Here is a 54,541-nt window from a genome sequence, read left to right as displayed (position 1 = left end):
AGAAGAAGAAGAAGAAGAAGAAGAAGAAGAAGAGACTAATCAGTCATTTACCGATATAGAAGTTCCGGCTAATGCTGGAGATGGTTTGATATGGGAATTCCAAGAAGACTTATCTGATGATTTTGAATACGAATATGCTGGTGAACCCAACTTAGCAACTTTTGGTAATGGTAAATGGACTAACTTTTACCATAATACATGGAATGGTCCTGGTCCAACAATTTGGCGACATGAAAACGTTACAGCATCTGGTGGAAATCTTAGACTACTAACCACAAGAGTAGATGGAGAAACAAAAACTTATGGCGCTTCAAATGGTAACAGAACAGATAAAGCCACGCGTTTAGGCTGTATTACATCAACTAAACGTGTTAAATACCCTGTTTTTGTAGAGGCAAGAGTATTGGTAGCTAATGCTTTTTTTGCCTCCGATATTTGGATGTTAAGCCCAGATGACACGCAAGAAATTGATATTTTAGAAGCCTATGGCGCTCAAAACCCAAGAAATGAGCAATCTTGGTTTTCCGAACGTTTTCACATAAGTCATCATGTATTTATTAGAAACCCATTTCAAGATTATCAGCCCAAAGACGCAAGCACTTGGCAAAAGGTAGATGGCTACCCCTATACTTCTAGTGATTGGGTAAGAATTGGAGTGTATTGGAAATCACCAACACATCTTGAGTACTATATTAATGGTAACCTCATAAAAGTTATGGACAATCTAGATACTGTTGGCGATAAACATGGTATAGACCCGCTAAATTATACCTCACCAACAGGAAACGCAGCTGATCGAACCGGATTAAGCAAAGAAATGGACATTATCATTAATGCTGAGGTTCAAAATTGGAATGCTGAACAAGGTAGAATGCCTACTGATGAAGAAATTGCAAATAATCAGGAGGATCACACTCTTAAAGTAGATTGGATACGTGTATTTAAACCCGTTTCTCAATAAAAACCTTATAAGAATAAAAAAGCTATCAATAAATGATAGCTTTTTTTTCGCATAAACTTAGAATATTTACACGTGGGTTAGTGCTTAGGCATATTTCCTTGGCGTTCCTTAAAATGATCCTGAAACCAATCTGGTTCTTCTATATCATAATCATATATGTATTCGGCTATTTGAGTAATTACAGTATCCGGATAACTTAATTTTTGCATTACTCCAAAGCGCCTTACAGCTCCATACATTTTTGCTTTATCTTCAGTTGGGTTTTTAATCCATTCCTGTATAGCGGAAATAAACATTTCTTTACTGGTTCCATCTAAAATATAATGTTTCTTAATGGCTATCATAGGAGGTGCTATGCGTTTCTCATGTGAAGTTGATGCATCATGACAGGCATAGCAATACCCTTCCATTAATTTCTTCCCCGGGTGTTCCGTTGCTTTCTTGCCTTCAACAATTCTATTTGATTCGTAAGTTTTAGACATTTCTTTTTTACAGGAGAATATCAATGTGAACATCAATAAAACAAGTATATGTTTCATTTATAAATGAGTTATTTTTATAAGAGAATTAACCCAATAAAAATATCTGGTCACAAGATCATAACTTATGACTTTTATCAGGTACAATACATTCGACGTTATAGTTTTCAGAAATATTTTATATCTTTTTAAAAACTATCTAAAAATGAAGCTATTACGATTATCCTTCCTATTGTTTAGTATATCCCTGTTTTCACAAAACACAGAGTTAAAAGCAATCAATTCCCAATTATGGACTAATTTCACTAAGGCTTATGAGCTTCTAGATTATAACCTATTTGCCAGTATACATGCCAACGATTTGGTTCGCGTTAGCGGTAATAGCAAAACTATAAGCAACAAAACCACCTATATAGACAAGTACATTAAGTGGTGGACAGATAATGACAGAAAACAAACCATCTCCTTTAGATTTTTAGAACGCATTGTTAGTAACAATAAAGCTTCAGAACGTGGTATTTACAAACTAACCATAGGACCAAATACCCAAAACGAAAAAAGTTACTATGGTAAGTTCCATGTAATATTAACTAAAGAAAACTCAATTTGGAAAATATTGGTAGACTACGATTCTTCTGAGAACGATACTATAGATGAAACATCCTATCTAAATGCGTTTGCCATAGACGATTTTGAAAAATTCTAGTACGCTACATTAAAGAGTCATCCATTTAACAAGCTCTTTGCGTGTTACGGCGCTTTCATTTAAGTTCAACATTTAAATTTGCGAATAATCTCACGCAACCTAATTAAAATTAGCTCATCTTATTATTGCTAATCTTTATGTACTTAAATATGAAAAAGATACTTCTTATTACAGCACTCTCCGTGCTTTTTCTTAATTGCGAAGAAGACAAAATGAATGAAAATGACAATCAAAAATTAGATTCCTTCATTATTGAAAACTATTTCTTTGATGCCAAACAGTTGTATTTTCACGAAATATTTCAAGATAGTAATCATCCCAATTATCAAAATGAAATACTTGATCAAAATGAGATTGATAAAATTTTAAAAATTATTCAAGCTGTTTACTATTCAGATTCACCAGAAAGAGATACTGTATTCGATATCCATAAAATTCATGGCTACTATTGTTATAGTTTTAGTTCTATAAGTTTGAAAGTTGATACAGAAGCACCAGAGATTAAAAACCTTGTCAATAAGGTAATTCCAACTGGAGAAACCAAGCTTGATGACTTGTTAAATTTATATGATTTTGATTCAATAAGAACATCGTACAGTTATCCTAAATTTCCATGGTTGACTATTTATACTGATAAAGAGTTTAACATGATTCCTTTAGAGGAGGAGTTTAAGAAAGTAACTTCTATAGAATACGCAGAATTTAACAAAGGGTGTATTGGTGATGGAAACACTATAGAACTAACAAGAAATGATAATTCAGCAACTATTACCTTTAGTATTGGTAAAGGAGATTGTCCTGCAGGGTGCATTTATCGAAAACATTGGGAATTCGAAGTTTCAAACGGAAGCGCTAAATTTATAAAAACGTATTAATACCAAAAAAAGCTAATAAATTACGCTATACCTTTTCCTACCACCTAAGAACGACTTTTAGTTTTCAACACAAAAAAAGTGAAATTCGTAGATTATTTTTGTTATTTTGTTTAATTTTTTGTTTAAATTGTTAAACAAAAAAAACACTAATGGCAACCAGAAAATTAGTTTACACCGCCATAGATCCTTATGGGATATTTATAGCAATAGTTATGATTTTATCATGGCTAACAAGCCTATTATTCCTGTTGCAATGGCACCTAAATTATACCGCTTTAGTGCTTTATCTTGGTATTTTACTTCAGACACACTTATTCACTGGTTTATTTATTACAGCTCATGACGCCATGCACGGCACTGTATCGAGTAACAAAATTCTAAATGACACTATTGGCTGGATAACCTCTTTATTATTTGCTTTTAATTTTTATGACCGTTTGTTAGTTAAACATCATGAACACCATAGACATGTAGCTAGTGATAAAGACCCGGATTATCATGAATCTGGGAAGTTGTTAATATGGTACTATAATTTCATTAAAAAGTACACTACAATAAAACAACTGGTTTTAATGACCATTAGCCTACAGCTTTTAAGGTTAATTTTCCCATTGGAAAACCTATTATTGTTTTGGATACTTCCTAGTATTTTATCAACCTTTCAACTTTTTTATTTTGGGACTTATATTCCTCACAAAGATGGTCATAGCCATAACAACAAACATAATTCTGGTTCTTTAAAAAAAAACCATGTATTGGCATTTTTTACGTGCTATTTCTTTGGATACCATTACGAACATCATGATGCGCCTCATGTGCCCTGGTGGCGCTTATGGAGAACTAAATAAGGCTTAATTTCTGGAGATATAGCAAAAAAAATCCAGCTACCTTTATAACAATAGTAACTGGATTCTAAATATAATTGAATAATTTATCTATTCGTTTATTACAAGTCTAAAACCTTCTCCATGGATATTTAGTATCTCAACTTTTTCATCTAATTTAAGATACTTGCGTAATTTGGCAATGTAAACATCCATACTTCTGGAAGTAAAGTAATTGTCGTCTCTCCAAATCTTTGTAAGGGCTAATTCTCTTGGCATTAAATCATTCTCGTGTAAAGCTAATAAACGTAATAGCTCATTTTCTTTTGGAGATAACTTAACAGGTTCTCCTCCATTAAAACTTAAGAAACGTAGTTTTGAGTTTAAATTAAACTTACCAATCGTAAATTTAAATTGTTTGCTATCTGATATCGTCTCAGTTGCCTTACGTTGAATAATAGCCTTAATCTTCATTAAAAGCACTTCGCTATCAAAAGGTTTATTTAAATAATCATCAGCGCCAACTTTATAACCTTTTAAAACATCTTCTTTCATTGTTTTAGCGGTTAAAAATATAATTGGCACATCTGTATTTTTCTCTCTTATTTCTTTAGCCAAAGTGAAACCATCTTTATAAGGCATCATGACATCAAGAATACATAAATCGAAATCGTCCTTTTTAAACTTTTCAAATCCTTCCATACCGTTTTTAGCATGGGTAACTTCATAATCATTCATCATTAAATAGTCCTTAAGAACGGTTCCAAAGTTAGGATCGTCTTCAACTAATAAAATTCTCTTTTTTTGTTCTTCCATAGTTTATGATATTAGCGGAAGCTTTATACTAAAGGTACTTCCTTTTCCTTTTTCGCTTTCTACGTAAACATAACCCTGATGATCATCTATAATTCGTTTAACATAAGCTAAACCAAGTCCGTGACCTTTTACATTATGTATATTACCAGTATGTTCTCTATAAAATTTTTCAAACACTCTTTTGGCTGCAGCTTTACTCATACCACTGCCATGATCTTTCACTTTTAAAATAATGTTGTTACCAATATTTTCGGTATATACCTCAATCTCTGGGGCATTTGGTGAATACTTAATGGCGTTATCTAAGATATTTACAACAACATTAGTAAAGTGCGTTTCATTAGCCAAAACAGAAGACTTACTTGCATCTAAAAAGGTTTTTATATACCCTTTTCTATCTTCTACGATTAACTCAACATGCGTAATAGCATCCTCAATTAAGTCGTGCAATTTAACTCTGTCCTTACTAATGTTAAGTTCATTTTTTTCTAGTTTAGATATCCTTAAAACATTTTCTACCTGAGCATGCATACGCTTGTTCTCTTCCTTTATCATTGAAAGGTATCTCTTAACTTTATCTTTATCATCAATAATAGCCGGATTCCTAATAGCATCTAGAGCCAAGTTAATCGTTGCAATAGGTGTTTTAAACTCATGCGTCATATTATTGATAAAATCGGTCTTTATTTCAGATATTTTTCGTTGTTTTATTAACTGATACAAAGCACTCCAATACGCAATTATAATTACCAAAGTAAATACTATTGCCATCAATATCATTCCAATTATAGATGATAAAATAAAACTCTTATCATCTGGAAAATTAACCAATAATTTATAAGAGCTTTGTCTATTTTCATCATAAAAAACAGGTACTTTGAAAGTAGACTTTAAATCATTTTCAAAGTTTGAACTCTGCACCTTAGTTGCCAAATCATTACTATAAATGGCATACTCAAAACCAATATCAATATCGTTTTTATTAAAAGCTTCAGACAATAACTCCTTTACAGCCTCTTTTGATATTCTTTTATGAATTGGTGTATTTTTTTGAAGTGCTTTAAAACTTTTTTCAAAGCTTATACGCTGCGCATCATCTACTACCCCTTCGGTTATAATTTTAGTTATTGGGCTTTGATTAATATCCTTATCAGACAATTCAAAATTACTATAAACTTCTGCTGTTGAGCTTCCAATTATATTTTGAATAGTAAGACTATCTAAACCAATGTCAAAGAGCGATGAAGATAATTTATAGTTCTCTTCAAGAACATTACTTCTAAATATTACGGTTTCTTTTGTGCTATTATTTTGTTGGTAAATTAAAAGCTGTGAAACCTTTGATGAATCTGCCTTATCCTCTTTAGGTAAACTTTGAAATCTATCGTAATAATCAGCTATTTCGTTTTCCTCAATCGTATTAGAAACATAGCTTAACGCTCGTTTAACCTTAAACTTAAAACGTTCCTTTTCGTTTTCAACAGAATCATTAATAAAATAAGCTTGTACAAATATTATCCCTATTAAAGATAAACTCATTAAAATTACCAGTAGGGTGAATATTCTTTTGCTCATTACCCAAAATTAACATTTTAACATTTAGCTATATTAGGTTTTAACCTTACATTAACAAAAATGTTAAAATTTGAAGTTACTTGCCTTTTTTTAGAAGTGTATTGTGAATTTTACGCACTTGGTCTTTAGTGTCTTTTAGCTCTATATTTTCTATAACAAAGTCCGATAATTTCACCTTTTCTTCATCGGTCCATTGGTTATTCATAATAGCTTTAATCTTTTCTAAAGTAGTATCATCTCTTTTCAATAACCGGTCTAGCCTAATAGTTTCGGGAGCAACAACAGTTATTACATAATCACAGTATTTGTGTCCTCCATTTTCAAATAAAATGGCTACTTCTTTAATAACATATGGCGCATTTTGTTTATTGACCCATTTTTCAAAATGTCTTGCCACTTTAGGATGAACAATAGCATTCATTTGTTCTAAATATGATGTATCATTAAAGATAATATTTGCCAAAAAAGGCCTATTTAAAGTATCATTTATATAAGCGTCTTCTCCAAATAGTTTAACGAGTTTACGTCTTATTATTTTAGACCTATTCATAAGCTTCTTAGCTTCATCATCGGCTATATAAACAGGAATACCTAAGGCTTTAAACTCATTAGCTACTGTTGTTTTTCCACTACCAATCCCACCTGTTAATCCTACAATCATTTACTTAATAATAATAAACTCTATTTGTTGATGATTTATTTTAGCACTTTTCACCTTATCTGGATACTTAACTAATTCTGGTACCAAAAAAGTCTGATTTCCTGTAACGTTTTTATAGTTACAAATTACTTTAAAATCTTCTGCGTTAACGGTATTAAAATTATCTAAACTCACAAAATAAGCTACGTTAACCTCTTTTGGAAAATACTTTAAATTAATATTTTTTGGAATATTGATAACTTCTACAGGAACTTTTAAAGTACCCTCAGTAAATTTTTTTACTTCCGCCTTTACCATTATCGTTTTAGCAGAAAACTTTAGGTCTATACTATTTTCAGGTAAAATTATTGAGATTGGTTCCTCTATATCAGTTCTTATCTCTTCTAGACTAAGTTTTTCTGTTTCTATCTCTTTTATTTCCTTAACCAACACATGTGGCCCAATCACTGTTACAGAATCTGGTTCTAATTTCATAGCTCCAAACACATTATAACCTGCACTAAACTTTATATCTGCATCTAATGTCACAGGAACTTTTTTTACCATATTACTATCATATCTAAACAGTAATGTATCTGGAGATACATTTAAAATCTGTACCTCCTTATCAAATTGTGTATTCTTGAGATAATCTTTAGACTGGCTCCAAATATACATCTTGTCCTTCTTTGAAACATCCTTGGTGAAATCTACACTAATCTTAGGGGTGTTAAAATAATAGTTAAACCATCTAAACCCATGAGTTTTCAGAGTTATATCTATTGTAGTAGAATCATTTAAAATAACCTGTTCTTCTGGTACATTTAGTTTTTCTATTTGAAAAGCTAGTGTATTTGTATAATCTTTTGAAAGCTTGGAAAAAATTAAGATTACAAATGAAAACAGTAAAAACAAAAAGAAAACATTCACCCTTTTATTTTTTAAAGACGCCCCTATTTTAGATGTAATTTTACCTATCATATTTATTTAAAAAACAACTTCGGGAAATGCTCCTCTGGGTTTTTATTAAAAACCCCCACAAAAAGAGTGGATTTAAAAAACCCGTAACCATATCCAAAAAATTGAATACAGATTGCAGGAACGGCTAATAAAGCAACCACTAAACTCTTGGTAGAGGCTATAGCCAATACAAATGCCAATACAAAGTACAATAAATAGCCATACAATAACCAATTAAATTTAACTAAAAGTAGAGCTAAAGCCAATAAAAACCCAAAACAAAACACTGTGGGAAACCAATAGGTTATTTTTTTAGTTGAAGGGTGCCATTTATTCAAAATTGGCCTTACCAATCCAAATTTATTCACTTGAATGTAAAACTTAGACCATGATATTCTGCGTTTATGAAAAACCTTGGCCTCTGGAATTAATTTGGTTTGAAACCCTAAAGCCCATAGTCTTATGGATAAGTCTGGGTCTTCTCCAGGGTGAATTTTCCCGAAACCACCAGACGCTTCAAAAGCTTTCTTAGAAATCCCCATATTAAAACTTCTCGGCTGGAATTTGCCTACGTTATTTTTATTGCCTCTTATGCCACCAGTAGTGATGAAAGAAGTCATTGAAAAATTAATTGCCTTCTGTAAATTTGAAAAAGAATCGTGAGCTGCATCAGGTCCACCAAAACAATCTACATAATCTCTTGATAAACTTTCCTCAACTTCTTTTAAATAGTTATTAGGTAAAATACAATCGGAATCTAGTATAATAAAATAGTTACCTTTTGCTTTGCGCATACCATAATTCCTGGAGTCTCCAGGACCTGTATTTGGTTTAAAAAAATATGAAATATTCAACTTGTTTTTAAACTGTTCTACAATGTCCTGTGAAGATATAGCAGACCCATCTTCTACAATTACAATTTCAAAAGGTGTATTTGTTTTCATACCTTCAAAACTTTGTAATAACTCTAAAGTTTCATCTGGTCTATTATAAACAGGAATTATAAAGGAGTATTGTAATTGCATAAAACAAATGTAACTATTCCCAACAAAAAAGACCTGCTAGGTTTTAAAAACCTGGCAGGTCCAAATTATATTGGTCCAAATTATATTTATTTATTGGTCTTATTCTTCTCCCATAAAGGTGCTCATTACAGCATCACTAACTCCCATATTACTAAAACCACCATCATTATAAAGGTTTTGTAAAGTAACACGTTTTGTTAAGTCACTAAACAAGGTTACCGTATAATTTGCACAATCCATTGCTGTTGCATTACCTAACGGCGACATTTTTTCTGCATAAGAAATGAATCCATCAAATCCTTTAACTCCACTACCAGCAGTAGTTGGTGTTGGCGATTGAGAAATAGTGTTTACACGTACTTTTTTATCTCTACCAAAGAAATAACCAAAACTACGAGCTATACTTTCTAAATATGCTTTATTATCTGCCATATCATTATAATCTGGAAAAACACGTTGCGCCGCCATATAAGTTAAAGCAACTATACTTCCCCACTCATTCATGGCGTCTGCTTTATAAAGCGTTTGCATTACCTTATGAAAAGACATTGCAGATACATCTGTTCCTTTTTGAGTCCAGGCATAATTTTGATCTGTATAGTGTTTTCCTTTACGTACGTTTATAGACATACCTATGGAATGTAAAACAAAATCAATCTTTCCGCCTAAGATTTCCATTGATTGCTCTACCAAGTTCTTTAAATCGTCCTCAGAGGTAGCGTCTGCAGGAATAATTTGAGAACCAGTCTTTTCAGCTAACTCATTAATCTGTCCCATTCTCATTGCAACTGGTGCGTTTGTTAAAACAAACTCTCCTCCTTCTTCATGAACACGTTCTGCTGTTTTCCAAGCTATTGAATTAGAATCTAAAGCTCCGAAAATAATTCCCTTTTTTCCTTTTAATAAATTATGTGACATAATCTTTTGGTTAGTTTATCTATTTAAATTTCTTGTTTACTTTTATTAGGGGTCAAATATACTATTAATTAAGTAATTCTTTAGCGTGTGCTATTGCAGAAGATGACATTTCTATACCACCCAGCATTTGAGCAATTTCCACCACACGCTCATCGTGATTTAATTGAACCAAATCAGTTCTTGTTACATTATTAACGTCTTCTTTGTATACTTTAAAGTGAGAATGTCCTTTGGCCGCAACTTGTGGTAAGTGTGTTATAGTAAATACCTGCATGGTCTTACTCATTTGCAACATAATATCTCCCATTTTATTGGAAATCTCACCAGAAACTCCAGTGTCAATTTCATCAAACATTATAGTAGGAAGCTGAATATACTTTGCCAATATAGATTTTATAGCTAACATAATTCGAGACAACTCACCTCCCGAAGCAGCTTTTTTTAATTCATTAAAATTACCGCCTTTATTCGCCGAAAACAAAAATGACAATTCATCCTTGCCGTTTGAGAAAAAACTATCTTGTAACGAAACTGAGATACTAAATTGTGCATTAGCCATCCCCAATTCCGATAAAATTGCCTCTAATTGCTGTTTTAAATCAGGAATTGCCGCTTCTCTATTTTCATGAATAGTCTTTGCCAGACCATTTAACTTAACTTCTTGACTGGCAATTTCATTTTCTTTTTTAGAAATTGAATCTTCTAAATTCTCAGTTACTGATACTTTTTCTTCTAAGGCTTCTTTTATTTTTATTAATTCCGAAACATCCTCAGCAACATGTTTTTGCATTAAATCATGCAAGGTTTTCAACTTAGAGTCAACCTCTTCCAACCTTTTAGGGTCTGCATCTAGTCCTTCCTGTAAAGCATTAACTTCGGAGTATACATCATCCATTTCAATTAAACTACTATTTACTCTATTGAATAAATCTTCATATTTTGAAGACAGTCCAGATAACTTTTGAAACGTATTTTTTAATGAAGTTAATGTTGAAATTGCGCCTATCTGTTCATCGCTTAACAAATGATACGCCTCGGATAGATTCTCCTTTATGCCTTCAATATTATTTAAGGTTTCGTATTCCGATTCTAAAGTTTCCAATTCGCCATCAACCAAATTGGCTTCCACCAATTCATTTAATAAAAAAGAATTGTAATCATGTTCTTTTATGGCCTCAGCTTGAAAGTTGAGTAACTCTTTTAATTCCTTTTGAAGTTTTTTATAAACTTTTAACTCTTGTTGATATGTAACTAAAACCGAATCATTTTTAGCTAAAGCGTCAATAATTTGAAACTGAAAAGTATCGTCTGTAAGTTGTAACGTCTGATGCTGCGAATGAATATCTATCAAAGACGCTCCAAGCCTTTGTAATCCACTTAAATTTACAGGAGAATCGTTTACAAAAGCTCTAGATTTACCCGAAGGTAGTATCTCTCTTCTAATAATAGTTTGATCTTCATAATCAAAATCTTCTTCTTCAAAAAGTGCCTTTAATTTATAATCAGACACATTAAATGTGGCTTCGATAATACACTTTTGCGTTTCATCTTTGAGACTACTTAAATCTGCTCGTTTTCCCAGAATTAACGACAATCCTCCTAGTAAAATGGATTTACCAGCTCCAGTCTCTCCTGTTATAATTGAAAATCCATTATTAAACTCTACTTGTAACTTATCAATTAGAGCGTAGTTTTTTATGGAAAGGGATGTTAACATAAGTATCTATTGCTATTTGGAACAGTGAATAAACGACTAAAATTTCATAGAATTCCACTTTGCACTATGCATAGGCGCAACTCTTTGAAGCACTTCCTTTAAACTAGCTATGTTTACATTTGGTCCCCCACTAAATATTTGAGAAATCTCATCTGCTTTGGCATCAAAAAATGTTCTTTGTAAAAAAGAATTAGGCCTCCTTCTATTCATTATCTGAAACTGCTTTAGGGCAGTTGCAATTTTTTCTTTTGCTTTTTTTGGATTCTGACTCATTTCATCCAACCCCTCTCTATGATAACTATTCACAACATTCTTGTACTCCTTAAATGTAGGGGATAATAAATTGTCAATAAGCATGAATCTACTTTGCAAACCATCCTCTAGTTTCCAACCTTTAAAATTACCCTGTTGCGAGTAATTTGTAATAGTCATAGCTTGCTTTAAATAGTTCTCACTACCATTAACAGCAAAAGACTCCGCATCTAAAGCTAAAATCATATATACATGAAATGCTAAGACAGACACTAAATTAGATTGATACTGAGTTGGGTTGAATATTAAATTCTGATACTCTAAATACTTAAAAGTAAAATCTTTATCGTTAAAGTTATAAACTGGTGTACTATATGATGAACCATAAACAGGACGTGAAGATTGTACCTGTAATGTTGCTTGAAATGTTTCTCCTCCAGAATAATTAGAAACATTAATAACCATGCTACAATCTATTTTTTCTTGTGCTAAAAATGTTTTATTGGTCCATTTAGTATTGTTTACAAACTCTTTTAGTTGTTTTTCTAAGGTTTTAAAAATTGGGAAATTTTCATTTCCTGTGAATTGGGCATTAACAACAACATCACAGTTTAACTCTTGTGAAAACCCAAAAGTTGACATGAAAAAAGTTAAAACAAAAAGAATTTTACGCATTAATTTCCTCAGTTATTTTATTAAGTAAATCCTTGGCAACATCGGCCTTAGACTTTAATTGAAACGAAGTGATATTCTCCTCTTTATCAATAAAAGTAACTTTATTGGTATCACCTTTAAAACCAGCTCCTTTATCTTGTAACGAATTTAAAACAATTAAATTTAAATTCTTTCTTTTTAGTTTGTCTTTTGCATTTTCTAATTCATTATTAGTTTCTAATGCAAATCCAACTAGATATTGAGTGGTCTTAATGGCTCCTAAAGATGCCAAAATATCTTTCGTTTTCTCTAATTCTATAGTTAACGCCGAATCTTTCTTTTTTATTTTCTGAGAAGCTACTTCTTTTGGTCTATAATCCGCCACAGCAGCAGAAAGGATTGCCACATTAGAAGTTTCAAAATGTTTATGAACTTCATTATACATTTCTTCAGCACTCGTAACAGGCTTAATAGCTATTAAACTATGCGTTACTTTTTGGTGTGTAGGTCCTGTAATTAAAATAACTTCTGCTCCAAGATTAGCCGCCGCTTTAGCTATTTCGAATCCCATTTTGCCACTTGAATGATTCCCAATAAAACGAACCGGATCTATGGCTTCATATGTAGGTCCAGCGGTAATTATAACTTTCTTATCTTTTAGAGGTAACTTATCCAGGATATCATTTTCAATAAAAGCAACTATATCTTCTGGTTCTGCCATCCTTCCTTCTCCAACCAATCCACTAGCCAATTCACCGCTTGTGGCTGGAATCATAGTATTCCCAAAGGATTTCAACTTTTCAAAAGACGCTAAGGTAGTTGGATGTTTGTACATATCTAAGTCCATAGCGGGTGCAAAATACACGGGACATTTTGCAGATAAATAGGTAGCTAATAATAAATTATCGCATACACCATTTGCCATTTTAGACATTGTATTTGCAGTTGCTGGAGCAACAACAACCAAATCCGCCCAAAGTCCGAGATCCACATGATTATTCCACACACCACTATCTGCTTCCTCCTCATTTACAAAAGAAGCATATACAGGGTTTTTAGATAATGTTGAAAGCGTTAAAGGTGTTATAAACTCTTTAGAAGCTGGCGTCATTACCACTTGAACATTGGCACCAGATTTTATAAACAGCCTTACAAGTGAAGCAGTTTTATAAGCGGCAATTCCGCCACTAATTCCTAATAGTACGTTTTTGCCGCTTAAAATACTCATAAGAAAATTTACTGAGCGTCTTCCTCAGTATTTCTAAAATAAATTTTATCAGTTAGCCATTCTTGAACAGCTAAGGCATGAGGTTTAGGTAGTTTTTCATAAAACTTAGAAACCTCAATTTGTTCTTTGTTTTCAAAGATTTCTTCAAGGCTATCATTATAAGTAGCAAATTCTTCTAACTTATCAATTAGCTCTTTTTTAATCTCAGTATTAATCTGTTCTGCTCTTCTAGCAATAATAGAAATAGACTCATAGATGTTTTCTGTTGGCTCATCTACTTGATTTCTGTCATAAGTTACTGTGTTAACAGGAGCGTTGATTTTCTTTAAATCCATCTTTATATATTTAACTTTTTTCGCTATACTTTTTTAATTCTTCGTCTACCACTTTAGCTATTTCATTAACGTCTTCTAAATACTTAGATTCTTTATAAGATTGTAAAAATGAGTCACTATACTCTTTAGTGGTTTCTAATCTTTGTTTTCTTAGTTGAACAATTCCCTCTTCTCTTGAAGTAATACGTTCATAACTATTTACAGCTTGTTTATAAGAAGCATCTAATCTATAAAACAACGCTTCTTCCCTTAATTTTGAACCAGGGAAATCAAATAAGAAATTATCAAAAGACTTTATTGCAGACGTATAATCTCTTGTGAATCCAGGAGCAATTTCAAAATACTGTTTAGCTATATGAAATGCCTTCTGTTCCAATTTATATTCTAGTTCTTTTACTAGCTTGTTTGCTTCTTCCAAATACTCAGAATCAGGAAACATATTAATAAAGCCTTGAATTTTCTCTACAGCATCTTTAGTTTCTGTTTGATCTTTGGTGTAAACAGGAGATAACATGTAATAACTTCTTGCGCTCAAAAAAGCTGTCTCTTCTAACTTTTCACTTTTCGGATAGCTTTTTGTGAACTGCTCAAATCTGTATGCAGAAATGTAGTAGTCTTTCATTTTATAGAAAGTCATAGCATACAAATACATTAATTTTTGAGCCTGCGGTTTACCTCTATATTCTGGTACTATTTGACCAAAAAGCCTATTAGCTTTAGCATATTTACCTTCATTATAAAGCGATTCTCCCAAAGTAAATTTTTCTTTGGTTGCTCCTTCTCCCGAAGCCTTTAGCACCTTTTGATACTCACTACAAGAACTAAGTACTATTAATGATATTACTAAGTAAAAAAACTTCTTCATTGATTTTTTAACAGAATGCAAAATTAAGTTAATAATATGGATTTTAAAAATATATTTTAAAGCTAAAGTAATTGCTTAAAGTTAGTAATGGCAAGGATTAAGTAATATTTAACTTTTTAATTTTTCAACACAATCAAAAAGTCTATGATCTAGAACCATTTTTCCCTTTTCATTATAATAATAAGCTCTAGTGAATTTATAATCTAAATGTAATTCGTTTAATGTATAGGAATGCATCTGATGAATTTCTTGATTAAAAGATTCGTCATAGTAACTTATCATTATTAAAAGTTCTCCTGTTTGCTCCTTTAACTCCTCTTTTGAAAACTCAAATAACGGGCTATCCTTGTCTATTTCATGGACTATAGTCCATGTTGTTGGTAAATAATTAATTGACTTTCGTTCAAGTGGTAGGTTATAAAATTCATTTACAAAATGCCCCAAATTATTTTGCTTTGTCAAAGAAAGTGTTACTGCTACTTTTGGATAGATCATAACACTTTTTCTATTATTTACAATTCTAAACATAATTGCTTTAGTATGTTTAAAATCTCGTAAGACTATGTGCTCACTAAATCTAATAGCTGCTTTTGGTTTTGAAAATCTACCATAAAGTAACCCCGTAACAAAAGCAAAAATTACCAAACCTAAAAAGGCCTCAAAAGAAGATATTATACCGCTTAAGACACCATTAGGTGCCATTGCTCCATAACCTAAGGTTGTGAAGGTTTGCGCAGAAAAGAAAAAAGCATTTAAAAAGTCATTCAGCAGGTTTCCTGTTGATGCCGTAATTTCCTCAATACCAATAACAAGATAAACTAATGCAAAGAAAGCATTAATTAAGAGCCCCATTAAAAAGGTTAAAAAGAAAAAGTATCCCCAAGAAATACTAACCAAAAAATTATAGGCTTCAGAAAATCTTCTGGTTTTGTTTAAATGAATAATATTAAAAGAACCATTAGGATTCATCATACGTTCTGCAAAAGGAGCAGAAGCATTACCCAACCCTGGATCTTTTATTTTTTCACCCATGTACTACGCCAAATATGCTTTTATTTTTTCTTTTAGTTGAGTAGATGCTGGTACTACAGGTAATCTTACTGAATCTGCACATAATCCTAATGCCTCAAAAACAGCTTTTATACCTGCTGGATTATTTTCTTCAAAAATATACCCAATTACATCCATTAATTTAAAATGTAATTTATAGGCTTCTTTTGCATTACCTTTTAATCCTAATCTAATCATTTCCGAAAAATCCTTAGGTAAAGCTTGTCCAATAACCGAAATTACTCCCGAACCACCTGCTAAAGTAACACCTAAAGCTAAGTCATCATCTCCAGAAATTACATGAAAACCTTCAGGTTTGCTTTTTATAAGTTCTAAATACTGGGCCATGTTATTTCCGGCTTCTTTTACAGCAACAACATTATCAAAATCACTAGCTAGTCTTAGCGTAGTCTCAACCTCCATGTTTTTTGCTGTTCTGCCCGGTACATTGTATAAAATCACATCTACAGGGCATGCTTCTGCAATAGCCTTAAAATGTTGATATAATCCTTCTTGAGTGGGCTTATTGTAATAAGGCGACACCGATAAAATAGCATCTATTCCACTAAAATCGGTACTTTTAATTTCATCGACCACCAATGCTGTATTATTACCTCCAATACCTAAAACTAAAGGTAAACGTCCGTTATTAGCTTTAGAAATAGTTGCTATTACGTCTTGTTTTTCTTGTTTAGTAAGGGTAACACTTTCACCAGTTGTTCCACATATCACAAGATACTCTACACCATTATCAATATTGAAATTAACAATATTTGTCAACGCATTATGGTCTACACTTAAATCTTCATTAAAAGGTGTAACCAAAGCAACTCCAGTTCCTAAAAACTTGTTGTTCATTCTAAATTTTATTTAATATAGTTAAGTATTTAGTTAGCTCTTTACTAAATACATCAAATTCTTTACTATCAGTTTTTATAATGAGGTCATTTAAACGTTCATCTGCTTGTAGAACACCAACCTTAAACTTAGATTTAGAAGCGGCTGTTATTAGTTTTAACTCCAAAATATCCTCTTGGTAATAACTTAGAAGCATATCAAAATCTTCGTTTAAAAAAGATTGCAATTCAACATTTGTCACTGTTCCATTCCAACCAAAATCTTTTGGATTAAAACATTCAACCCAAGATAAAAGTGCTTCTTTTTTACTTTCAGAAAACACTACAACCTTAAGTTTGTTATGGTGCACATGTATTAAATCTGCTAAGTCTCTAAAAACATCAAGGTTTTCAAACTCATCTACATTTAAAATTACCCCCAAACTCTCTACCTTAGAACTAGTAACATTTACCTGCCTTTTAGATAACAATTTGTTTAAGTACTTTTTATTAGAATTCTCTTTAAAACCCTGTAAAATCATTTATCTTTAACCTTTGCACAAATGTAGCAAATCTACATTCAAAATTTAGATTAAACATATGAGGTTAACACATTTATTTTTTTTGTTAATATTTTTTACACTCATTGGCTGTAAAGAACAAGGTTCGCACCTATCCAAAATTGAAGGTAAAAGAATCTCAATTTCAGATTCAATTTCAAATAATGAGGATATTGAAAATTTCATTAAACCATATAGAGAACGAATTAATTCGGATTTAGATAGTGTTATAGCTTTTTCCACTAATGTGTTTTCTAAAAAAGATGGCACACTGAATACAGCTATTGGAAATTTTATGGCCGATGCCGTTTTTAGTGAATCTAACCCAATTTTTAAAAGTAGAACAGGAAAAGATATTGATTTAGTTTTGTTAAATCATGGCGGTATTAGGTCTGTGCTACCAAAGGGAGATATTACTAAAAGAACTGCTTTTGAAATTATGCCTTTTGAAAACAGTATTGTAGTGGTTGCACTTAAAGGGCATCAAGTTGATAGTTTAGTTTCATATTTAGTCAAACGAAAAAGAGCCCACCCTATTTCTAAACTAAAAATAGTTCTTGACGCTAAAGATAACCTTGTTACGGCTACCGTTAAAGACCAACCAATAAATAGAGATAAAACTTATTACGTAGCAACCAATGATTACTTATACAAAGGAAATGATGGCATGACTTTTTTTAGACCAAATGATTCTTTATACACTCTAAATTATAAAATCAGAAACACCATAATTGATAAATTTAACAAACTTGACACCATTAATCCTGTGATTGATGATAGATTCATACAAATTAAAGAGTAGCCATGAAACGTAGAGATTTTATACAACAAGCAACAGCAGGAACGGCCCTAGTTACTTTAGGAGGTGTGGGATTACAATCCTTTTCTAGTCCATCAACAAGAAAAATTACCATTTTACATACAAATGATGTGCATAGTCACATTGACGCCTTTGGACCAAATGATGGTAGAAATGCCAATAAAGGTGGCGTAGCTAGAAGAGCTACTTTAGTTGAAAACATTAGGAAAGAAAACCCGCACACCTTACTTCTAGATGCCGGAGATATTTTTCAGGGTACCCCATACTTTAACTACTATGGAGGAGAACTTGAGTTTAAGTTAATGAGTATGCTTAAATATGATGCCGCGACTATTGGGAACCATGATTTTGATAATGGTATTGATGGATTGTATGCTCAAATACCACATGCAAAATTTGAATTCATTTCGGCTAACTATGACTTTTCTAATACGGTTATGGATACACATGTTAAACCTTATAAAACATTTGTTAAAGACGGAATAAAGATTGGCGTGTTTGGTCTTGGAATTGAACTTAAAGGCCTCGTTGATCCTGCAATGTTTAAGGAAACTAAGTATTTAGATCCTATTGAGATTTCTCAAGACATGACTCGTATTTTAAAAGACGAAGAAAAGTGCGATTTAGTTATTTGTTTATCGCATCTTGGTTACAATTATAGAAATGAGCCTAAGGTAAGTGACCTAAGTCTTGCAAAAGCAACAAAAGATATAGATTTGATTATTGGAGGTCATACTCATACTTTTTTACCTAAACCAACTATTGTAAAAAATATTGAAAATAAAAACGTTCTAGTAAATCAAGTAGGTTGCTATGGTATTTACCTAGGTAAAATAGATTTCTATTTTGATAATGGTAATAATAAATCAGCAAATGGAACTTCCATTATAGTTTAAGCTAGCATTTTTTCTTTAGAAGTAAATCTCTTGTCTACTGAAAACGAATCCTTTTCAAGGTTTTGGTACCTCTTTTCAAAGGCAAAACTTCTAAATAGAAAATATAAGCAGGTTACGTATAACAACTTATCTATCATTTCAAAACTCCAGTGGTAGACATAATAAAGATTAACGTAACCTAGTATTGAAGATAGATTAATAAGTATTGCCCCAATAAGTACTAACACTGATATGGTATTTTCTTTGCTTAAATAATTTGCGAAGGCTACAAAAGCAAAGACTATTAATGTAAGATTCTTTAGAGAAAATAACACCATTTCATTGGTGTCTGATATTATGAGATTTAACTCGTAACCCACAGTGTATAAAAAGTAAAGACTAATACAAAAAACCATTACTAAATAACCTCTAATTAGTCTACCCAATTTACCAAACTGAAGTTTAGGTAACATCATTAAGAAAAGACATGTAAAACCAAGAACGGTTAAGCTACTAGAAATCTTTACATACCAGTCATCCTGAAAAAAAATTGATGATATGTCTGATAAAAAGCAAAATATTAAGAATATCACAAACCCTATATTTAGGTTTTTATTATTTAGAAAAAAGAAAATTAGAAATACTGGAATAAATAGAGGGTAAACAGATTTAGAAATTAAATCATTATCGGCCACACTGCCATAAATTACCCAAATTACAAGCACTAAAAATGCAGTAAAAAGTACCTTATCAAAGGTTGGTTTTAATGATTTCATTACATGTTTTTTTAAGTAGGCGATTAAATATATTAAAGTTTTTTAAATTTCATCGAAAAAAAAAGCGTTTAATCGATAATTCGTAGTTACAAATACAGTTCGTCGACAACAAAAAGTTATTCGTTGATATGTTTCTATGTTTTCATCGTCTAAAAACTTGTGTTATAAAAAATCTTTAGTATGTCAAAATATATTCCTTTTCTATTAAGACTGGTTGTTGCAATAATTCTTATTCAAACATTACGTTTCAAATTTACTGGACATGAAGACAGTATCTATATTTTTTCGAAAGTTGGACTAGAACCATATGGCAGAATAGGAATAGGTATTTTGGAACTAATTGCCGGAATTTTACTCTTAGTCCCTAAAACTGTTTGGGCCGGAGCTTGTCTAACTTTAGGTATAATTGGAGGTGCAATTTTTATGCATTTAACCACATTAGGAATTGCAGTTAATAATGACGGCGGCATACTATTCTATACAGCACTTTTTACATTTATATTATCAGGTATAATTCTATATTTATATAGATCGGATATTCCTTTTATTAATTTTACTAAAACTAAATAATTCGAATTTCGTCTTCTTTTATATCCGCCATTTCTGTTTGAATATAAAAGAAATAAAAAGCTCCTAAAGACAAGGTTGTAGATAAAAAGTTAAGAAGACTCCTTTGAGTAATATAAATGTAAGCCACATCGATTACCTCTGAAAACACAATACATAAGGCTCCTAAAAATAGATACAATGATTTCTGATTATCTCTACAGAAATAATTAAGTAAGGAAGCTGCTAACAATACGAGCATTACTATATTATAAACAAGTTCAAAAACATAATCACTAGTGGTAAACACTTTAGTTACCACTATTAACTGTAGAACATAAACAAGCCAAATATTTAACGCTATAAGAACGATTAAATGAATTTTGAAACTTTTAAAAATCTCATTAAAATCTATATTCCTTATAACTTCTATAAAAAGAAAGAAATAGGCTAAAATATATAGGGAGTTTCCTGTATAAAAATCGACACTTTGAATAAAATCATTAGCTCCACTAGCCAAAAGATAACTCACAGTTAATCCCATTAACTCAGAAACCGCATAACAAATAACAAAAAGAGAAAAGAAAAACGTTCTTTTTTTTACAAATGCAAAATAACTAATTGCAACCAAAGGAATAATTAAAGAATCAAATGTAAATGCAAGATCCCCATATCCAGTAAATCCTAAAATTACAAATAAACTGTAAACAATTAATATTATACCAACTAACAATTTTGGCATGTGCATTTCTATTTTTTAGTTCTGCACAAATATATAAATTAATTTTACAATTAATCGATAAAAAAATGCATTTTATCGAATTTATTTTATTTTTTGTAAGAATTCATACTCATTTAATATTACAACCCCTAATTTATCTGCCTTAACTTTCTTACTAGGCCCCATATTTTCTCCTGCGACTATAAAACTGGTTTTAGACGAAATAGAACTACTTACTTTACCCCCATTGTCTTCTATTAATTTTTTTAAGTCATTTCTTGAAATAGATTCAAACACACCTGTTACTACAATTGATTGCCCCTCAAGAATTGTGGTTTGTCCTTCAAGCTGCTCTTCCGACATTTCTAATTGAACACCAAACTGTTTTAACCTATCAACTATTAACTTATTCTCTTCGGAATTAAAAAAGTCCACTACACTTTCTGCTATTTTTATTCCAATCTCATCTACGGCAACCAATTCCTCTTCAGAAGCATCTATAATAGCAGCAATACTTTTATAATGTTTTGCTAGTTTTTTAGCCACCGTTTCCCCAACATACCTAATACCTAAAGCGTATAATACACGTTCAAAAGGAATACTAACAGATTTTGCTATACCATCAACTAGGTTTTCCGCGCTTTTTTCTGCCATACGCTCTAACGGTATAACCTGCTCTTTCGTTAACTCATATAAATCTGAATAGTTGCTTATTAAGCCCTCATTTACTAATAAGGCCACAGTTTCTCCTCCTAAGCCCTCAATATCCATTGCTTTTCTGGAAATATAATGCTGAATTCTTCCAATAATCTGTGGGTTACAACCATTGTAATTAGGACAATAATGTTGTGCTTCGCCTTCTTTTCTTATTAGCTCAGTTCCGCACTCAGGGCAGTGTGTTATATATATTGTTTTTTGTGAATTCTTAGGACGTTTACTTAAATCTACACCCAAAATCTTAGGAATTATTTCTCCTCCCTTTTCCACATAAACCTCGTCTTCTACCCTAACATCTAACTTTTCAATTTGATCTGCATTATGCAATGATGCCCTTTTTACAGTAGTTCCAGCTAACTCCACAGGTTCTAAATTAGCAACTGGTGTTATGGCTCCAGTTCGCCCAACTTGATAAGTAATACTATTGAGCCTCGTTGAAACCTGTTCAGCTTTAAACTTATAAGCCATTGCCCAACGTGGTGCCTTAGAAGTAAAGCCTAATTCTTCTTGCTGTTGCAGGTTATTAACTTTAATTACAACACCATCTGTTTCATACGGTAAATTATGCCTCTCAACATCCCAATAGGTCACAAAATCCAAAACTTCTTCAATAGAATTTACCAGTTTAGAAGCATCGGGAACTTTAAATCCCCACGCTCTTGCCTTCTCCAAGCTTTCAAATTGGGTATTAATTCCTATGTTTTGTCCTTTTATATTGTATAACAAACATTCCAAAGGTCTTTTTGCTACTTCTGCGCTGTCTTGCAATTTTAAACTCCCAGAAGCCGTATTTCTCGGATTTCTATAAGGCTCTTCTCCATTGGCTATGCGTTCTTCATTCATTTTATTAAAACCATCAAAGGGCAAAACTATCTCTCCTCTAATTTCAAATTTAGGCGGGTAGTCTCCTTTTAATTGTAATGGTACTGACTTAATGGTTTTTACATTTGCCGTTACATTATCACCTTGAAATCCATCTCCTCTTGTAACTGCCCTAAGTAACCTACCATTTTCATACGTTAAACTCATGGAGGCACCATCGTATTTTAATTCGCAGGTATATTGAATATCTCCATCAACCAGCTTTTTAATACGTGTTTCCCAATCTTGTAAATCTTCTTTAGAATAAGAGTTATCTAAAGAGTACATTCTATGTTCATGAACAATAGTTTCAAAGTTTTTGGTTACCTCTCCTCCTACACGTTGTGTTGGTGAGTTTTCATCATAAAACTCGGGGTGTTTATCCTCAAGAGCTTGTAACGCTTTCAACTTTATATCAAAATCGTAATCTGATATCGTTGGATTATCTAACACATAATAATTATAATTATGCGCTCTTAACTCGTTTCTTAATTCGTTTATTTCTTGTTCTACACTCATTAAAATATACCTTTTAGCATTCTATCTTTTCTAAAGATATCTTGTCTTAATTCTATATTCTTAAAACCATTTACTTTTAGAAGTTGAACCATGTCATCACCTAAATATTCATTTATTTCGAAAAACAACGCTCCTGTTTCTTTCAGGTTTTCTTTAGAAAAGTCACAAATAGCTTTATAAAATTGTAAAGGGTTTTCATCCTTTACAAATAAGGCCAAATGTGGTTCATTTTCCAAAACATTTGGTTTCATTAATTCTTTTTCTTGTACTCTTACATACGGTGGATTGGAGACAATAACATCAAACTTTTGAGACGCTGAAACAAATTCAGCATTGTAAGGGCTTAGAATATCATCCGCAATAAATTCAACTTCAACATCATTTAACTTAGCATTGTGTTTGGCTACTTTTAAAGCGTCTTCACTTATATCTAATGCATAAACTTTGGCATTATGCAAATTTTTAGCCAGTGAAATTGCTATACAACCGCTACCAGTACCTATATCTAAAATTTTTAGTTGTTGAGATTCTTCGCTTTGCTCTGAATGACACTTTAAAATCCAATCTACTAATTCTTCGGTTTCTGGTCTTGGTATTAAAACATCTTCATTAACCTTAAATATAAGTCCAAAAAATTCAGTTTCACCCATTATATACTGAATAGGCTTTTCTTGTTTCAGTAATTCTAAACTTTCTAAAATCGGCTCTTGTTCAACTATAATTGTTGTATCAAGAGCAAGCTTCAACCTCGTAACGTTATAATACGCCTCTGTTAGTGTAAAAAAGAAGTTATTAATTTCTTCCTCCGAATAAAGCGTGCATAACTCTGCTTGAAATCTCTTTTGAATGGCTTTTAACTTCATAAATCCTTAATCATCCAAACGCCACAACTATAATGTCCTGTTCCTCCTAATTCACCCGATAGGTGTTCAAATCCAAAAGATTCATAAATGTGAATGGCTGCTTTTAATTGAGAAGCCGACTCAAGATAACATTTTTTATATCCTAATTTCTTGGCAGCGATAAGACACTTTTCAAACAGCAACTTACCAACACCTTTACCTCTAACTTTAGGGGAAAAATACATCTTATTCAGCTCGCAAATTTCATCCTCAAAACCTTTTAAAGGCTGTATTCCTGCTCCTCCTAAAACTTCATTTTTATGCACTACAACATAATAAACTTCATTTTCATTCTGATAAGCTTCATACATACTAGACGTTGATGGATCTGTATATGCAGTCCCTTCTAAAGGAATCTTAAACTCATGAAAACAAGCTCTAATAACCGCCTCTATTTGTGCATTATCCTCAGGCTTAATTTCTCGAATAACAATAGTATTTTTACTCACTTTAAAATAGTACTTTTACCTAGTGAAGATACTTAAATAAAAAAGCATGAAAAGAAAGGTCTTAATTATTTTATCAACAATATTATTTATAGGTTGTACAGTAAATGAACACCCAGAATTTTTAAAAGTTGAGAACATTAAGATTACAGAATCTTCATCAAAAGAAATTACTATTACTGCCGATGCCTACTTTTTGAATCCAAACGATATTGGTGGAAAACTAAAAACGGATGCCATTAAAGTATTTGTAAATGACAGAGAAATGGCTACAGTTTCTACGAAAACTTTTGATGTTCCCGCTAAAAAAGAGTTCAGTATTCCTTTAAAAACTAAAATACCAACCGATAGTATTCTTAACACAAAAAATATTGGTGGGTTAATTAATAGTCTATTTAGTAAAAAAGTTAAAGTACAATATAAAGGTGATATTATTTATAAAACTTTCGGGTTTTCATATAAATATCAAGTAGATAGAACCGATAACATTAAGATAAAGTTATAACTCTTGAATTCCCACGAATTTTATATAAAACGCTGTATTAAGATAGGTAAAAACGGATTAGGGAGTACCAGACCTAATCCTATGGTAGGTGCTGTTATTGTTAGGAACAATACTATAATTGGTGAAGGTTTTACAAGCCCATATGGTGGTCCTCATGCAGAAGTTAACGCTATTAATGCCGTAAAGGACAAAGAGCTTTTAAAATCTGCTACCATTTATGTGACATTAGAGCCTTGTTCGCATTACGGTAAGACACCTCCTTGCAGTGACCTAATTATTAGACACCAAATACCAAACGTTGTTATTGGTTGTATTGATGATAATGAGCAAGTTGCTGGTAAAGGAGTTAAAAAATTAAAAGATGCTGGAGTAAATGTTGTTGTTGGCGTTCTAGAAAAAGAATGTAAAGAACACCATAAACGTTTTTTTACATTTCATAATAAGAAAAGACCATACATTATATTAAAATGGGCAGAAACTAATAATGGCTTTATTGCTCCAGAATCTAAAAATGAACAAAAGCCTGTTTGGATTTCAAATACATACTCCAGACAATTAACACATAAATGGCGCACTGAAGAACAAGCTATTTTAGTAGGAACAAATACAGTATTGCAAGATAACCCAACGCTTACTGCCAGAGATTGGACTGGACAAAACCCAATTAGAGTGGTCATTGATAAAGATTTAAAATTAAATAAAAACTTAAATATTTTTAATGATAAAGCCGAAACTCTCATTATTCATGGAAAAAACAACAGTTTATCTAACGGTAATGAAACTCAAAAAGGCTGGTCAATTCATCCCCCAATAGGCTACGAAAACGTAATCTTATCAGAAATTGATTTTTCTAAAAAAAATGCAATCGCACAACAAATATGTGAAGTTTTGTTTAGGCAAAATATTAATTCTATAATTATTGAAGGCGGTCAAAAAACCTTGCAAACATTTATAAATGAAGACCTATGGGATGAAGCCAGAGTTTTTACAGGTGACGTAATGTTTAAAGAAGGTACCAAAGCCCCAAAATTTAATGGTCAACAAATCTTTGAAGAAACTATTGGATCAGACACTCTAAAAATCTATACCAAATATGATTAATACCCTAATTTTTGATTTTGGTAATGTTTTTATAAACCTAAATGATGCCTACGCTGTAGAGTATGTAAAACATTTTGAATCTTCTAAGTACTTGGATGATATTATTAAGACAAATTTGTTATATGAAAAAGGAGAAATTTCAACAGATAGGTTTTTAAAGAATTACCAGAGTTACTTCCCAGAACAATCTAAGGAAGATATTATAGAAAAATGGAATTCCATTTTAGCAGAATTTCCAAAACATAGACTAGATTTTTTAAAAGATTTAAAAGAAAACGCTTCATATAAATTAATACTTTTAAGTAATACTAATGCCCTTCATATAGAATGGATAAAACAGAAAGTTCCTCATTTTATGGAGTTTAAGAACTGTTTTGATAAATTCTATCTGTCTCATGAAATTAATATGAGAAAACCAGATGAATATATCTTCAAATTTGTACTTAATGAAAATAATTGTGAGGCAGAAGAATGTTTATTTATAGATGATAATAAAGATAACATTCAAACTGCTAAAAACATGAACATAAACACATGGCATTTAAATCCTAAAAAAGAAGATGTTGTAAACTTGTTTAATACGAATAGCGCATTATTTTAAGCTTTTGATAGAAAAAGACACATATAAAACCATTACTTCGTCTACCAAAAATGTACTATTTAAAGATAAGAATAGTAAATTTTTTGGTTATGCTTTTCCTGTTTTGAATGAAATTGAAGTTAAGACACATCTTGAAGCCATAAAAAAAGAACATCACAGCGCAAGGCATTGGTGTTATGCTTATAAGATTGGCACTGAAACAGTTGTATTTAGAGCAAATGATGATGGCGAACCCAGTAATTCGGCAGGTATGCCAATATATAATCAGATTTTATCCTTTGATGTTACTAATGTTTTAATAGTAGTAGTACGATACTTTGGCGGTGTAAAATTAGGCGTTAGCGGTTTAATAAATGCCTACAAAACAACGGCCCAATTAACTTTAGATGCTTCTACAATAGTTGAAAAAACCATAAACATAGAGTATCTCATTAAATTCGACTACAAAAATATGAATACGGTTATGAGAATAATTAAAGAACGCCATATTAATATAATTCATCAAAAACTAGAAATGGATTGCCAAATCACCATTTCTGTTCGCAAAAAAGAAGCGGAAGGCATCTTTAATGTTTTTAACAACCTCTATGAAGTAGCTATAAAAGAAGCCTAATTTAATTTCTCAATAGCATCAAGTATGTATTTTGGAGCTTTGGTAGGTCTATTTGTTTTCATGTCAATAAAAACCAAAGTCGTACTTGCCTGAGTTAATAATTCACCTTTTTCATTAGTGATTTCGTAATCAAATTCTATCTTGGCAGTAGGCATTTTTCTGAGTTGAGTTTTTACATTAATTACATCATCATAACAAGCTGATTTTTTATAATTTATATTCAAAGAAACAACGGGTAACATAATACCATTTTCTTCCATTAATTTATATGAAATTCCTAACTTCCTAAGCCACTCTATTCGCCCCATTTCAAGGTATAATGCGTAATTACCATGATACACCACTCCCATTTGGTCGGTTTCACCATATCTCACTCTTATTTGTATTTCGTCGAATTTCATTGTCATTATTAAATATTTTTTTGTAGATTCGGAAAGCGATTAAACATGGGGAAAAATTTCTAAAAATTCAATAATATTTCATTTTTTTTTTAAGAATTTTGTTCACATATTTGCCATCAAGAATGAGGAACAAAATTTAGCTCTCTTTCTTAAACACTAACTAACAAACAAACCACAGAATTTAACAATGAGTAGAACTGCGCAATCGGTATGGAATAATTGTCTGAAATTTATACAGGATAATATTCAACCACAAGCATATAAAACTTGGTTCGAGCCGATAGTTGCAGTTAAGCTAACAGATAATGCTTTAAGCATTCAAGTTCCTAGTAAATTCTTTTACGAATGGCTTGAAGAGCATTATGTAAAAATTCTTAAAGTAGCTTTAACTAAAGAACTGGGAGAAAGTGCCAAATTGGTTTACATCATTAAGATGGAAAACACTTATGGCAACAAACAGCCATTCACTGAAAAAATTCCAAGTTCCAATAGATCAGCGGTTAAATCTCAAGATGTTGATATTCCTTTAAATAATAAAAGTCCTGAATTAAGAAATCCTTTTGTTATTCCAGGAATAAGAAATGTAAAGATTGAATCTCAGCTAAACCCTAATTACAGTTTTGATAATTTTTTAGAAGGTGATTCTAACCGTTTGGCTAGAAGTGCAGGTTTAGCAGTTGCTAATAAACCTGGCGGCACTTCTTTTAATCCTTTACTAATATTTGGAGGTGTTGGTCTTGGTAAAACACATTTAGCTCATGCTATTGGTGTTGATATTAAAGATAAATATCCTGAAAAAACTGTCTTATATATTTCTGCTGAAAAATTCACACAGCAATATATAGATGCTATAAAGAAAAATAACAGAAATGACTTTATTCATTTCTATCAAATAATTGATGTTTTAATAATTGACGATGTACAGTTCCTTTCTGGAAAATCAGGAACTCAAGATGTTTTCTTCCATATTTTCAATCATTTACACCAAAACGGAAAGCAAGTTGTTTTAACCAGTGACAAAGCTCCTGTAGATATGCAAGATATTGAGCAGCGCTTATTATCAAGATTTAAATGGGGACTTTCTGCCGAGTTACAAACACCAGATTTTGAAACACGTGTTTCTATTCTTAAGAATAAGCTATATCGTGATGGTGTTGAAATGCCAGAAGAAATTATTGATTATGTTGCCAAAAACATCAAAACTAATGTAAGAGAGCTTGAAGGTGCTATCATTTCATTAATAGCACAATCTTCTTTTAACAAAAAAGAAATTACAATTGATCTTGCAAGAGTAATCGTTGAGAAATTTGTTAAGAATACGAAACGTGAGGTTTCTATAGATTATATTCAAAAAGTTGTATCGGATTATTTTCAAATGGATATTGATACGTTACAATCTAAAACAAGAAAACGTCACATTGTTCAAGCACGCCAATTAGCCATGTTCTTTGCTAAAAAGTTCACTAAAGCTTCTTTAGCTAGTATCGGTTCTCAAATTGGAAAACGTGATCATGCTACGGTATTACATGCTTGTAAAACAGTGGACAATCTATCTTCAACAGACAAACAATTTAGAAAATACGTTGAAGACATTACCAAAAAGCTTTCTGTTTAAAAACACATTCTAATGACTAAAATACTAATGGTTTGTCTAGGCAATATTTGTCGTTCACCATTAGCTGAAGGGATTCTAAAATCTAAGCTATCTCCAGACACAGCTATTGTAGATTCTGCCGGAACTGCTAACTACCACTCTGGTAGCCAACCAGACAGGCGCTCTATTGCTGTAGCAAGAAAGCATGGTTTAGACATTTCTAAACAACAAGCTAGACAATTTATCGTAGAAGATTTTGATGATTTTGACCAGATATATGTCATGGATCAATCTAACTATCAAAATGTTATTAAGTTAGCAAGAAGTAATAGTGATGCCGAAAAAGTGCACATGATCCTGAATTTAGTACATCCTAATCAGAATTTTGATGTTCCAGACCCTTATTATGGTGGTGACCGTGGTTTTGAAAATGTGTACCAAATGTTAGATGAAGCTTGTGATATTATTGCAGAAAATTTAGATTAAAATGACTCAAATTGGAAGCTTATATTTAATTCCATGCACTTTAGGAGACAATGAACCTTTAGAAGTTTTACCAATTACAGTAAAGGAAACCATTGAAAAGTTAGACTATTTTATAGTTGAAAACAGCAAGACTGCTAGACGATTTATAAAAAAAATTGCTCCCAATAAATCACAACCCTCCTTAAATCTTTTTGTTTTAAATAAGCATACAGAAGCATCTGAATTCCCAGAGTTTTTAAGTCCATGTTTAGAAGGTAAGCATGTTGGTTTACTTTCTGAGGCTGGATGCCCAGGTATTGCCGATCCAGGAGCCGACATTGTAAAAATTGCTCACGAAAAAGACATTAAAGTTATTCCCTTAGTTGGACCATCTTCTATTCTTTTGGCATTAATGAGCTCTGGTATGAACGGACAAAGCTTTGCCTTTAATGGCTACCTTCCTATAGATAAGCATGACAGAAAACAGGAATTAAAGCGATTAGAACGTTTATCATTTGAACAAAATCAATCTCAGGTCTTTATTGAAACGCCATACAGAAACAACAAAATGTTAGAGGAGATTACTAGTACGCTAGGTGGAAATACAGCAATTTGCGTTGCTTGTGATATTACCCTAGAGACCGAATTCATAAAAACCAGAACGGTAACACACTGGAAAAAAAATATGGTAGACCTTCATAAAAGACCTACCATATTCATTATTCATAAAAGCTAATTACATTAAATAGCTTTTGCCTTTTTATTAGGTTTAATAAAAGAAGTATCATATCCAGAAAAACGTTTCATGTACTCATAAACTGTTGTTCCAAATCCATCAGCAAAGTTATCTAAACCATAACTTCTTAAATACTTCTTTACACTTCCAGGACCGGCTAAATGGGCCGCTGCCAAAATTCCAGATTCCGTTACTAACACACCATTAATTCGTTTTCCAACAAAATTTCTAATGTCTCTTCTTAGAATCCACTTGTTTCTTTCAGCGTTAGCAATAAATGCTTTTTCCTGAAGTTTAGGGTCATTTAAAAACTCATTAGGATTATTAATTCCAATAAGTTTTAAAGTTCCTGCTCCAAATTGGTATTTTCCTAAGTATCCAAAAGTGTTTACACATGCATAGTCACCTCTAGACTCTTTAAAAGCTACTGCTTCTTTAAAACCAACAAAAGATTTACCTAAATAAGGAGAGAAAACTTCTTTAGATGCTAAAAGATCCTTGCTAATAGCACCATTTAGATTTACTGTGTATTGTAAATCTAGTCCTTTTGTAGAATACTTACTCAAGTCAATTGTTTCATCTTTTGAAAATGAAACTACAAACAATAAAAAGATTATTGTAAGCCCGAGGGTAAAATAACTTCCAATATTCTTTACCATAATTCTAAATTTTTACTAACATAATTTGACAAAAACTATGCCTTGAAATTTGAGCGTGCAAAATTATAAAAAAAATCAATACACTCAAAACTACTCGACTAAATACTTCTTTTAATAGTAGAATAGATGAAATGCAGCCCCTTTTTTATTAATTTCTAACGTAGGCAAAGGCATTTTTATCATATTAAAAATGCTAAAAATTGATCTTAACAAGGGAGAATTCGTTTTGATCTTATTCAAATTTATATCAAAACTGAAATAGAATTGACGATACCTTCGATTAGTTGTTAACAACTGATTGTCAATATCTTCGAAACCACTAGTCATTCCGTGGGCTCCATAACCCACAGCAAAATTTAACCATTTTGGTATTTTACTCTCTTTAAAAAATGAATGCAAATTTGCGCTTAACCAATATGTTTGGCCATTATAGTCCTTAAGTGTTTGTTCTAATAAATTAGCTCCAAGCTTATCTGGATTCATCTGAGCAAATCTAGTTTGATGGAAAGAATACTTTAAATCTATTCTCTGCTCTTGCCACAGTAATTCTTGACCAATATACAATCCTGTTCCTGCTGCATTGGCTGCCACATCACCCCATGAAAAACCCCATTCTTTAGAGTAACCATCTAAAATTTCAACAGCAGTTAAAAAGCCAAAACCTAAAGTAGCTCCATAAATAAGCTGATCTTTTTTGCGTACACCACTCCAATTTAATAAGTCCGCTCCTACTCTTCCCATTTGATAAGAGGTAAATACATGCCCCATTTTATCCATTTGAAGCCATTCTTCATTATCATTAACAGTATGAAATTTGGACCTATCAAAATCTGCGTACCATAACTGGTTTAAGCCAATTAATGTTAAACCAGACAAAGAAGCTTCAGAAATAACAACTAAATTTCGTCTGGGCTTATTTAGCGTATCACTGGGTGTTAAAAACAAATTTAACTTAGACTGAGAAAAACATGAAGCCGTTGCAATGAAAAATAATAGATATTTTAAATCTAAAACTTTCACTATTTGTAAATACCTTGTGAAGATAAATACCTTTGGTATTCCCTGGCATTTACGTTATGCTGGGATAATGTTTTAGCAAACTTATGATATCCAAATCGTTTAGCATCTGCAGCAAAATACAAATACTTGTGTTTTTCTGCATTTAGAACCGCCTTTATTGCAGATAAATCGGGCATTGTTACCAACCCTGGTGGCAATCCTGCATACTTATAGGTATTGTATGGAGATTCTATATCCTTATGCTTATTCAACACACGTTTAATTACTGTGTTTTTATATTCTGGTAGTTTATACGCTGCAAACTTTAAGGTAGGATCAGCTTGCAGTGGCATACCAATTTTAAGTCTATTCAAATAAACTCCTGCAATTCTTGGTTGTTCTGTTGGTTGTTTGGATTCTTCGTAAACTATAGAAGCCAATGCAATTACTTCATCTTCAGATAAACCTAATTTTTTGGCTTTTTCTAATCTTGAAGTATTCCAGAATCGGTTATACTCTTTAAGCATTCTATCTCTAAAACCTTCTGCAGACGTATTCCAGAAAAACTCATAACTATTAGGGAGATACATCCCTAAAGCCGTTTCTTCTTTAAAGTCATTGTCTGCATAAAACGTTTTGTTTTTCATGGCCTCTAAGAGGGAAAGACTATCTGCCTCAATTTGCTTTGCAATTCGTCCAGCTAGTTTTTCTAAAGAATTCTGATTATTAAAAGAGACTTTTATTGGTAAGTTTTTGCTTCGAATAGAGTTAATAATTTCATTATTGCTCATACCCCTTCTTATAACAAACTTTCCAGCTTTTAAATTGGTTACATATTTCTTTTGTTTGGCTAAAGCATCAAATTTTGAAATATCCTTAAGCAAAGGTTCTAACTGTTCTCTTACATCTGCATAAGTATCAGTAGACTTCACATAAATAAAGGCTTCTTCGTTATTAAAAGCCGTATTTGGGACCATCATAGCAGAATACACGTAATAAGCAAAGTATCCTATTACTAATAAACCAATTAGGGCTATAGCCCAAAGTATTTTCTTTATATACATGTTATTTTTTTATAAGCTGAAATAAATGCTCGTCTTTAAAGATGCCATTATTATAATTCCAATCTTTTTTTAGACCAACTTGTTTAAAACCCTGTTTTTCAAACAGTTTAATACTCGCCTTATTATCTTCTGAAATATTACAATATAATTGATGCAAATTTAAATGCGAAAAACTATACTTAATTAGAACCTTTAAAGCGTCTTCTCCATAGCCTTTACCTCTATTTTTAGATTCCTTAATAAGAATACCAACACCTGCTCTCTTGTTTTTAAAGTCAAAATCAAACAAATCTATCATTCCAAGAGCAACATTTGCATAACTAGATATTACTAGCCTGAGTTGTTTAACCTCATAAATATCTTTATGTGCATTCTCAATATACTGTTTGATGATATATTTAGAAAAAGGGTTTTGAGTATTGCTAAGCTCCCATATGGCTTCATTATTCTCAACATCATGAACGAACTCTAAATCCTCGGGTTCTAATGCTCTTAAATAGATATGTTCTCCTTTAAGGGTAATCATATAGAGCCTTTAAAAACATGTTTTGCAGGCCCTACAAGCCATACATTTTTATAAACCCCATTATCCTCTTCAAAAGACACCTTTAATTCGCCTCCTCTAACATTTAGATTAATTAAACTATTGGCAGTCTCTTTAGTGGCATGCATAGCAATAGCCACTGCTGTAACACCAGTACCACAGGATAATGTCTCTCCTTCTACTCCTCTTTCATAAGTTCTAACGGTAAACGTATCGTTACTCACCTTTTTTACAAAGTTAACATTGCTTCCTTCTTCATTATAAGGAGCTCCATATCTAATTTTGGCACCTTCAGTATTAATATCAAAATCTTCAATATTATCTTTATGTTCAACATGGTGCGGAGATCCTGTATCTAAAAATACATGATTTTCGTGTTGTTCTATAGTGTTAACATCTACCATTTGCAATTTTACAATATCACCTTCAATAGAGGCATGATGCACTCCATCAATGGCCTCAAAAATGGTATTTCCTTCAATCACCCCTAAATCCCTAGCAAAAGCCACTAAGCATCGTCCGCCATTGCCACACATAGTACTTTCATTACCATCAGAATTGTAGTAAACCATCTTAAAATCGTAATCCTTGTGGTTTTCTAAAAGTATAAGCCCATCTGCTCCAATACCAAATCGTCTGTCACATAAAAATGCCACCTGTTTAGTATCTGTTTTATCAAACGTTTGCTGACGATTATCAATCATCACAAAATCGTTTCCTGTTCCTTGATATTTATAAAATTCTTGTTGCATAATACTCCACAAAGATATAAATATTATACTGTTTTTTGAGTTGTTAAAACTCGTTAAAATTGGCGTTAAAAACAGTTAAAACATAAAAGGTAATTCAATAAATAATTAATTTTAATCGTTGTAAAGATTCCTGCCTTGGCGGGACTAAAAAAGAAAATAAAAAACTTAATACTGAAAAATTATGAAGAAGATATTATCGCTTGTCTTGATTTCGGCCTTAGGTGGAGTTTTAACACTTGGGGGATACAAATTATTTTTAGAGGAAAAAAATACAGTAGTTGTTGAAAACGTTCAGACTACACCAAATTTTTTACCAACTAGTAATATAAATACATTATATAACACCACAGAAGCTCCAGATTTTGTTTCGGCAGCGGAAAATACGGTTAATGCTGTAGTTCATGTTAAAAATATGTCTATGAGCAGTGGCCCTATGACCTTTGAGGATTTATTCTTTGGAGGAGGTTCTCAACGTCCGCAACTAGGAACGGGTTCTGGTGTTATTATTAATGCAAATGGTTACATAATTACAAATAACCATGTTATAAAAAATGCGCAAAAACTGTCTGTTACATTAAATAACAATAAAATTTATGAAGCTGAAGTAATTGGTGCGGATCCAAAAACCGATATAGCTTTATTAAAAATTGAAGCGGATGACGAATTACCTTATGTAACCTTTGGAGACTCTGACAATGCAAAAATTGGAGAATGGGTTCTTGCCGTTGGTAATCCATTTAATTTAACATCTACTGTTACGGCAGGAATAATAAGTGCCAAAGCAAGAGATTTATCTGGAAAAAGCACGCAATCTTTTATACAAACTGATGCTGCTGTTAACCCTGGAAACTCTGGTGGCGCATTGGTAAATACAAATGGAGAACTTATTGGTATCAACACAGCTATTTCTTCTCAAACGGGCTCTTACGTGGGCTATTCTTTTGCAGTTCCTAGCAACATAGCAAAAAGGGTTATTGAAGATATTATGGAATATGGCAACGTACAAAATGGTATTTTAGGAATTAGAGGTAATGCTCTAAATAGCAAATATTCTGAGGAACTTGGTGTTAACGAGACCGAAGGTGTTTACATTGGTGAGGTAGTTGAAGATTCTGGAGCGGATAGAGCCGGATTAAGACAAGGAGATATCATAGTTAAAGTGAATAACACGAAAATTTCTAAATTCTCTGACTTAACTGGACAAATAAGTTCAAAAAGACCGAATGATATCGTACAAGTTACATTCTCTAGAGATGGAAACATTAAAACAGTTCCTGTTACATTATTTAAAAATAATGTATTTACAATGCCTTTAGTGGGAGAAATAAAGGATGTAAAAAAAGTAGACCTCAAAAAGTTTAAAGTCTCAAATGGTGTAAAGATTATTAAGCTTAATGAGAAATATAATGACTACTGGACACGAAATGGAGTGGCTGAAGGTTGTATTATCACCTCTGTTAATGACGTTGAAGTTAACTCTATTGAAGATGTTCAAAAAGCATTGAAAAATCAATCGGATTATGATTCCTTAAGATTAGAACTTATTAATACTAAAGGTGAAAAAGATCGATTTAATTTTAGATAAATTTGAACTGAAATACCGTTAAAATGCATAGCCTCCTTAAGTAAAATTAAGGAGGCTATTTTTTTTACAAAATGTGCTACGAAAACGTTTGAAATATGATACTTTTGCAACACTTAAACACAACTAAACTTTATTTTGTATGAGTACAAATGAAACTTATGAAAAGGAATTAGCATTTCAAGCAGACCGTAGAAGAGCCACTGTAGAATTCATTAAAATTGTGAGTGATTTATGGTATGATAAGTCCATTGAATTGGTACTTTTTAGAAACCAATTAATTGACAGAAATGTTAGCCAAATTCTCAATCTGCATGATTATGCAGGTAAGTTTGTTCAAAAACCCATTTCTATTTTTGATTCTGTTGAAATAGCAAGAGCTATAAAAGCTCTTGATATTAGACCTGCCAAACTTGATATTGGCAAATTAACCTACGAATTTCATTTAGATGATAACAGACATGCTAATGCCACTGCATTTATTGCTTCTAAATTAAAAGATGCCAGTAAAAATGGTGACATTACACCAAAAGACGTTATTCTTTATGGTTTCGGTAGAATTGGTAGACTTGTTGCCCGTGAACTTATGGTGAGAACAGGAAAAGGCAGTCAACTACGTTTAAGAGCTATCGTAACTAGAGGAACTGTAGATGAAACTGTTCTTGAAAAAAGGGCCTCATTGCTAAGAAATGATTCTGTTCATGGTGATTTTCCGGGTACTGTAGCTGTCGATGTTAAGAAAAAAGCTCTTATTATTAATGGAACAACGGTTAACATCATATCGGCCAGTGCACCTGAGGATATTGATTATACACAGTATAATATAGATAACGCCTTAGTTATTGATAATACAGGTGCCTTTAGAGATAAAGAAGCCTTAAGTAGACATTTGGTTTCTAAAGGCGTTGATAAAGTATTACTAACCGCTCCAGGTAAAGAGGTGCCAAACATTGTTTATGGTGTAAACCATTTAGAAAATAATCCAGATGATCTCAATATATTTTCGGCAGCGTCTTGCACAACTAATGCAATTACACCGGTTTTAAAGGCTATTGAAGATTCTTTTGGAATTAAAAGCGGACATTTAGAAACAATTCATGCGTATACCAACGACCAAAACTTGGTAGATAATATGCATAAAAAGTACCGCAGAGGTCGTGCTGCTGCTTTAAACATGGTTATAACAGAAACTGGTGCAGGAAAAGCAGTTTCTAAGGCATTACCAAGCCTAGAGGGTAAACTAACTTCAAATGCAATTAGAGTACCAGTACCAAACGGGTCTTTAGCTATTCTAAATTTAGAACTAGACAAAAAAACATCTATAAATGGTATTAATACTATTTTAAAGAAATATGCTTTAGAAGGCGATTTAGTGGAACAAATAAAGTACGAGCTAAGTGATGAACTGGTTTCTAGTGATATTGTAGGATGTTCTGCCCCTTCTATTTATGATAGTAAAGCTACTATTGTTAGAAAAGATGGTAAAAACACTATTCTTTATATCTGGTATGACAATGAGTATGGCTACAGCCATCAAGTTATTAGGCTTGCAAAATATATAGCTAAAGTTAGACGTTATACCTATTATTAATAGTTCAGCTAACATCTAAAATTTTAGTTTTATACGTATATAAAAAAGCCTCGCTAAAGTGAGGCTTTTCAATAGACATGAGTGTATTAAACTATATTTTTTACCTTAGCAAAACCAAATACAACCTTTAAAACCAATTATAATGAATCTTTTTAAGCAATCTGCTGTTGTTATTTTATTCTTGTTCAGTGCCTTAACCAGTTTTTCGCAAACCAAGGCCGAAGTAGAAAAACAAGCCTTAAACAGTAGTTCTCTTGGTGAACAGTTTGACTTCGTAATAAAAAAATCGGGAGATTTTAGAGGTACTAACGGACAAGCTTATGAAGCTGTAAAAAAATCTTGGTTATTTACTTTAAAAGCACATTCTCTAGACTCTTTAAAAACAGTTAAAAAGAATTTAAATGATACTAAGGCTGTAGTTGATAATCAAGCTAAAGAAATTGCAGAGTTAAAGTCAAAACTTTCTAATACACAAAGTGATTTAGACAAGACTAATACAGAAAAGGATAGTATGTCTTTGTTTGGAATACAAATGAGTAAAACTGGGTATAACATGCTTATGTGGACCATAATCATAGCCCTATTAGCCTTACTTATTTTCTTTATCTTAAAGTTTAAGAACAGTAATGCTGTAACGAAACAAGCTAAAAAGAGTCTTTCTGAAATCGAAGAAGAGTTTGAAGACCATAGACGCGTAGCTTTAGAGCGCGAGCAAAAAGTAAGACGTCAACTTCAGGATGAAATTAATAAGCAAAAAGGAGCTTAGTTAAAGACATTTATAAAAATAAAAAAGCTGCAATCTTTGATTGCAGCTTTTTTTTAAATCTATCTTTACGTATTCTATCTTGAATAATTAGGAGATTCTTTTGTAATAGTAACGTCATGCGGGTGACTTTCATTAATTCCACTAGCAGTAATTTTAACGAATTGCCCCGTTTCCTTTAAGGTTTCTATATCTTTTGCGCCACAGTATCCCATACCAGCACGTAATCCTCCAACAAACTGATGGATGCTTTCATATAATTCTCCTTTGTAAGGTACACGCCCCACAATACCTTCTGGCACTAGCTTTTTAATGTCATCTTCAACATCTTGGAAATAACGATCTTTAGAACCTTGTTTCATTGCTTCAACAGATCCCATACCACGATACGACTTAAATTTACGTCCTTCGTAAATAATAGTTTCCCCTGGAGACTCTTTTGTCCCTGCCAATAAAGATCCTAACATTACTGTATCTGCTCCGGCAGCAATAGCTTTTGGTATATCGCCCGTATACCTAATTCCACCATCGGCAATGACAGGTACACCACTCCCTTTAATAGCTGCGGACACTTCAAGTACTGCAGAAAATTGAGGAAATCCAACCCCAGCAACTACACGTGTAGTACAAATAGACCCAGGACCAATACCAACTTTTACAGCGTCTGCACCAGCTTCAACTAAATATTTAGCAGCCGCTCCTGTTGCAATATTTCCAACAATTACGTCTAATTCAGGAAATTTAGCTTTTACTTCCTTTAAAACAGCAACCACACCTTTGGTATGACCATGAGCTGTATCAATTACTACCGCATCTACACCTGCATTTACTAAAGCCTCAGCTCTTTCAACTGCATCACCTGTAACTCCTAATGCAGCAGCTACACGTAATCGCCCATACTTATCTTTATTCGCAATAGGTTTTTGATTTACCTTAGTAATATCTCTAAATGTTATTAATCCTGATAGTTTATAGTTATCATCAACAATTAATAGTTTTTCAATCTTATGTTTCTGCAGAATAATTTCGGCATCTTTTAAAGATGTTCCCACTGCAGAAGTCACCAAGTTTTCACTTGTCATTACTTCTACGATAGGTTTTGTATTGTTACTTTCAAAACGTAAATCACGGTTGGTAACAATCCCTTTTAAAGTTCCTTCTTCATCAACCACAGGAATCCCACCAATACTGTGTTCTGCCATAGCTCTTTTAGCATCGGCAACAACCGCGTTAAGAGGTAAGGTAACTGGGTCTATAATCATACCGCTTTCAGCTCTTTTTACACGTCTTACCTTGTTAGCCTGAGCCTCAATAGTCATGTTTTTATGTAAAACACCTATACCACCTTCTTGAGCCATAGCTATAGCCATTTTACTTTCGGTAACTGTATCCATAGCCGCCGAAATTATAGGCACATTAATAGTAATGTTTCTAGTAAATTTTGTTTGAATGTTTACTTCGCGAGGAAGAACTTCTGAAAATGCTGGAACTAGTAGTACGTCATCATAAGTTAAACCTTCTCCTAGTATCTTGTTTTGATGTGCAGTCATGTGCAATTACATTAATAATTGCGTGCAAATATACGTTTTTTTTCGGTATGCATTGTTAATATTAGCTTAAGAAATAAATGTTATAAATAGCTGAATATAATTTTAAATGTATAGAAAAAAGTTTACATTTGTTTTATTATTTATATTTAGTCTAAATAAAAACAAATGTGTCATAAGTATATTACCCTAGCCAAAAATTGTGATGGACAATTAACATATTGCTCAAGTTATGGTGTTTACCATCTAACATTCAATAATATTTACTTAGAGTTTACAGAAAAAGACATTATTCGTTTTAAGGAGTATATTATTGAATTAGAAGCTGATTATTGGCAAATTCCATATGACAGAGTTGTTATGAACAGAAAAATTCCAATAAGAACATTACAACAGAATCTATCCCTAATATTCAGCAAACAAGAACTGAACTCTCTAAAAAGTTTAGTAATGCAATCAACCAAAAGGCCTTTTGAGGACTTGAGTGTTTTTGAAATTGACTACTTGTTTTATCTAAACTAAGCCGAATGGAAGATGCAAATATTATATATAGAACTAACCTTGGTTTTTCCTTTAATTGGAAAAGAAGCCCTGCTCAGCATATCAATAAAGTTCATTTAGTCATTAAAGATGTGGCCCTTCTCTTGACCAAAGAGGAGCTCATTAAATTTACTAATTACATTGATGCGGCGTTAAATAGAAAGGAAGACGAAACGTTTAGTCCTAACCCAAAACAGTGTTTAAAATCTATTCTTCTTGAAACTCCTGTTAGTGATGTTACTTTTATAAAAAGTTATAAAGAAATACTAGTAATTAAAGAGCTAGTTCATGGCACCTTATTTGAACTTGGACTCAGTTCTTTACTAAAGAAAATATTATAACTTATAATTAGCTCTAACGCCCTTAGCCCAATTAATTAAAGTCTCCTTTTCTTCTTCACTCATAGAACCATGCAGCCAAGTATAAGAATCAAGAGGCATTTTACCTTCCTCTACTTCTTCAATGAGTTCATCTAATTTATGATCTCTTTTTTTCACTTTATAAGCGCTCCAATTAGACACATCGAAATGTTCTTTTCCTTCTTCTACATGGTGATTAACCCACAAAGATACTGGTGCTACTTCTGCATACCAAGGGTAGGTGGTTTTATTACTATGACAATCATAGCAATATTTTTCTAAAATAGCCGAAACTTCTTTTGTTGGTTTAGTGTCCTCAATAAAAGCTGTTATATTTCTAGTTTCAGCATTATTTTTATCTGGTCTGTAAAACTGAAGTAAAACCAACGCAAGTACTAAAACCAAAAGTATTTTCTTAACTATTTTCATCCTTAATATATTTTAAAATTTTATTTGAAGTGTTGTATACCAGTTTCTTGGAGCCGAAGGAATGATTCCAGGTCCAGGGTATCCCGTAGCTCTTCGCGTAAAATAAGCATTATCTAACACATTATTTACTCCAGCCTCTAATTTAAACATTTTATATCTGTAGGATGCGGATATATCTAAAATATCGTATGAAGGTATTTCTCCAATAACACCACTTAAGCTTGCTGCAGTAGAGTTCGTAGCATCGGTAAATTGCTTTCCTAAATAGGTATACTGAATACTTGCTTGAAAATTTTTGTAGCCTCCATTTAATCCTGTTTTTAAATTTAAATCTGGCACAAACTCTACTTTATTTCCCTTTATCCCTGGTTGTTCAGAAGATGTATATTCAGAATTTATAATTGAGGTATTGACAAAATAATTTAACTGAATATTGTTATTTAAATTAAATATTCTTTTCAAATTAAAATCAAATAAGGACTCAACTCCGTACATAACAGCATCTCCAACATTTCCGCGTACACTTTTAATTCTATTCCCTTCAAAAACTTCTTGAACAAAACCTATTCTTCTGTTATAAAACAAACCAAATAGTCCTAAATCATAAGATACAAATCTTTTAAAATTACCTCGAATTCCTAAATCTGTAGTAAACCCTTTTTCATCTGTTATATTAGGATTTATAGCAAAAGCAGGATTGTTTATGGCGATATCTGAAAACGTTACAGATCTATAATTTTGAGATACATTTCCATAGAACTCAATACTTGCGTTAGGTTTATAACTTAAACCAACTCCAAGTAATACAAAAGAACGTTCTTCATTTTCGTTGCTATCTCTTACCTCATTAAAAATTACATTTCCAGCAGCATCGGTTCTTATCTCTCTAAAAAAACCATCGCTTTGCGTTTTGATATATTCAAATCTAAAACCTGGGGTAACCGAAAATTTATCAGATAGGTAAAATATATTTTCCCCAAAAACCGCAACGTTTAAGTTTGGTAAATCGAACTCCGACTGATTAGTGTAGGTCGGAAATTCATCTGCTCTAAAACTAAAATCAGCATCAGAACCATTACTTCCAGGGCCTTGTTTTTGGTAATTATCTGCTTTGTAAAATTTAGCTCCAATTAAAAAAGTAGCATCTTTATTGTATAACTTGTATTTACTTAAAAGCCTTGTTTCAAATCCGAAATTATTAAAATCTCCTTTAATTAAATCACGTTCCGTTCCAGGGTCAACCTGATTAACTCTATTGGTTCTGAATCCAAGAGCTTTTCTAGATGCATTTAATCCGAAAAAATTAAAGGTAAAATTGGTGTTTTTAGAAAACTCATGGGCAAACTTTAAATTATATAACAACCAATCTACTTCAAACCAGTTTCTAGCTCTATTACTTTGATATGGGTCTTGGTTAAACATATCATCTGTTAATCCGCCACCTTGTTGCGCTAAATAGTTTAAATAGGTTACTTCGCCTTCTAAAGATGTTTTTTCTGTAAACTGATAACCTAAATGTGCGAATATGTTCTTAGATTCAAATTCAGAATTTGGTCTAAAGCCATCTCCTTTCTTATAGTTAAAGTAGCTGTAATAGCTCCATTTATTTTTCGTTCCGCTTAAACTTGTAAAATTAGTATACAATCCAAAACTTCCAAGAGTATTTCTAGTAATAACTTCAAGAGGTTTATTAGGGTTCGGTGATTTCATTTTAAAGTTTATTAGACCTCCAAACTGAGTTCCATACTGCAAAGATGCAGCACCCCTAATCACTTGAATTTCAGAAAGCCCTTCTGCTGCCGGAGTATAGTAACTCTCGGGATATCCTAAAACATCGGCACTAATATCATATCCATTTTGTCTTGTATTAAAATTGGCAGTTCTGTTAGGGTCTAATCCTCTACCTCCAACATTTAATTGCAAACCAGCATCATCATTTTGATAAATGTTTAAACCAGCTACTTGGCTATATATCTGTCTTGCATTATTTGAAGCCAAATTAGCCATAGATTGTTCTACCAAAACAACTTCTGTCTTTTTACCAGCATAAATAGCTGTTTCTTCTACATCTTTTAATCGCGATAATTCAAAAGCGCGTCGCCTGTGAGCGTTAATGATTACTTCCGACAGTTCTGTTGTTAAATCCTTTAAATTTATTTTTAAATTCTGGGCGCTATTGGTGGTAATTTCCAACTCTTTTATTTCGTATTCTGAAGAAAAAAAGATCAGCGTCATTGTTTCTTTTGAAGTGTCAAATTCAAACTTACCCGAAGCATCGGTTACTGCAAGTAAGCCAGCATCTTTATCATATACATTTACTGCTGCAAGAGCTTTATTATTTTTAGAATAGCTAACAACACCACTCACTTTGTTTTGTGCGTACAACGACACACTCAAAACTAACATTAAAAATAATTTATAATCCTTTAATTTCATCTTTAAAAGGTAATATCCAAAACTTTGGTTTAAACGATTCTTTTTGGGCGTACAAATCTACGCTTTTGTCAATAAATTGAGTACTTAATCTTCCATTTAATGCCACAAAACTTTCAACATATACTTCTACATTTTCATGCCCTTGTTTTGTAAAGTGGTCTCCTAAGTAATGGGCGTATTCTAGAATAAAGTCTGGTTGAAAACTCATTTGCTTTTCTTGAAATGGCGTTAAAAAATCATCATTATCTACATAGAAGAACTCCCCAGTTTCTCCATTGACAATTTTAAACGTAGAAATCCCCATTTTTTCCATGAGCATTACACGCCAAGAGAAACGGAAACCTTCCTCCGTCCAAAACAATTCTCCAGGATATAGTATATATCTAAAAGGAAATACAATTTGAATGAAGAAAAAAGCAGCAAGGAAGAACGTTATAGGCTTTCTAAATCTATAGGTGTAATTAAATGAACTATGGACAATAGTAGTTTTGGGTAAGCCCTTTTTTAACATTGTAATGATCTTTTTGTGTAAACCATAATCGAAAAAAATCAAGGTTGATACGATCATTATAAACGGGAACATACCAATAGGAAACAATACCCTTGTAAAGACATGAAAAAACACCACTAAAGCAAATGCAAACAATCTCGTTTTTCTATAAAGTAACAAGAAAGGAATGGCAAGATCATATAGCATTCCGCACCAACTCATGGCAAAATGAAACCAATTTTGGTGCATAAGTGTGTCTCCGATTATTGGTAAGTCATATTTTGAAGGTAACCATATTTTTAATGGTTGTGCTTTAAATAACCAGTCCGAATTTATTTTAGCTAAACCTGCATAAAAGTAAACAATCCCTAAAAGGAATTTAACACTATCAATAGTCCACCGAGGTACATTTTCGTAGCTTCTTTTTCTTAAGATATTATCAACGGAAAAATGGGCATTAGCAGGCAAAAAAATCATTAAGAAACTTAAAAGGCTAATAAAGTAATAATGATTTAAGTAGGTGGTTTTATCCATTAGTTCTATGTAAGTGAAACTAAGAAAAAACGTAATTATAGCTATTCTATATTTTAGACCTATAGCTACTAAAAATGCAGACAAACCACAAATAACAAAAAGTAAATAGGTATAAACCCCAAGCGGTTTTACCCACTCAAAACCGTAATAGGTAAAATGAAATTTGGGCTGAATATAAAGCGTTTCTATCCAGCCATGATACCAAAACCTTAACATCCCAAAACACATCATAATACCAAAGGCTATTCTGAACACTGCCAATGGAGCTGCATTGGTGTCTTTATTTAGATATGTTTTTAATTTTTCATTCATAAGAACAAAAAAAGGTTGCCACCCGGACAACCTTTTTTTATTTATTTTTATTACTAATCGCCATCAGCGTCAACGTAATCAACATTGATATTAAAGGCCTGTAGCATATCCACTTTTAAAGATACCACAACTAATTGTAAAGCATCATAAGCTTGTGTCATTTTGGTATTATCGGAGTTAATCTGAGCACCATAATCATCATTTAGTGCCTCTATCTTTTGGCGCGCATCATTAAATCTTGAATTTATTAAAGTAACTAAGTCATTTCTATTTAAGTTTGTTAGATAAGCTTTAAAACTTCCACCAGATGAACTATTGGAATACGACTTTCCATTAAACATATCTTGTACGGCATCTAGTGCAGTTAAAGTCAATTCTTTGGAATATATTTTACTGTAAAGACCTTCAACTTTATCAGCTAAAGGAGAATTTGAAAAATTGCCAGCAGGTATACCAATTTTATTTGCTCTAAGTCCTTTTTCATAATAGAACACATAGTCATTTACTAACTTATTAAGGGCACTTGTCGCGGTATTTCCTGTTTGACTTACAAAAGTTGTTCTGTAAGAACCCGTCCAGTCATTTAGTACTGTTTTTGTTATGGCTGACATTTGATCTACTAGATCAGATAAATAATCGATATACTTTGAATCATTATACTTAGTCAAGATACTAGAATCATCTACTCCCACACCATATAGCATATAATCTAATGCCGGAAAACCAACCGCATCATTATTATTAACACTAGCTAAATCATAAGTCCCAGTTGATATGTTATTTTCAATATCTACCGTATTAGTTGGATAAACATTCATTTGAAAACCATAAAGAATTTCTTCTGCTTTACCAATATTAAACATTTCAACATATTGCCAAACTTTATAGGCTTCCAACCAAGAATCCCTAAGCCCTACTAAATTGTTTTGAGTAGGATCAGCTGTGAAAGCATCCTTAGTTGATTTCAACAAGGTCAATTTTGAATCTAAATCTTGAAATGCAGGAATAACAATATTATCGGCGACATTAATTAGTAAATCTTCCCTATTATATGTATCTCCTACTCCTGTTGGTCCATCATCTGAAGACGAGGACGAACTACAGGCTAATACTAAACCTAAAACAACTAATCCTAAAAAAAACTTTTTCATGTGGTTATATTTTATTTCAAATTTCTGCAAAAGTACTAAAAGTAACTGTTACAATTTTTGTGCAACAGCTACTTCTAAATAAAGCTATTAATTCATCTATGATTTAACTACCTGCTTCCGCTGTAGTGAAATTAAATCTTGCTGAGATACTATCAGACATTGTATCTAAATCTTGGTTATCTAAGTCCCAAAAACCGTTTCCTGTAGTTAATCTAGAGATAAAATCATCAACTTCTGTTTTAGAGAAGTAAGGAGCACCTGTTCCAGGTTTTCTAGTAAACTGTAAACTATAAACAAAACCAAAACCTTCAGATAAATCATGGAACGCAGAAGCGTTATCAGTACCTAAGTTAGCTTTAGCTTGTTGTAAATAATACACAGCTCTTATTCCTATTACTTCAGAGATTTTTTCTCTAATAATATCTGCTTGTTCATCTCTTAAATCATAATCTCCGGCAACTATAGCCGCTCTACCTAATTTAAATGCTTGGTAAATTTCATCAGCAATACCAGCAAAATCAGCATCACCTTCTACTCTACCAACATATTTGTTTAAGAAACTATCTGCTCCTAAATCTGCATTTGGTATTGCAGGGTTAGCGTTTACTCCATAAACATAACCATAAGCCTCATCCCATTTATGCTCCATATTGGTATAGTTTTTATCTGTTGCAACAACACCAGCATCATTATCTGCCACATTAGTTCCTGCATCTAAAACGGCAGTACTTAAGTAGTTGTTTAATGCTTGGTCTACCATTAATGCACCAATTAAGCCTTTATTAATTGCCTGATTATACTCTAAACCTTTTGCATTTACATAACGTGTAGAACCCCCTCCTGCTTCTTGAATTTTACCAGCAGTTCCAGATACGGCGTCTACATCCCAATTAGGAAAAACTTCATCTACCTGCGCAGCAATCCATGCATCAAAATCAGCTTTAATAGCATTTGCATCTGTAGTATTTGCAGAAAAATAATCTGCAGATGCAGCCGTCTTACTCCTAATACTCTTAGTTGAAGCATTTAAATCTGCATCAGTAAATTTATCTCCAGTATTTGTAAACATTCCATCTAAATCCTCTTCACTTTTGGAAGTATCTTTTAAAGCTGAAATGAACTCATGCCCCATTTCAATTCTTGTTGTTTGCCCGCTAAAGCTAACTGTTGTAGCTCCGTTTCTTGTGAAACTGTATGTTGTCGGTGCTTCAACTCGATTTCCTCCATTATCGTCATCAGAACATGACACAAATAAGCTTCCTAAAACTAATGCGCTTATTAAGACTTTTTTCATGATTTTTTATTTAGATTAAATTTAAATAGTAGTTTTCGAATGCAAATATATAACTCATTTACACTTAAGCAAAGTTTATTTAGATTAAATTTAAATAAATTCAAAAGAAAGAATATAACAATTTAAAATACAGTGTTTTAACCCAAAAAAATTAACATTAAAATAACTTAGTGATAGTGTTTAAATATTTTGGAAGCTTCATTAAAAGCACTTTCAAAACTCATGGCATTTAAACTATTGCATTTTTTTGAAGTGAAATACGATAAGAGCTTTTCGGTTGGCATATTACCTGTGAGTTCGTCTTTTGCCATAGGACACCCCCCAAAACCCTGAATAGCGCCATCGAATCTTAAACAACCAGAAGCGAAGGCTGCGTCAACTTTTTCAAACCATGAAGAAGGTGTGGTATGTAAATGAGCTCCAAATTCAATCTTGGGGTACATTGGAATTAAATTAGAAAATAAGTACGAAATACTTTCGGCATTAGAGCTGCCAATAGTATCGCTTAATGATAATATTTTAACCCCCATTTTATATAGGCGTTCTGTCCACTCTCCTACTATATCAACATTCCAAGGGTCCCCATAAGGATTTCCAAACCCCATGGAAATATAAACGACAAGCTCCTTATCATTTTTATCTGCCAACGCTATTATATCTTTTAAAATATCAACAGATTGAGAAATGGTTTTATGTGTATTACGCATTTGGAAATTCTCCGATATGGAAAACGGATATCCTAAATAATCTATTTCCTGATGCCTACAAGCATCTTGCGCACCTCTTAAATTTGCTACAATGGCCAACAACTTACTCTGGGTATTACTCAAATCTAATTGCGACAAAACCTCTGCTGTGTCTACCATTTGTGGAATGGCTTTAGGTGACACGAAACTTCCAAAATCTATGGTATCAAAGCCAACCCTTAATAGCGACTGTATATACTGAACTTTTTTCTTTGTGGGAATAAATTCTTTAATGCCTTGCATGGCATCACGAGGACATTCTATAATCTTAATTTCTTCTCGCATGAATAAGTCTAGTTATTGGGATAAAAATAATACTATTTTTTTGTAAGGAATAAAACTATTGTAAGACTCAGATTTTAAATTAATTAACCATCGCCATGAAAAAAATTACCTTATTCCTTACACTTGTTTTTTGTTATTCAGTTTCTATAGCGCAAACCACGGCTACTTACAACATACAATTTACTAATCATTGGAACGCTACAGATCATAACTCTGGTAGTGCATTACCTGGAAATGCCCATTGGTCTGATTTAGTAATAACAAATCACAATAACAATGTTACTTTTTTTGAAATGAACGGAACAGCAAGTCCTGGAGTTGAACTAATTGCAGAATTAGGTAGTGTTTCAACATTTCAAAATAATGATTACCAAAATGCTTTTAATGCAAACAACGCCCAACAATTTGTGAATGCTGGTAGTTTATTCCTATCATCTGGAACAGAAATAACATATAACGGTTTACAAGTTAGTGAAGATTTCCCCTATGTTACTGTACTTTCAATGATTGCTCCTAGTCCGGATTGGTTTGTTGGTTTGGATGGATTAAACTTAAGAAATGGTGGCAATTGGCAAAATTCAATCACAATTGACTTATTTCCTTACGATGCAGGTACCGAAGAAGGTACAGGATATTCTATAAGTAACAGTGCTACATCCCCACAGGAAACAATTCAAAGTATTCAAGGTGTAGCTCCTTTTAATAACGAAAAAGTTGCTACAATAACATTTACTTTACAATCCGTTCTTAGTACAAATGAAGAAAGCATAGCGTCAGCAACTTTATCTCCTAACCCTGTAAAAGACTATTTTTCAATAAACAGTTCTTCTAATTTAGATTTAAAGAATGTTGAGATTTATACGATTTTAGGAAGTCTGAAAAGACAAATTCCAGTAAATACCAATTCTAAAAATGTACGATTTAACGTATCAAATTTAAATTCAGGTATTTATCTCGTAAAACTCAATACTGTTGAAGGAAAGAGTAAAATTCAGAAAATTGTAGTGAAATAATGTCAGATAACCGATAAAACCTTACTCTTAACGTTTTTTTTACATAATTTTCACACTTAGAGATACATTTGGGTATATAATTTGCCCCCAAATGAATTATAAAACACCTAGCTATCTCTATTTTCTTATTTCGATATTCCTATCGAACGTAGGTTTTCTTTCCTCTCAAAATATTGAACTTATTCATGATGATCCTTTTACGAAGGAACAAATTGAGCTTTTCAAAAGTATTAAACCTCAATTAAAATCTATTGAACAACGTTTTGCCTCTAAACAAGCAAATTTTAGTCAAAAAAATGCAACGTCGCTGTACGTAAATTATATTCCTGTAAAAATTCATATCATAAGAGATAATAATGGAGCTAAAGGCCTAAACATTTCTAAACTAGAAAATGCACTTGGTACTTTAAATGAATCTTTTGAAGGCTCCGATCTTGAATTCTTTATTTGTGGAGACATAGATTACATTGATGCTAGCGAGTACGTAGTTATTAAAAAAGGGGAAATAGATGATTTACTGGAATCTAATAATGTTGAAAATGTGATTAACCTTTATTTTTCTCCTTCTCTTATAAACGAATATGACCAAGTTATTTGTGGCTATTCAAATAATTCAAGAGGAAGTGATTTTATAGTTCTAAAGAATAGTTGCGCCTCTAACATTTCTACATTATCTCATGAAATGGGGCATTACTTTTCACTATTACACACACATGGAACAGATAATAATGGTTTAACCACAGAACTGGTTGATGGCAGTAATTGTGATACCGATGGTGATGGTATATGTGATACACCTGCAGATCCTAAACTATCTAGCTCTAATGTAAACGATAATTGTGAATATACAGGCTCGGAAACTGATGCACATGGACATGCTTTTAACCCGGATACTGAGAATATAATGTCTTATTCGAAAAAGCAATGTAGAACACATTTTTCTAACCAACAGTTAGCAAGAATGTATGCGTTTTATGTTACCCAAAAGCATTATTTGTCTTGTGCTTCTTTTAGTGCCGATTTTTCTGCTAGCAATACTGAGACCTGCGAAGAAACATTAGCGGTTAATTTTAATAATAATAGTCTTGGCGTTACCAAATGGGAATGGGATATTAATTCTGACGGCGTTATAGATTACACTGAACAAAACCCTTCACATACTTTCGAAACAGGAATTTATGACGTAACACTTACTGTATACAAAGAATCAAAGCAAATAACGAAAACCTATGATAAATTAATTAAAGTTGGTATTCATACAGAATATCTTTTTGATGAAAACTTTAATAGTTTTGAAATAGCAGGAGATAATGGATGGACGGTAAAAGATGTTAATAATTCTGGCTACAACTGGTTAATTACTCATGGAGATTCGCCTTCTGAGGAAACGGGTCCTTTAATAGACCATCATAATGCCAAAGGTGAACTAAACAAATTTATTTATACGGAAGCATCTGGTGCTAACAAAGGGGATATTGCCGAATTTATTTCTCCTTGTATAGATATTATACATGAAAATTCTGAGCTTGAATTTGCTTATCATATGTTTGGCGAGAATATCGGCGAACTTCATATTGATATTAAAACTAGTAATGGTTACATAAATGACGTTGTTAAACCTATAATAGGAAGTCAACAAATGGAAAGAACCGACGCTTTTCTGAATAAAACCATTGATTTATCTTCTTATGTAGATGAAACGATTAATATCAGATTTAGAGCTGTTAGAGGAGATGGTTGGAAAGGTGATATTGCTATAGACAATGTATTTTTAAAGACTATAAGTGTTCCTATTTCTGATGACTCTGTTCGTCTTTATCCTAACCCAGTTAAAGGCAACTTATTATTTGTTAAAGCAGATGAATTAGAAAGCAATGAAATAGCTCATTATTCTATCTCTAATTTAATGGGGCAACAATTTGCTTCGGGTGTTGTTACAGATAGACCAATAGATACAAGTAAATTAGCATCAGGTTCATACTTACTAACGGTCTTTTACCAAGACCATAAAGTTTCTAAAAGGTTTATTAAGTAGTACCTAAAATAGCCTTATTTATTGATTTAATGAGTCGTGGACCTTCATAAATAAAGCCTGTGTATATTTGAACCAAACTAGCGCCGGCCTCTATTTTTTCTAAAGCATCTTTGGCTGAGTGAATACCTCCAACTCCAATTATAGGAAAGGCATTATTACTCTTATCTGATAGGTACTTTATAACTCTTGTACTTCTATCTTTTATTGGCTGTCCGCTTAATCCTCCATTACCAATTTCATCTAGACGCTCTTTAGAAGCCTTAAGACCTGTTCTATCTACAGATGTATTACTAGCTATAACACCATCTAACTTTGTTGATTCAACTAAATCCACAATCTCATCTAATTGGCCATCATTTAAATCTGGAGCAATTTTTAATAGTATTGGTTTTTCCTTTTCAAAATTTCTATTCGCGTTTTGAACTTCAGCTATTAGTTCTTCCAAATAATCTTTATCATTTAATTTGGCATGACTTCCTACGTTAGGGCAACTAACATTCAAGACGAAATAGTCCACATAAGGATGAAGGGCATTAAAACAAGTTAAATAATCTTCGGTGTAATCTTCGGGCTTGGTAGCCGTATTTTTACCAATATTACCGCCAATAATCAATTTACCCTTGTTCTTCTTTAATTGCGTAATTGCAGCATCTAAGCCTTCATTATTAAATCCCATTCGGTTAATAATACCTTTATCATCCTTTAACCGAAACAAGCGTTTTTTGGGGTTTCCTGCTTGCCCTTTTGGAGTTACAGTCCCTATTTCAATAAATCCAAATCCAAAATTGGCTAGTTCATTGAACAAAACGGCATTTTTATCAAAACCAGCAGCCAAACCAACCGGATTTTTAAATGTAAGTCCAAATACGTTTCTTTCTAACTTCTTATCTTCAATAGCATATATACTTCTGAATAATGCCGGAAAACCAGGTATTTTAGAGGTTGATTTTATTAAACTAAACGTAAAATGATGAATTTTTTCAGGGTCGAATGAAAAAAATATTGGGCGTAGAAGTGCTTTGTACATCTGTAATATTTGTGCAAAAATACACTTAAATGTTCAAATAAAAAACACCACTATCGTTACGGTCTAAAAATTAATAATTGTAATTTTGAATGTATGAGGTTTTCATAACCTTTTCAAATTCTACTTTCTAATTTATACTTTAAATGATTTCAAAAGAACATATAATAAAAAGATTTACAGGCTACGTTACTATAGATACTGAATCTGATCCAAATTCTAAGACCACACCAAGTACAGAAAAACAGTGGGATTTAGCAAATAAGCTTGCCGAAGAATTAAAAACTATTGGTATGCAAGATGTAAGTATAGATGACAACGCTTATATAATGGCTACATTACCAAGTAACATAGACTATGATGTACCTACTATTGGCTTTATATCGCATTTTGATACTTCTCCAGATTTTACAGGAGCTAATGTAAATCCTCAGATTATTGAAGCGTATGATGGTAAGGATATAGTTTTAAATGAGGCCGAAAACATAATACTTTCTCCCGATTATTTTGAGGACTTACTACTTTATAAGGGGCAAACCTTAATAACAACAGACGGTACAACGCTTTTAGGTGCAGATGATAAAGCTGGTATTTGCGAAATAGTATCGGCCATGGAATACTTAATAAATAATCCAGAAATTAAACATGGGAAAATTCGGGTCGGTTTTACTCCAGATGAGGAAATTGGGCGGGGCGCACATAAATTTGATGTCGAAAAATTTGGTGCGGATTGGGCTTATACCATGGACGGTAGTCAAATTGGTGAGTTAGAGTATGAAAACTTTAATGCTGCAAGTGCCGTGGTTACTATAAAGGGTAAAATTGTACATCCTGGGTATGCCAAAGGAAAAATGATTAATTCAATGTACATTGCTACAGAGTTTATTAATTCTTTACCCAGATTAGAAACTCCGGAGCATACTGAGGATTATCAAGGTTTTTTCCATTTACATGATATGGAGGGTTCGGTTGAAGAAACGAAACTTCAATACATTATAAGGGATCATGACAAAGGCCATTTTGAAGCAAGAAAAGAGGTTATGGAAAAACTTACTAACGAACTGAATTCCCAGTATGGCATGGAAGTTATTTCTACCCAAATAAAGGATCAGTACTTCAACATGCGGGAAAAGATTGAACCTGTTATGCATATTGTTGATATAGCTGAAGAAGCAATGAAACAACTAGATATTAAACCTTTAATTAAAGCTATTCGTGGGGGAACTGATGGTTCTCAATTAAGCTACATGGGGTTACCTTGTCCTAATATTTTTGCTGGCGGACATAACTTTCATGGACGCTATGAATATGTTCCGGTAGAAAGCATTATTAAGGCAACGGAAGTTATATGTAAAATTGCTGAACTCACTGCGCTTAGAAATAAAAACTAAACTTATGAAAAAGGTATCCTCGGTTGAAGAATATATTGAAGAAAACACAAAATGGACGGAAGCGCTTTCTATTTTAAGATCAATAATGCTTTCAACTGAGTTGGAGGAAACCTTAAAATGGAGCATTCCTACCTATACAATACAGGGAAAAAATGTTCTTGGTATTAGTGCCTTTAAAGACCATTTTGGAATTTGGTTTTTTAATGGTGTTTTTCTCAAAGATCACTATAATTTGCTAAGAAATGCTCAAGAAGGAAAAACTAAAGCTATGAGACAACTTAACTTTTCATCTATTGAGGAAATGGATAAAAACGTTATCCTTCATTATGTAAAAGAAGCTATAGAAAATCAAAAATTAGGTAAGGAAGCAAAACCAGATAGGACTAAAAAGGACATTGTAATTCCAGAAGAATTGCATGCAGTATTAAACAATAATTCCGAATTAAAAAATGCATTTAGTAACCTAACACCATATAAACAACGCGAGTATTGCGAGTATATTCAATCTGCCAAAAGAGAAACTACA

Annotated in this window: 57 protein-coding genes (1 of these 57 running past the window's edge); 23 read left to right on the top strand and 34 right to left on the bottom strand. The window is 32.3% G+C overall.

Annotation, left to right across the window (positions count from 1 at the left end; all coding sequences use genetic code 11):
• Positions 1 to 961, top strand: a 961-nt coding sequence (locus tag FUA24_RS18195) for a LamG domain-containing protein (protein WP_246147090.1), incomplete at its 5' end; no start/stop codon positions are given.
• Positions 962 to 1,038: 77 nt separating this feature from the next.
• Here FUA24_RS18195 and FUA24_RS18190 read toward each other — a convergent pair.
• Positions 1,039 to 1,500, bottom strand: coding sequence for a hypothetical protein (locus tag FUA24_RS18190; RefSeq protein WP_148544494.1), 462 nt, complete (start codon positions 1,498 to 1,500; stop codon positions 1,039 to 1,041).
• Between the two features lie 145 nt (positions 1,501 to 1,645).
• On the opposite strand from FUA24_RS18190, the gene FUA24_RS18185 reads away from it, so the two are divergent.
• The 3 genes from FUA24_RS18185 to FUA24_RS18175 all read left to right on the top strand — a co-directional run bounded on the left by FUA24_RS18185 (position 1,646) and on the right by FUA24_RS18175 (position 3,869).
• On the top strand, positions 1,646 to 2,146 hold the full coding sequence (locus tag FUA24_RS18185) for a nuclear transport factor 2 family protein (protein ID WP_148544493.1): 501 nt from the start codon (positions 1,646 to 1,648) through the stop codon (positions 2,144 to 2,146).
• Positions 2,147 to 2,295: 149 nt separating this feature from the next.
• Positions 2,296 to 3,021, top strand: a complete 726-nt coding sequence (locus FUA24_RS18180; RefSeq protein WP_148544492.1) for a hypothetical protein — start codon at positions 2,296 to 2,298, stop codon at positions 3,019 to 3,021.
• A gap of 149 nt (positions 3,022 to 3,170) precedes the next feature.
• On the top strand, positions 3,171 to 3,869 hold the full coding sequence (locus FUA24_RS18175) for a fatty acid desaturase (RefSeq protein ID WP_148544491.1): 699 nt from the start codon (positions 3,171 to 3,173) through the stop codon (positions 3,867 to 3,869).
• 87 nt (positions 3,870 to 3,956) lie between these two features.
• On the opposite strand, the gene FUA24_RS18170 is transcribed toward FUA24_RS18175, so the two are convergent.
• From FUA24_RS18170 to FUA24_RS18105, 14 genes are all read right to left on the bottom strand, one after another.
• Positions 3,957 to 4,661 carry a response regulator transcription factor gene (locus tag FUA24_RS18170; protein ID WP_148544490.1) on the bottom strand — a complete coding sequence of 235 codons (705 nt, stop codon included), beginning with the start codon at positions 4,659 to 4,661 and terminating at the stop codon, positions 3,957 to 3,959.
• A gap of 3 nt (positions 4,662 to 4,664) precedes the next feature.
• Positions 4,665 to 6,236 (bottom strand): sensor histidine kinase, encoded by a 1,572-nt coding sequence (locus tag FUA24_RS18165; RefSeq protein WP_187388323.1) that lies wholly within the window; start codon positions 6,234 to 6,236, stop codon positions 4,665 to 4,667.
• Between the two features lie 76 nt (positions 6,237 to 6,312).
• Entirely contained in the window at positions 6,313 to 6,897 is a 585-nt protein-coding gene (gene coaE, locus FUA24_RS18160; RefSeq protein WP_148544488.1) for a dephospho-CoA kinase, read from the bottom strand.
• Entirely contained in the window at positions 6,898 to 7,857 is a 960-nt protein-coding gene (locus tag FUA24_RS18155) for a CdaR family protein (protein ID WP_246147089.1), read from the bottom strand. It abuts the gene before it with no gap.
• Positions 7,858 to 7,859: 2 nt separating this feature from the next.
• On the bottom strand, positions 7,860 to 8,861 hold the full coding sequence (locus FUA24_RS18150; RefSeq protein WP_148544487.1) for a glycosyltransferase: 1,002 nt from the start codon (positions 8,859 to 8,861) through the stop codon (positions 7,860 to 7,862).
• 99 nt (positions 8,862 to 8,960) lie between these two features.
• Positions 8,961 to 9,779 (bottom strand): enoyl-ACP reductase FabI, encoded by an 819-nt coding sequence (locus FUA24_RS18145; protein ID WP_148544486.1) that lies wholly within the window; start codon positions 9,777 to 9,779, stop codon positions 8,961 to 8,963.
• A gap of 64 nt (positions 9,780 to 9,843) precedes the next feature.
• The gene (gene recN / locus FUA24_RS18140) at positions 9,844 to 11,496 is read right to left on the bottom strand and encodes a DNA repair protein RecN (RefSeq protein WP_148544485.1); all 1,653 of its coding nucleotides are present in this window, start codon (positions 11,494 to 11,496) and stop codon (positions 9,844 to 9,846) included.
• A 36-nt stretch (positions 11,497 to 11,532) separates the two neighbouring features.
• Complete coding sequence (gene porD / locus FUA24_RS18135) at positions 11,533 to 12,423, bottom strand: type IX secretion system protein PorD (protein ID WP_148544484.1); 891 nt, start codon at positions 12,421 to 12,423, stop codon at positions 11,533 to 11,535.
• Positions 12,416 to 13,630: a bifunctional phosphopantothenoylcysteine decarboxylase/phosphopantothenate--cysteine ligase CoaBC gene (coaBC, locus tag FUA24_RS18130; protein ID WP_148544483.1), complete on the bottom strand. Its 1,215-nt coding sequence runs from the start codon at positions 13,628 to 13,630 to the stop codon at positions 12,416 to 12,418. The genes porD and coaBC overlap by 8 nt, the downstream gene beginning before the upstream one ends.
• An 8-nt stretch (positions 13,631 to 13,638) precedes the next feature.
• Positions 13,639 to 13,965, bottom strand: a complete 327-nt coding sequence (locus FUA24_RS18125; RefSeq protein ID WP_148544482.1) for a DNA-directed RNA polymerase subunit omega — start codon at positions 13,963 to 13,965, stop codon at positions 13,639 to 13,641.
• A 10-nt stretch (positions 13,966 to 13,975) separates the two neighbouring features.
• Positions 13,976 to 14,830, bottom strand: coding sequence for an outer membrane protein assembly factor BamD (locus FUA24_RS18120; protein WP_148544481.1), 855 nt, complete (start codon positions 14,828 to 14,830; stop codon positions 13,976 to 13,978).
• 108 nt (positions 14,831 to 14,938) lie between these two features.
• Positions 14,939 to 15,862: an ion channel gene (locus FUA24_RS18115; RefSeq protein ID WP_148544480.1), complete on the bottom strand. Its 924-nt coding sequence runs from the start codon at positions 15,860 to 15,862 to the stop codon at positions 14,939 to 14,941.
• Positions 15,863 to 15,865: 3 nt separating this feature from the next.
• Positions 15,866 to 16,738: a 4-hydroxy-tetrahydrodipicolinate synthase gene (gene dapA / locus FUA24_RS18110; protein WP_148544479.1), complete on the bottom strand. Its 873-nt coding sequence runs from the start codon at positions 16,736 to 16,738 to the stop codon at positions 15,866 to 15,868.
• A 1-nt stretch (position 16,739) separates the two neighbouring features.
• Complete coding sequence (locus FUA24_RS18105) at positions 16,740 to 17,258, bottom strand: DUF6913 domain-containing protein (protein WP_148544478.1); 519 nt, start codon at positions 17,256 to 17,258, stop codon at positions 16,740 to 16,742.
• A gap of 58 nt (positions 17,259 to 17,316) precedes the next feature.
• Here FUA24_RS18105 and FUA24_RS18100 point away from each other — a divergent pair, with 58 nt between their 5' ends.
• Complete coding sequence (locus FUA24_RS18100) at positions 17,317 to 18,078, top strand: 5'-nucleotidase C-terminal domain-containing protein (RefSeq protein ID WP_148544477.1); 762 nt, start codon at positions 17,317 to 17,319, stop codon at positions 18,076 to 18,078.
• Positions 18,079 to 18,080: 2 nt separating this feature from the next.
• Positions 18,081 to 18,992 carry a bifunctional metallophosphatase/5'-nucleotidase gene (locus FUA24_RS18095; protein ID WP_148544476.1) on the top strand — a complete coding sequence of 304 codons (912 nt, stop codon included), beginning with the start codon at positions 18,081 to 18,083 and terminating at the stop codon, positions 18,990 to 18,992.
• On the opposite strand, the gene FUA24_RS18090 is transcribed toward FUA24_RS18095, so the two are convergent.
• Complete coding sequence (locus FUA24_RS18090; protein WP_148544475.1) at positions 18,989 to 19,747, bottom strand: hypothetical protein; 759 nt, start codon at positions 19,745 to 19,747, stop codon at positions 18,989 to 18,991. The two genes, FUA24_RS18095 and FUA24_RS18090, sit on opposite strands and share 4 nt — an antisense overlap.
• A gap of 180 nt (positions 19,748 to 19,927) precedes the next feature.
• On the opposite strand from FUA24_RS18090, the gene FUA24_RS18085 reads away from it, so the two are divergent.
• Positions 19,928 to 20,317 (top strand): DoxX family membrane protein, encoded by a 390-nt coding sequence (locus FUA24_RS18085; protein WP_148544474.1) that lies wholly within the window; start codon positions 19,928 to 19,930, stop codon positions 20,315 to 20,317.
• Here FUA24_RS18085 and FUA24_RS18080 read toward each other — a convergent pair.
• From FUA24_RS18080 to FUA24_RS18065, 4 genes are all read right to left on the bottom strand, one after another.
• Positions 20,310 to 21,035, bottom strand: a complete 726-nt coding sequence (locus FUA24_RS18080) for a hypothetical protein (RefSeq protein WP_148544473.1) — start codon at positions 21,033 to 21,035, stop codon at positions 20,310 to 20,312. The genes FUA24_RS18085 and FUA24_RS18080 overlap by 8 nt on opposite strands.
• Before the next feature lie 81 nt (positions 21,036 to 21,116).
• On the bottom strand, positions 21,117 to 23,111 hold the full coding sequence (ligA, locus tag FUA24_RS18075) for an NAD-dependent DNA ligase LigA (protein WP_148544472.1): 1,995 nt from the start codon (positions 23,109 to 23,111) through the stop codon (positions 21,117 to 21,119).
• A complete protein-coding gene (gene prmC / locus FUA24_RS18070; RefSeq protein WP_148544471.1) occupies positions 23,111 to 23,974 on the bottom strand; it encodes a peptide chain release factor N(5)-glutamine methyltransferase in 864 nt (287 codons plus the stop codon). The genes ligA and prmC overlap by 1 nt, the downstream gene beginning before the upstream one ends.
• Entirely contained in the window at positions 23,971 to 24,462 is a 492-nt protein-coding gene (locus tag FUA24_RS18065; protein ID WP_148544470.1) for a GNAT family N-acetyltransferase, read from the bottom strand. The genes prmC and FUA24_RS18065 overlap by 4 nt, the downstream gene beginning before the upstream one ends.
• Before the next feature lie 46 nt (positions 24,463 to 24,508).
• Here FUA24_RS18065 and FUA24_RS18060 point away from each other — a divergent pair, with 46 nt between their 5' ends.
• From FUA24_RS18060 to FUA24_RS18045, 4 genes are read left to right on the top strand one after another with little or no spacing between them, the layout of a single operon-like run.
• Entirely contained in the window at positions 24,509 to 24,964 is a 456-nt protein-coding gene (locus tag FUA24_RS18060) for an LEA type 2 family protein (RefSeq protein WP_148544469.1), read from the top strand.
• A 3-nt stretch (positions 24,965 to 24,967) separates the two neighbouring features.
• Positions 24,968 to 26,065, top strand: coding sequence for a bifunctional diaminohydroxyphosphoribosylaminopyrimidine deaminase/5-amino-6-(5-phosphoribosylamino)uracil reductase RibD (gene ribD, locus FUA24_RS18055; RefSeq protein WP_148544468.1), 1,098 nt, complete (start codon positions 24,968 to 24,970; stop codon positions 26,063 to 26,065).
• Positions 26,058 to 26,666, top strand: coding sequence for an HAD family hydrolase (locus tag FUA24_RS18050; protein ID WP_148544467.1), 609 nt, complete (start codon positions 26,058 to 26,060; stop codon positions 26,664 to 26,666). Before ribD ends, FUA24_RS18050 begins: the two co-directional genes overlap by 8 nt.
• Positions 26,667 to 26,670: 4 nt before the next feature.
• Positions 26,671 to 27,279, top strand: coding sequence for an IMPACT family protein (locus FUA24_RS18045; RefSeq protein WP_148544466.1), 609 nt, complete (start codon positions 26,671 to 26,673; stop codon positions 27,277 to 27,279).
• Here FUA24_RS18045 and FUA24_RS18040 read toward each other — a convergent pair.
• Positions 27,276 to 27,680, bottom strand: a complete 405-nt coding sequence (locus tag FUA24_RS18040) for an acyl-CoA thioesterase (protein WP_148545005.1) — start codon at positions 27,678 to 27,680, stop codon at positions 27,276 to 27,278. The two genes, FUA24_RS18045 and FUA24_RS18040, sit on opposite strands and share 4 nt — an antisense overlap.
• Before the next feature lie 187 nt (positions 27,681 to 27,867).
• Here FUA24_RS18040 and dnaA point away from each other — a divergent pair, with 187 nt between their 5' ends.
• From dnaA to FUA24_RS18025, 3 genes are read left to right on the top strand one after another with little or no spacing between them, the layout of a single operon-like run.
• Positions 27,868 to 29,295: a chromosomal replication initiator protein DnaA gene (gene dnaA, locus FUA24_RS18035; RefSeq protein ID WP_148544465.1), complete on the top strand. Its 1,428-nt coding sequence runs from the start codon at positions 27,868 to 27,870 to the stop codon at positions 29,293 to 29,295.
• 12 nt (positions 29,296 to 29,307) lie between these two features.
• Positions 29,308 to 29,760: a low molecular weight protein-tyrosine-phosphatase gene (locus FUA24_RS18030; RefSeq protein ID WP_148544464.1), complete on the top strand. Its 453-nt coding sequence runs from the start codon at positions 29,308 to 29,310 to the stop codon at positions 29,758 to 29,760.
• Between the two features lies 1 nt (position 29,761).
• The gene (locus FUA24_RS18025) at positions 29,762 to 30,475 is read left to right on the top strand and encodes an SAM-dependent methyltransferase (protein ID WP_148544463.1); all 714 of its coding nucleotides are present in this window, start codon (positions 29,762 to 29,764) and stop codon (positions 30,473 to 30,475) included.
• Positions 30,476 to 30,480: 5 nt separating this feature from the next.
• Here FUA24_RS18025 and FUA24_RS18020 read toward each other — a convergent pair whose 3' ends face one another.
• The 5 genes from FUA24_RS18020 to dapF form a co-directional block, all read right to left on the bottom strand.
• Positions 30,481 to 31,134, bottom strand: a complete 654-nt coding sequence (locus tag FUA24_RS18020) for a peptidoglycan-binding protein LysM (RefSeq protein WP_148544462.1) — start codon at positions 31,132 to 31,134, stop codon at positions 30,481 to 30,483.
• Between the two features lie 111 nt (positions 31,135 to 31,245).
• A complete protein-coding gene (locus tag FUA24_RS18015) occupies positions 31,246 to 32,154 on the bottom strand; it encodes a DUF2279 domain-containing protein (protein ID WP_246147088.1) in 909 nt (302 codons plus the stop codon).
• A complete protein-coding gene (mltG, locus tag FUA24_RS18010) occupies positions 32,154 to 33,197 on the bottom strand; it encodes an endolytic transglycosylase MltG (RefSeq protein ID WP_148544461.1) in 1,044 nt (347 codons plus the stop codon). The genes FUA24_RS18015 and mltG overlap by 1 nt, the downstream gene beginning before the upstream one ends.
• Before the next feature lies 1 nt (position 33,198).
• Entirely contained in the window at positions 33,199 to 33,723 is a 525-nt protein-coding gene (locus tag FUA24_RS18005; protein ID WP_148544460.1) for a GNAT family N-acetyltransferase, read from the bottom strand.
• Positions 33,720 to 34,493, bottom strand: coding sequence for a diaminopimelate epimerase (dapF, locus tag FUA24_RS18000; RefSeq protein WP_148544459.1), 774 nt, complete (start codon positions 34,491 to 34,493; stop codon positions 33,720 to 33,722). The genes FUA24_RS18005 and dapF overlap by 4 nt, the downstream gene beginning before the upstream one ends.
• Positions 34,494 to 34,674: 181 nt before the next feature.
• On the opposite strand from dapF, the gene FUA24_RS17995 reads away from it, so the two are divergent.
• From FUA24_RS17995 to FUA24_RS17985, 3 genes are all read left to right on the top strand, one after another.
• Positions 34,675 to 36,078, top strand: coding sequence for a trypsin-like peptidase domain-containing protein (locus FUA24_RS17995; protein WP_148544458.1), 1,404 nt, complete (start codon positions 34,675 to 34,677; stop codon positions 36,076 to 36,078).
• Positions 36,079 to 36,217: 139 nt separating this feature from the next.
• Entirely contained in the window at positions 36,218 to 37,666 is a 1,449-nt protein-coding gene (locus FUA24_RS17990; RefSeq protein WP_148544457.1) for a glyceraldehyde-3-phosphate dehydrogenase, read from the top strand.
• Positions 37,667 to 37,808: 142 nt separating this feature from the next.
• Positions 37,809 to 38,432 (top strand): tRNA (guanine-N1)-methyltransferase, encoded by a 624-nt coding sequence (locus FUA24_RS17985; protein WP_148544456.1) that lies wholly within the window; start codon positions 37,809 to 37,811, stop codon positions 38,430 to 38,432.
• Positions 38,433 to 38,506: 74 nt separating this feature from the next.
• Here FUA24_RS17985 and guaB read toward each other — a convergent pair whose 3' ends face one another.
• Complete coding sequence (gene guaB / locus FUA24_RS17980) at positions 38,507 to 39,979, bottom strand: IMP dehydrogenase (RefSeq protein ID WP_148544455.1); 1,473 nt, start codon at positions 39,977 to 39,979, stop codon at positions 38,507 to 38,509.
• 165 nt (positions 39,980 to 40,144) lie between these two features.
• Between guaB and FUA24_RS17975 the strand changes: the two genes are divergently transcribed.
• A complete protein-coding gene (locus tag FUA24_RS17975; protein WP_148544454.1) occupies positions 40,145 to 40,498 on the top strand; it encodes a DUF6686 family protein in 354 nt (117 codons plus the stop codon).
• Positions 40,499 to 40,503: 5 nt separating this feature from the next.
• Positions 40,504 to 40,857 carry a hypothetical protein gene (locus FUA24_RS17970; RefSeq protein ID WP_148544453.1) on the top strand — a complete coding sequence of 118 codons (354 nt, stop codon included), beginning with the start codon at positions 40,504 to 40,506 and terminating at the stop codon, positions 40,855 to 40,857.
• Here the strand turns inward: FUA24_RS17970 and FUA24_RS17965 are convergent.
• From FUA24_RS17965 to FUA24_RS17940, 6 genes are all read right to left on the bottom strand, one after another.
• Positions 40,852 to 41,304 (bottom strand): heme-binding domain-containing protein, encoded by a 453-nt coding sequence (locus FUA24_RS17965; RefSeq protein WP_148544452.1) that lies wholly within the window; start codon positions 41,302 to 41,304, stop codon positions 40,852 to 40,854. The two genes, FUA24_RS17970 and FUA24_RS17965, sit on opposite strands and share 6 nt — an antisense overlap.
• Before the next feature lie 12 nt (positions 41,305 to 41,316).
• Positions 41,317 to 43,740 (bottom strand): TonB-dependent receptor domain-containing protein, encoded by a 2,424-nt coding sequence (locus FUA24_RS17960; RefSeq protein WP_148544451.1) that lies wholly within the window; start codon positions 43,738 to 43,740, stop codon positions 41,317 to 41,319.
• On the bottom strand, positions 43,721 to 45,076 hold the full coding sequence (locus FUA24_RS17955) for an HTTM domain-containing protein (RefSeq protein ID WP_148544450.1): 1,356 nt from the start codon (positions 45,074 to 45,076) through the stop codon (positions 43,721 to 43,723). The genes FUA24_RS17960 and FUA24_RS17955 overlap by 20 nt, the downstream gene beginning before the upstream one ends.
• Positions 45,077 to 45,129: 53 nt before the next feature.
• Positions 45,130 to 46,227, bottom strand: a complete 1,098-nt coding sequence (locus FUA24_RS17950) for an imelysin family protein (RefSeq protein ID WP_148544449.1) — start codon at positions 46,225 to 46,227, stop codon at positions 45,130 to 45,132.
• Between the two features lie 103 nt (positions 46,228 to 46,330).
• Positions 46,331 to 47,521, bottom strand: coding sequence for a DUF4856 domain-containing protein (locus tag FUA24_RS17945; RefSeq protein WP_148544448.1), 1,191 nt, complete (start codon positions 47,519 to 47,521; stop codon positions 46,331 to 46,333).
• 167 nt (positions 47,522 to 47,688) lie between these two features.
• Positions 47,689 to 48,552 carry a hydroxymethylglutaryl-CoA lyase gene (locus FUA24_RS17940; RefSeq protein ID WP_148544447.1) on the bottom strand — a complete coding sequence of 288 codons (864 nt, stop codon included), beginning with the start codon at positions 48,550 to 48,552 and terminating at the stop codon, positions 47,689 to 47,691.
• Positions 48,553 to 48,647: 95 nt separating this feature from the next.
• On the opposite strand from FUA24_RS17940, the gene FUA24_RS17935 reads away from it, so the two are divergent.
• Both FUA24_RS17935 and FUA24_RS17930 read left to right on the top strand, forming a co-directional pair.
• Positions 48,648 to 49,565: a T9SS type A sorting domain-containing protein gene (locus tag FUA24_RS17935; RefSeq protein ID WP_148544446.1), complete on the top strand. Its 918-nt coding sequence runs from the start codon at positions 48,648 to 48,650 to the stop codon at positions 49,563 to 49,565.
• 91 nt (positions 49,566 to 49,656) lie between these two features.
• Positions 49,657 to 51,600: a T9SS type A sorting domain-containing protein gene (locus FUA24_RS17930; protein WP_148544445.1), complete on the top strand. Its 1,944-nt coding sequence runs from the start codon at positions 49,657 to 49,659 to the stop codon at positions 51,598 to 51,600.
• On the opposite strand, the gene FUA24_RS17925 is transcribed toward FUA24_RS17930, so the two are convergent.
• The gene (locus FUA24_RS17925) at positions 51,593 to 52,627 is read right to left on the bottom strand and encodes a quinone-dependent dihydroorotate dehydrogenase (protein ID WP_148544444.1); all 1,035 of its coding nucleotides are present in this window, start codon (positions 52,625 to 52,627) and stop codon (positions 51,593 to 51,595) included. The two genes, FUA24_RS17930 and FUA24_RS17925, sit on opposite strands and share 8 nt — an antisense overlap.
• A gap of 143 nt (positions 52,628 to 52,770) precedes the next feature.
• Between FUA24_RS17925 and pepT the strand changes: the two genes are divergently transcribed.
• Positions 52,771 to 54,015 (top strand): peptidase T, encoded by a 1,245-nt coding sequence (pepT, locus tag FUA24_RS17920; RefSeq protein WP_148544443.1) that lies wholly within the window; start codon positions 52,771 to 52,773, stop codon positions 54,013 to 54,015.
• A gap of 4 nt (positions 54,016 to 54,019) precedes the next feature.
• Positions 54,020 to 54,541, top strand: partial view of a YdeI/OmpD-associated family protein gene (locus FUA24_RS17915; protein WP_148544442.1) — the 5' portion only. It continues 78 nt past the right edge of the window; 522 of the gene's 600 nt are visible here — the first part of the coding sequence; its start codon is at positions 54,020 to 54,022; the stop codon falls past the right edge of the window.

Source organism: Seonamhaeicola marinus (assembly GCF_008085455.1).
Note: the sequence above shows the minus strand (reverse complement) of the source record. Positions and strands in the feature narration are given on the sequence as shown.

What these genes read in the sequence shown, in the direction of transcription:
- FUA24_RS18190 (WP_148544494.1), bottom strand. Translation starts at nt 1,500, where the DNA reads ATGAAACATATACTTGTTTTATTGATGTTCACATTGATATTCTCCTGT.
- FUA24_RS18185 (WP_148544493.1), top strand. Translation starts at nt 1,646, where the DNA reads ATGAAGCTATTACGATTATCCTTCCTATTGTTTAGTATATCCCTGTTT.
- FUA24_RS18180 (WP_148544492.1), top strand. Translation starts at nt 2,296, where the DNA reads ATGAAAAAGATACTTCTTATTACAGCACTCTCCGTGCTTTTTCTTAAT.
- FUA24_RS18175 (WP_148544491.1), top strand. Translation starts at nt 3,171, where the DNA reads ATGGCAACCAGAAAATTAGTTTACACCGCCATAGATCCTTATGGGATA.
- FUA24_RS18170 (WP_148544490.1), bottom strand. Translation starts at nt 4,661, where the DNA reads ATGGAAGAACAAAAAAAGAGAATTTTATTAGTTGAAGACGATCCTAAC.
- FUA24_RS18165 (WP_187388323.1), bottom strand. Translation starts at nt 6,236, where the DNA reads ATGAGCAAAAGAATATTCACCCTACTGGTAATTTTAATGAGTTTATCT.
- coaE (WP_148544488.1), bottom strand. Translation starts at nt 6,897, where the DNA reads ATGATTGTAGGATTAACAGGTGGGATTGGTAGTGGAAAAACAACAGTA.
- FUA24_RS18155 (WP_246147089.1), bottom strand. Translation starts at nt 7,857, where the DNA reads ATGATAGGTAAAATTACATCTAAAATAGGGGCGTCTTTAAAAAATAAA.
- FUA24_RS18150 (WP_148544487.1), bottom strand. Translation starts at nt 8,861, where the DNA reads ATGCAATTACAATACTCCTTTATAATTCCTGTTTATAATAGACCAGAT.
- FUA24_RS18145 (WP_148544486.1), bottom strand. Translation starts at nt 9,779, where the DNA reads ATGTCACATAATTTATTAAAAGGAAAAAAGGGAATTATTTTCGGAGCT.
- recN (WP_148544485.1), bottom strand. Translation starts at nt 11,496, where the DNA reads ATGTTAACATCCCTTTCCATAAAAAACTACGCTCTAATTGATAAGTTA.
- porD (WP_148544484.1), bottom strand. Translation starts at nt 12,423, where the DNA reads ATGCGTAAAATTCTTTTTGTTTTAACTTTTTTCATGTCAACTTTTGGG.
- coaBC (WP_148544483.1), bottom strand. Translation starts at nt 13,630, where the DNA reads ATGAGTATTTTAAGCGGCAAAAACGTACTATTAGGAATTAGTGGCGGA.
- FUA24_RS18125 (WP_148544482.1), bottom strand. Translation starts at nt 13,965, where the DNA reads ATGGATTTAAAGAAAATCAACGCTCCTGTTAACACAGTAACTTATGAC.
- FUA24_RS18120 (WP_148544481.1), bottom strand. Translation starts at nt 14,830, where the DNA reads ATGAAGAAGTTTTTTTACTTAGTAATATCATTAATAGTACTTAGTTCT.
- FUA24_RS18115 (WP_148544480.1), bottom strand. Translation starts at nt 15,862, where the DNA reads ATGGGTGAAAAAATAAAAGATCCAGGGTTGGGTAATGCTTCTGCTCCT.
- dapA (WP_148544479.1), bottom strand. Translation starts at nt 16,738, where the DNA reads ATGAACAACAAGTTTTTAGGAACTGGAGTTGCTTTGGTTACACCTTTT.
- FUA24_RS18105 (WP_148544478.1), bottom strand. Translation starts at nt 17,258, where the DNA reads ATGATTTTACAGGGTTTTAAAGAGAATTCTAATAAAAAGTACTTAAAC.
- FUA24_RS18100 (WP_148544477.1), top strand. Translation starts at nt 17,317, where the DNA reads ATGAGGTTAACACATTTATTTTTTTTGTTAATATTTTTTACACTCATT.
- FUA24_RS18095 (WP_148544476.1), top strand. Translation starts at nt 18,081, where the DNA reads ATGAAACGTAGAGATTTTATACAACAAGCAACAGCAGGAACGGCCCTA.
- FUA24_RS18090 (WP_148544475.1), bottom strand. Translation starts at nt 19,747, where the DNA reads ATGAAATCATTAAAACCAACCTTTGATAAGGTACTTTTTACTGCATTT.
- FUA24_RS18085 (WP_148544474.1), top strand. Translation starts at nt 19,928, where the DNA reads ATGTCAAAATATATTCCTTTTCTATTAAGACTGGTTGTTGCAATAATT.
- FUA24_RS18080 (WP_148544473.1), bottom strand. Translation starts at nt 21,035, where the DNA reads ATGCCAAAATTGTTAGTTGGTATAATATTAATTGTTTACAGTTTATTT.
- ligA (WP_148544472.1), bottom strand. Translation starts at nt 23,111, where the DNA reads ATGAGTGTAGAACAAGAAATAAACGAATTAAGAAACGAGTTAAGAGCG.
- prmC (WP_148544471.1), bottom strand. Translation starts at nt 23,974, where the DNA reads ATGAAGTTAAAAGCCATTCAAAAGAGATTTCAAGCAGAGTTATGCACG.
- FUA24_RS18060 (WP_148544469.1), top strand. Translation starts at nt 24,509, where the DNA reads ATGAAAAGAAAGGTCTTAATTATTTTATCAACAATATTATTTATAGGT.
- FUA24_RS18050 (WP_148544467.1), top strand. Translation starts at nt 26,058, where the DNA reads ATGATTAATACCCTAATTTTTGATTTTGGTAATGTTTTTATAAACCTA.
- FUA24_RS18040 (WP_148545005.1), bottom strand. Translation starts at nt 27,680, where the DNA reads ATGAAATTCGACGAAATACAAATAAGAGTGAGATATGGTGAAACCGAC.
- dnaA (WP_148544465.1), top strand. Translation starts at nt 27,868, where the DNA reads ATGAGTAGAACTGCGCAATCGGTATGGAATAATTGTCTGAAATTTATA.
- FUA24_RS18030 (WP_148544464.1), top strand. Translation starts at nt 29,308, where the DNA reads ATGACTAAAATACTAATGGTTTGTCTAGGCAATATTTGTCGTTCACCA.
- FUA24_RS18025 (WP_148544463.1), top strand. Translation starts at nt 29,762, where the DNA reads ATGACTCAAATTGGAAGCTTATATTTAATTCCATGCACTTTAGGAGAC.
- FUA24_RS18020 (WP_148544462.1), bottom strand. Translation starts at nt 31,134, where the DNA reads ATGGTAAAGAATATTGGAAGTTATTTTACCCTCGGGCTTACAATAATC.
- mltG (WP_148544461.1), bottom strand. Translation starts at nt 33,197, where the DNA reads ATGTATATAAAGAAAATACTTTGGGCTATAGCCCTAATTGGTTTATTA.
- FUA24_RS18005 (WP_148544460.1), bottom strand. Translation starts at nt 33,723, where the DNA reads ATGATTACCCTTAAAGGAGAACATATCTATTTAAGAGCATTAGAACCC.
- dapF (WP_148544459.1), bottom strand. Translation starts at nt 34,493, where the DNA reads ATGCAACAAGAATTTTATAAATATCAAGGAACAGGAAACGATTTTGTG.
- FUA24_RS17995 (WP_148544458.1), top strand. Translation starts at nt 34,675, where the DNA reads ATGAAGAAGATATTATCGCTTGTCTTGATTTCGGCCTTAGGTGGAGTT.
- FUA24_RS17990 (WP_148544457.1), top strand. Translation starts at nt 36,218, where the DNA reads ATGAGTACAAATGAAACTTATGAAAAGGAATTAGCATTTCAAGCAGAC.
- FUA24_RS17985 (WP_148544456.1), top strand. Translation starts at nt 37,809, where the DNA reads ATGAATCTTTTTAAGCAATCTGCTGTTGTTATTTTATTCTTGTTCAGT.
- guaB (WP_148544455.1), bottom strand. Translation starts at nt 39,979, where the DNA reads ATGACTGCACATCAAAACAAGATACTAGGAGAAGGTTTAACTTATGAT.
- FUA24_RS17975 (WP_148544454.1), top strand. Translation starts at nt 40,145, where the DNA reads ATGTGTCATAAGTATATTACCCTAGCCAAAAATTGTGATGGACAATTA.
- FUA24_RS17970 (WP_148544453.1), top strand. Translation starts at nt 40,504, where the DNA reads ATGGAAGATGCAAATATTATATATAGAACTAACCTTGGTTTTTCCTTT.
- FUA24_RS17965 (WP_148544452.1), bottom strand. Translation starts at nt 41,304, where the DNA reads ATGAAAATAGTTAAGAAAATACTTTTGGTTTTAGTACTTGCGTTGGTT.
- FUA24_RS17960 (WP_148544451.1), bottom strand. Translation starts at nt 43,740, where the DNA reads ATGAAATTAAAGGATTATAAATTATTTTTAATGTTAGTTTTGAGTGTG.
- FUA24_RS17955 (WP_148544450.1), bottom strand. Translation starts at nt 45,076, where the DNA reads ATGAATGAAAAATTAAAAACATATCTAAATAAAGACACCAATGCAGCT.
- FUA24_RS17950 (WP_148544449.1), bottom strand. Translation starts at nt 46,227, where the DNA reads ATGAAAAAGTTTTTTTTAGGATTAGTTGTTTTAGGTTTAGTATTAGCC.
- FUA24_RS17945 (WP_148544448.1), bottom strand. Translation starts at nt 47,521, where the DNA reads ATGAAAAAAGTCTTAATAAGCGCATTAGTTTTAGGAAGCTTATTTGTG.
- FUA24_RS17940 (WP_148544447.1), bottom strand. Translation starts at nt 48,552, where the DNA reads ATGCGAGAAGAAATTAAGATTATAGAATGTCCTCGTGATGCCATGCAA.
- FUA24_RS17935 (WP_148544446.1), top strand. Translation starts at nt 48,648, where the DNA reads ATGAAAAAAATTACCTTATTCCTTACACTTGTTTTTTGTTATTCAGTT.
- FUA24_RS17930 (WP_148544445.1), top strand. Translation starts at nt 49,657, where the DNA reads ATGAATTATAAAACACCTAGCTATCTCTATTTTCTTATTTCGATATTC.
- FUA24_RS17925 (WP_148544444.1), bottom strand. Translation starts at nt 52,627, where the DNA reads ATGTACAAAGCACTTCTACGCCCAATATTTTTTTCATTCGACCCTGAA.
- pepT (WP_148544443.1), top strand. Translation starts at nt 52,771, where the DNA reads ATGATTTCAAAAGAACATATAATAAAAAGATTTACAGGCTACGTTACT.